This is a genomic window from Serratia sp. H1w, from assembly GCF_000633355.1.
Classification (GTDB): domain Bacteria; phylum Pseudomonadota; class Gammaproteobacteria; order Enterobacterales; family Enterobacteriaceae; genus Chania.
The window spans coordinates 1-56847 of sequence record NZ_AYMQ01000048.1; the positions used below are offsets into that span (position 1 = coordinate 1).

The 56847-nt window shown below is 53.9% G+C and carries 41 protein-coding genes and 1 pseudogene; 36 read left to right on the plus strand and 6 right to left on the minus strand.

Annotation, left to right across the window (positions count from 1 at the left end; genetic code table 11):
* The first annotated feature begins 81 nt into the window (after positions 1-81).
* The 4 genes from U869_RS0110250 to U869_RS0110265 all read left to right on the plus strand — a co-directional run bounded on the left by U869_RS0110250 (position 82) and on the right by U869_RS0110265 (position 3407).
* On the plus strand, positions 82-1158 hold the full coding sequence (locus U869_RS0110250; protein ID WP_157834729.1) for a hybrid sensor histidine kinase/response regulator: 1077 nt from the start codon (positions 82-84) through the stop codon (positions 1156-1158).
* 16 nt (positions 1159-1174) lie between these two features.
* On the plus strand, positions 1175-1825 hold the full coding sequence (locus tag U869_RS0110255) for a response regulator transcription factor (protein ID WP_025123004.1): 651 nt from the start codon (positions 1175-1177) through the stop codon (positions 1823-1825).
* Between the two features lie 356 nt (positions 1826-2181).
* Positions 2182-2919: a winged helix-turn-helix domain-containing protein gene (locus tag U869_RS30000; protein ID WP_025123005.1), complete on the plus strand. Its 738-nt coding sequence runs from the start codon at positions 2182-2184 to the stop codon at positions 2917-2919.
* The gene (locus U869_RS0110265; RefSeq protein ID WP_025123006.1) at positions 2919-3407 is read left to right on the plus strand and encodes a hypothetical protein; all 489 of its coding nucleotides are present in this window, start codon (positions 2919-2921) and stop codon (positions 3405-3407) included. The genes U869_RS30000 and U869_RS0110265 overlap by 1 nt, the downstream gene beginning before the upstream one ends.
* Before the next feature lie 60 nt (positions 3408-3467).
* Here U869_RS0110265 and U869_RS0110270 read toward each other — a convergent pair whose 3' ends face one another.
* Positions 3468-3986 carry an Hcp family type VI secretion system effector gene (locus U869_RS0110270; protein ID WP_025123007.1) on the minus strand — a complete coding sequence of 173 codons (519 nt, stop codon included), beginning with the start codon at positions 3984-3986 and terminating at the stop codon, positions 3468-3470.
* A 734-nt stretch (positions 3987-4720) separates the two neighbouring features.
* On the opposite strand from U869_RS0110270, the gene tssB reads away from it, so the two are divergent.
* The 19 genes from tssB (at position 4721) to U869_RS0110365 (ending at position 32334) form a co-directional block, all read left to right on the plus strand.
* On the plus strand, positions 4721-5218 hold the full coding sequence (gene tssB, locus U869_RS0110275; RefSeq protein WP_025123008.1) for a type VI secretion system contractile sheath small subunit: 498 nt from the start codon (positions 4721-4723) through the stop codon (positions 5216-5218).
* 27 nt (positions 5219-5245) lie between these two features.
* A complete protein-coding gene (gene tssC, locus U869_RS0110280) occupies positions 5246-6727 on the plus strand; it encodes a type VI secretion system contractile sheath large subunit (protein ID WP_025123009.1) in 1482 nt (493 codons plus the stop codon).
* 6 nt (positions 6728-6733) lie between these two features.
* Complete coding sequence (tssE, locus tag U869_RS0110285; RefSeq protein WP_025123010.1) at positions 6734-7174, plus strand: type VI secretion system baseplate subunit TssE; 441 nt, start codon at positions 6734-6736, stop codon at positions 7172-7174.
* Entirely contained in the window at positions 7174-8994 is a 1821-nt protein-coding gene (gene tssF / locus U869_RS0110290; RefSeq protein WP_025123011.1) for a type VI secretion system baseplate subunit TssF, read from the plus strand. Before tssE ends, tssF begins: the two co-directional genes overlap by 1 nt.
* Positions 8958-10010, plus strand: a complete 1053-nt coding sequence (gene tssG / locus U869_RS0110295; protein ID WP_025123012.1) for a type VI secretion system baseplate subunit TssG — start codon at positions 8958-8960, stop codon at positions 10008-10010. The genes tssF and tssG overlap by 37 nt, the downstream gene beginning before the upstream one ends.
* A gap of 25 nt (positions 10011-10035) precedes the next feature.
* Positions 10036-11343: a type VI secretion system-associated FHA domain protein TagH gene (gene tagH, locus U869_RS0110300; protein WP_025123013.1), complete on the plus strand. Its 1308-nt coding sequence runs from the start codon at positions 10036-10038 to the stop codon at positions 11341-11343.
* Positions 11340-11846 carry a type VI secretion system lipoprotein TssJ gene (gene tssJ, locus U869_RS0110305; RefSeq protein ID WP_025123014.1) on the plus strand — a complete coding sequence of 169 codons (507 nt, stop codon included), beginning with the start codon at positions 11340-11342 and terminating at the stop codon, positions 11844-11846. Before tagH ends, tssJ begins: the two co-directional genes overlap by 4 nt.
* A 2-nt stretch (positions 11847-11848) precedes the next feature.
* Positions 11849-13195: a type VI secretion system baseplate subunit TssK gene (gene tssK, locus U869_RS0110310; protein ID WP_025123015.1), complete on the plus strand. Its 1347-nt coding sequence runs from the start codon at positions 11849-11851 to the stop codon at positions 13193-13195.
* Entirely contained in the window at positions 13195-13962 is a 768-nt protein-coding gene (icmH, locus tag U869_RS0110315; protein WP_025123016.1) for a type IVB secretion system protein IcmH/DotU, read from the plus strand. Before tssK ends, icmH begins: the two co-directional genes overlap by 1 nt.
* A 9-nt stretch (positions 13963-13971) precedes the next feature.
* The gene (gene tssH / locus U869_RS0110320) at positions 13972-16575 is read left to right on the plus strand and encodes a type VI secretion system ATPase TssH (protein ID WP_025123017.1); all 2604 of its coding nucleotides are present in this window, start codon (positions 13972-13974) and stop codon (positions 16573-16575) included.
* A complete protein-coding gene (locus U869_RS0110325; RefSeq protein WP_029988245.1) occupies positions 16572-17354 on the plus strand; it encodes a helix-turn-helix domain-containing protein in 783 nt (260 codons plus the stop codon). Before tssH ends, U869_RS0110325 begins: the two co-directional genes overlap by 4 nt.
* A gap of 2 nt (positions 17355-17356) precedes the next feature.
* Positions 17357-18025 carry a type VI secretion system-associated protein VasI gene (gene vasI, locus U869_RS0110330; RefSeq protein ID WP_025123018.1) on the plus strand — a complete coding sequence of 223 codons (669 nt, stop codon included), beginning with the start codon at positions 17357-17359 and terminating at the stop codon, positions 18023-18025.
* 5 nt (positions 18026-18030) lie between these two features.
* Positions 18031-19419 (plus strand): type VI secretion system protein TssA, encoded by a 1389-nt coding sequence (gene tssA / locus U869_RS0110335; RefSeq protein ID WP_025123019.1) that lies wholly within the window; start codon positions 18031-18033, stop codon positions 19417-19419.
* A 31-nt stretch (positions 19420-19450) separates the two neighbouring features.
* Complete coding sequence (gene tssM, locus U869_RS0110340) at positions 19451-22984, plus strand: type VI secretion system membrane subunit TssM (RefSeq protein ID WP_025123020.1); 3534 nt, start codon at positions 19451-19453, stop codon at positions 22982-22984.
* A gap of 116 nt (positions 22985-23100) precedes the next feature.
* A complete protein-coding gene (locus U869_RS0110345) occupies positions 23101-24504 on the plus strand; it encodes a VasL domain-containing protein (RefSeq protein ID WP_025123021.1) in 1404 nt (467 codons plus the stop codon).
* 412 nt (positions 24505-24916) lie between these two features.
* Positions 24917-26836 (plus strand): type VI secretion system tip protein VgrG, encoded by a 1920-nt coding sequence (locus tag U869_RS0110350; protein WP_198530709.1) that lies wholly within the window; start codon positions 24917-24919, stop codon positions 26834-26836.
* A 63-nt stretch (positions 26837-26899) separates the two neighbouring features.
* Positions 26900-27370 (plus strand): DcrB-related protein, encoded by a 471-nt coding sequence (locus U869_RS0110355; protein ID WP_025123023.1) that lies wholly within the window; start codon positions 26900-26902, stop codon positions 27368-27370.
* Between the two features lie 12 nt (positions 27371-27382).
* Positions 27383-31996 carry an RHS repeat-associated core domain-containing protein gene (locus U869_RS0110360; protein WP_025123024.1) on the plus strand — a complete coding sequence of 1538 codons (4614 nt, stop codon included), beginning with the start codon at positions 27383-27385 and terminating at the stop codon, positions 31994-31996.
* A gap of 20 nt (positions 31997-32016) precedes the next feature.
* On the plus strand, positions 32017-32334 hold the full coding sequence (locus U869_RS0110365; protein ID WP_025123025.1) for a hypothetical protein: 318 nt from the start codon (positions 32017-32019) through the stop codon (positions 32332-32334).
* Positions 32335-32703: 369 nt separating this feature from the next.
* Here U869_RS0110365 and U869_RS32530 read toward each other — a convergent pair whose 3' ends face one another.
* Together U869_RS32530 and U869_RS29350 are read right to left on the minus strand one after the other, a co-directional pair.
* Complete coding sequence (locus U869_RS32530; RefSeq protein WP_232785349.1) at positions 32704-32799, minus strand: SymE family type I addiction module toxin; 96 nt, start codon at positions 32797-32799, stop codon at positions 32704-32706.
* Positions 32796-33056: a hypothetical protein gene (locus U869_RS29350; RefSeq protein ID WP_232785347.1), complete on the minus strand. Its 261-nt coding sequence runs from the start codon at positions 33054-33056 to the stop codon at positions 32796-32798. Before U869_RS29350 ends, U869_RS32530 begins: the two co-directional genes overlap by 4 nt.
* Positions 33057-33088: 32 nt before the next feature.
* On the opposite strand from U869_RS29350, the gene U869_RS30585 reads away from it, so the two are divergent.
* Together U869_RS30585 and U869_RS29355 are read left to right on the plus strand one after the other, a co-directional pair.
* Entirely contained in the window at positions 33089-33349 is a 261-nt protein-coding gene (locus U869_RS30585; RefSeq protein WP_369795089.1) for a type II toxin-antitoxin system ParD family antitoxin, read from the plus strand.
* Positions 33349-33660, plus strand: a pseudogene (locus U869_RS29355) (type II toxin-antitoxin system RelE/ParE family toxin). Before U869_RS30585 ends, U869_RS29355 begins: the two are co-directional and overlap by 1 nt.
* Before the next feature lie 71 nt (positions 33661-33731).
* Here U869_RS29355 and U869_RS0110380 read toward each other — a convergent pair.
* A complete protein-coding gene (locus tag U869_RS0110380) occupies positions 33732-35480 on the minus strand; it encodes a sigma-54-dependent Fis family transcriptional regulator (RefSeq protein ID WP_029988249.1) in 1749 nt (582 codons plus the stop codon).
* Between the two features lie 470 nt (positions 35481-35950).
* Between U869_RS0110380 and ygeW the strand changes: the two genes are divergently transcribed.
* The 5 genes from ygeW to arcC all read left to right on the plus strand — a co-directional run bounded on the left by ygeW (position 35951) and on the right by arcC (position 42236).
* Positions 35951-37138: a knotted carbamoyltransferase YgeW gene (ygeW, locus tag U869_RS0110385; protein ID WP_024529727.1), complete on the plus strand. Its 1188-nt coding sequence runs from the start codon at positions 35951-35953 to the stop codon at positions 37136-37138.
* Between the two features lie 74 nt (positions 37139-37212).
* Positions 37213-38406: a diaminopropionate ammonia-lyase gene (gene dpaL, locus U869_RS0110390; RefSeq protein WP_025123027.1), complete on the plus strand. Its 1194-nt coding sequence runs from the start codon at positions 37213-37215 to the stop codon at positions 38404-38406.
* Between the two features lie 35 nt (positions 38407-38441).
* Positions 38442-39659 carry a YgeY family selenium metabolism-linked hydrolase gene (locus U869_RS0110395; RefSeq protein ID WP_025123028.1) on the plus strand — a complete coding sequence of 406 codons (1218 nt, stop codon included), beginning with the start codon at positions 38442-38444 and terminating at the stop codon, positions 39657-39659.
* Positions 39660-39794: 135 nt separating this feature from the next.
* Positions 39795-41195 carry a dihydropyrimidinase gene (gene hydA, locus U869_RS0110400; RefSeq protein WP_025123029.1) on the plus strand — a complete coding sequence of 467 codons (1401 nt, stop codon included), beginning with the start codon at positions 39795-39797 and terminating at the stop codon, positions 41193-41195.
* 108 nt (positions 41196-41303) lie between these two features.
* Positions 41304-42236, plus strand: coding sequence for a carbamate kinase (gene arcC / locus U869_RS0110405; RefSeq protein WP_025123030.1), 933 nt, complete (start codon positions 41304-41306; stop codon positions 42234-42236).
* Positions 42237-42515: 279 nt separating this feature from the next.
* On the opposite strand, the gene yqeB is transcribed toward arcC, so the two are convergent.
* Both yqeB and yqeC read right to left on the minus strand, forming a co-directional pair.
* The gene (yqeB, locus tag U869_RS0110410) at positions 42516-44105 is read right to left on the minus strand and encodes a selenium-dependent molybdenum cofactor biosynthesis protein YqeB (protein WP_025123031.1); all 1590 of its coding nucleotides are present in this window, start codon (positions 44103-44105) and stop codon (positions 42516-42518) included.
* Between the two features lie 28 nt (positions 44106-44133).
* Positions 44134-44904 (minus strand): selenium cofactor biosynthesis protein YqeC, encoded by a 771-nt coding sequence (yqeC, locus tag U869_RS0110415; protein WP_232785348.1) that lies wholly within the window; start codon positions 44902-44904, stop codon positions 44134-44136.
* Between the two features lie 567 nt (positions 44905-45471).
* Between yqeC and ygfK the strand changes: the two genes are divergently transcribed.
* The 6 genes from ygfK to guaD all read left to right on the plus strand — a co-directional run bounded on the left by ygfK (position 45472) and on the right by guaD (position 56712).
* Positions 45472-48579: a putative selenate reductase subunit YgfK gene (ygfK, locus tag U869_RS0110420; protein ID WP_025123033.1), complete on the plus strand. Its 3108-nt coding sequence runs from the start codon at positions 45472-45474 to the stop codon at positions 48577-48579.
* A gap of 2 nt (positions 48580-48581) precedes the next feature.
* Positions 48582-49910 carry a putative aminohydrolase SsnA gene (gene ssnA / locus U869_RS0110425; protein ID WP_025123034.1) on the plus strand — a complete coding sequence of 443 codons (1329 nt, stop codon included), beginning with the start codon at positions 48582-48584 and terminating at the stop codon, positions 49908-49910.
* A 54-nt stretch (positions 49911-49964) separates the two neighbouring features.
* A complete protein-coding gene (gene ygfM, locus U869_RS0110430) occupies positions 49965-50738 on the plus strand; it encodes a molybdopterin-dependent oxidoreductase FAD-binding subunit (RefSeq protein ID WP_025123035.1) in 774 nt (257 codons plus the stop codon).
* Positions 50738-53617, plus strand: a complete 2880-nt coding sequence (locus tag U869_RS0110435; protein WP_025123036.1) for a molybdopterin-dependent oxidoreductase Mo/Fe-S-binding subunit — start codon at positions 50738-50740, stop codon at positions 53615-53617. The genes ygfM and U869_RS0110435 overlap by 1 nt, the downstream gene beginning before the upstream one ends.
* Positions 53618-53868: 251 nt before the next feature.
* On the plus strand, positions 53869-55284 hold the full coding sequence (locus U869_RS0110440) for a nucleobase:cation symporter-2 family protein (protein ID WP_025123037.1): 1416 nt from the start codon (positions 53869-53871) through the stop codon (positions 55282-55284).
* Positions 55285-55395: 111 nt separating this feature from the next.
* Positions 55396-56712 carry a guanine deaminase gene (gene guaD, locus U869_RS0110445; RefSeq protein ID WP_025123038.1) on the plus strand — a complete coding sequence of 439 codons (1317 nt, stop codon included), beginning with the start codon at positions 55396-55398 and terminating at the stop codon, positions 56710-56712.
* Positions 56713-56847 lie beyond the last annotated feature (135 nt).

Genomic DNA, 56847 nt, shown 5'->3' on the forward strand with positions numbered 1-56847 from the left:
GAATTCAATCGGTATTGACAGCAAATGATGGGGACGGAAATAAAACTGCAAAGTGAACCCCAACTGGGGAGCAAATTTTCTGTGACGTTGGATCTTGCCGTTGACGCCATGGCTGATAAACAGCAGCCGCAGTTGGCTGGTGCCACCGTCCTGGTACGCTCGCCGCATTCGGAACTGAGCGAAAATATCTGTGGTTGGCTGCGCTTATGGGGGGCGCGAGCGGCTCCAGCCCTCGATCGCCGATTACCGGGATATGATGAGGCTATTTTACTGAACGTACAGCGAAGCTTGCCAGGTGAACCGATTGAGTGGCAGGGGCCAATGTTAACCGTTTATTTATCCGGTGAAGTGACCGATGGCGATGAGGTGGATGCATACAGCCTAAGCAGCATAGGTTACGGCATAGGTCAACGGCTGCATGGTCAACCATCACGTGAACGGCACGAAGTGGCGCTGCCGCAATTTCACGTTCGCGTGCTGGTGGCAGAAGATCATCCGCTAAACCAGCTCACGTTGCAGGGACAACTCGAGCTGTTGGGTTGTGAGGTCCAACTGGCTGGCGATGGTGAGGAAGCGCTGGCTCAGTGGGATATTGAGCCCTACGACCTGGTGCTGACCGACGTCAACATGCCTTATCTGAATGGCTATGATCTGGCTCGCAAGCTGCGCGCGGAGGGGGCGACAGTGCCAATTATCGGGGTGACGGCCAATGCGATGCTGGATGAGGAACGTCGCTGTGTTGAAGCTGGCATGAGTGCCTGGCTGGTCAAGCCGATTGAGTTAAGTACCTTGGTTGAAATCTTGCACAAATATGCCCGCCATGACCATACTCAACATGAGAGTCACAATGACAGAGATTGCCAACACGTAGAACCCAACGTGCTCGACAAACACCGCGCTATTTTTCTTAGCACCATGGAGGATGATATGCGCCAGCTAGAGCAGGGGATGGCACACGGCGATGCCGACAGGGTGGTTACGGCGTTACACCGCATGCGTGCTGCTCTGGCATTGGCGCAACATCGGGCGCTGGCGGAGCAAATGGCAGCACTTGAGTGGCAGGTACAAACGCAGGGTCTGGATGAACCAGGGAAGGCGAGAATGCCGGCGATCGTCGCTGAAATACGGCAGGTTTTGCACAACATCGCGTCAACCTGATAAAAGAAGATGGCCTATGAAAACATTACGCGTAGTGCTGGTGGACGACCACCAGGTGGTGTTGGCTGGTCTGAAAGACTTTTTAAATCAAACTCTGCATATCGAGGTGGTGGCCACCTTTGCATCCAGCGAGGAACTGGTTCGCTATCTCAAAACTACTCCGCCAGATGTGGTGATCACCGATTACAACATGCCTAGCGATGGAGTGCACAAAGACGGCTTACGCTACGTCGAATTCTTGGTCAGAAATTTCCCGCAGGTCAAGATCCTGGTATTGACGATGATCTCTAATCCGATGATCGTGTCTGCGCTTTATGACTCCGGGGTGGCGGGTGTGATCTTCAAACAGGACCCGCTGTCTGAGGTTCAATCGGCGCTACGGGCAGTCAGGGCTAACACCCGATATTATCCCGCCTCATTCCAGAGCGATGGCCGCAGCGATGAGCGTGAGGTGTTTATACAGCAACGCATCAATAGCCTGTCCCCACGCGAGTTTGAAGTTTTACGCTATTTTGTGGAAGGCGATTCCATTGTGCAAATCGCTGCACGGCTTAATCGCAGTGCCAAGACGGTGAGCCTGCAGAAGAACTCCGCCATGCGCAAGCTGAACGTCGAGAGCAATCAGGAACTGATCCGTTTTTGCATGGGAAACCATATTTTTGAGTGATAGTTTGGCAACAAGGTCTGGCACGGCTACCTGGAATTTTAGTTTGGTAAAATATAATAATATAGATTTAAATTCTGATTATTATATTTTGTAAGAAATAGTTGACTAAGGAATGGGGTCTCCACGCCATGACTGATTCGCCAATTAGATTTAATGATTAATAAATAGTTATTTTATTTTGTTTTGCTGTTTCTTATTTAAGCGTAAATAATCTTACGGCGGCATAATACTTGATAAAAAAAGCTGACTGGTGAATGATATTGCCGTGGCACTGCCCAGTAAAATGAATGACTTCCTCTTATAGCCCTATTAAACGCAGCTATTTAGTCATATTATGAAAAGTAGCAGGTGATTAAGTGATATATATTATCAACGATAGTTTACTCTTTGATTCTGAAGGGTATTTGCTATCCAATAAGCTCAATAATAAGACTTTGCTCCTGAGCGCTATTTCATCGCGGCTTTTTTGTGAACTGTTGAACAACCCTACTGGCGTGACTCGGGAACATTTGCTGAATACCGTCTGGTCAGAACATGGGCTCACGGCGTCGAATAATAACCTCAACAATCATATCAGTATATTGCGCAAGCATCTGGAAGAGCTGGCCGGACTGAACGATCTGATTAAAACCGAGCCCAAAAAAGGTTTCTCCTTGAACCGTAACCATAAGGTTGTGCTGGTCAAAGAGGAAGGGCATGCAGCGCAGGTGGTGCAGGAACCACCGGTGACGAAACAGCGATCCGTCAGGCTAGTCTGTATCAGCCTCGCACTCTGTATGCTGGCTTTGTTGGCGCTGTTTACCTCGCTGTATGGCAATAAGATTGCCAATACTCAACCGGAAATTGTTTATAGGTATAAAGGCTGTGTACTGAAAACGCTGCGGGAGATCCCTGAGAAAAAACGCCAGGCGTACATTGATCTGGTCATGCAGGTGATAAACCAGCATGACGTCGATTGTGAATACGATCGTTATGACGTGTTTTTCTATCTCAGCGGTGAGGAACAGAGCACCAACCGATTCAGAATGCTGTCTTTGTGTCGCAATGAGCATGGTGGAAATTATGATCATTGCTACAGCATAAAAGTGGTTTGATGGCTATGAACAACAAAAAGATGGTGTGGCTGTTGATCGGCATACTGTTGTCAGGCGTGTCAGCATTGGCCTATCTGCTGACGATGGAAAGCCGGGGGCGATACTTCAAGTGCGATACGGAGGTCTATTTTGAGGATCTCGCCAGCCAAAGCAAGATCGAAGCTGACCTCTCTCTGATGTTGGTCAGCGATAATATCGGCATGCTGTCTGTCAGGGGCGTACTCAGCAAGGAAGGGGTGAATTATAACGTCAATCGCAAGATTTACTTTAACTACACCAGTGCGCCCTATGGTCGCTACTATCACCTTAAAAAAATCAATGATGAAAATTACGCCACCGTCAACACTGTGCCAGACGCGCTGTTCAATGAGCTGATTTTTGAGAATAAGCAGGACTTCTATCTGGCGATTACCCCGGTCGGCAACGGCGGCTATGAACTGCGCGAAATGATCTTCCCGGTGGCGGTATGCGCCAGCAAACGGGTGTAACAGGGCGGATGTAAGAACAGCCAATCTTTCGATTGGCTGTTGACGAAACCAAGGCTGGCCTTAGGCTTCGATTGGAGCACGCCAGTCGTCAGAACCCGAAGTCCCGGCGGTGTTGTGTTCCCAGGTAATTTTACGGTATGCCAGTGAAACGCGAACCAACTGAGTGAACTCAGCTTTGGTTGGATCCTGGCAATGTGGCATTTTGCAGTCGATATCGATGATGGTGGCATCTTCCAGTTTGGTGGTAAAGAAGTGCTCTTGTTTACCTTCGATAGAGGTGCGGTACCATTTCAGTTCAACCGTTGGCAGCATTTCGCCGGAGGCCAATGCGTTATACAGCAATGGAACGGCTTTGTTATAAGCCACGGTGAAACGGAAAGGCTTATGCGCACGCTGCCCTGACGGCTGGCCAGACTGTGGATCGGTTGGCACGGTGACGATATGTTCAAATTCCTGAACCAGCATCTGGTCTTCGTGGCCTTGAACATAGATATTACCAACAGATTCCGCGGTAAAGGCGCTGGCGGTAATATTACCCTGGGTTTTCCCTGTGATAGAGATATAAGCTGGAGTTGGCATCTTAAAGATCCTTGCTAGTTAGCTTAGTAATAACTCAATGCTAGTCGCACACATAACCGTTAATTAACGATCCCGTATGTTACTTGCCCCACTTCTCACTTCGGCCATCACTATAATCAGGTCTTTGCCAAGTGCCAAGCTGCCCACAAAATTACAAAATTTATTCGCATGTCTAATGGTATAAATGATTATAATATTTGTATTATTGGTGTTTTATGCTGGATTAACTATTGATGATAACTATGTGTTGGTTGTGAACTATAATTTAAAAAATTATGTTATTTTATAACATCATGTTTTTGTTGTTAAAATTTTTTTATTGAAAAATATTTTTTATGATCATAAGCAAATATTGCCCACGCAGGGTGATTTATTCCTACAGATCTTAGTGAAGAAAAATTTATAGACTTTTACCGGTAAGATCGGGGACGATACATTCAGTGAAGCTATGCTAATGCAGGGTTTGTCCGGTTTTGCCGTGGCCGGAGGCTAACTGGTTGGAAGCTTTCTGTGCTATTTAGGATTATTCTGAACTTTCGATGCGGGGTAGGATAATTATTAGATTTCGGTGCAGACAGCCTGGAAAGGGATATTTTTCGGTTTGCGGTGATAGATTTATTATATGAATAGATGGTGCCGACTCTATTAGCATGGATGATACCTGAATGTCATTTTTGGCTGCACATTCAACAAACATTAGCTGGTATTGCTTATTGTGACTAAAAGGACGAGTGATGAGTAAGAATAATCAAAGCAGTGTTGCCCCCAAGGAAAGGATCAACATCAAGTATGTTCCCAATACGGGCGATCAAACCTCAGAGATTGAACTGCCACTGAACCTGATGGTAGTGGGCGATCTTAAGGGAACTCGTGAAGACACTCCGATCGAGGAGCGTCAAGTGATTTCCATCAGTAAAACCAACTTCAACTCGGTAATGAACGAAGCCAATATCAGCTTGTCATTCGCCGTGCCTAATCGCTTGGAAGGTGAAGGCCAGGAAGAAATGCCGGTGTCAATGGCGATCCACTCTCTGGACGATTTCTCACCGGATAATGTGGCAAAAAATGTCCCTGAATTGAAGAAAATCCTGGAACTGCGCGAAGCACTGGTTGCGTTGAAGGGGCCATTGGGCAATATCCCTGCCTTCCGTTCTCGTCTGCAGGATCTCCTTGGCAATGAAGAAATGCGCGAGCAGTTGCTAAAGGAACTGGACATTCTTAATCAGAAATAATTGAGACGGAAAGAGGGAATTTTACGTATGTCTTTACATGAAGAAAACGCAGTTTTTGTCGCCGAACCTGCCAGCGCGACTTTCCTGCTAGATGAGATTATGTCTCAGACTCGCATGACGCCAGGGAATGACGGCTACGACGTTGCCAAGCAGGGCGTAGCGGCATTTATTGCCACCATCCTGGATACCGGCAGCAATGAAGAGCCGATCAACAAACTGTTGGTCGACAGAATGATCATCGAGCTGGATAAAAAACTCAGCGCCCAGATGGATGAAATTCTGCATGCCAAAGAATTTCGTGAAATCGAATCCTCATGGCGTTCGCTGAAGCTGTTGGTGGACCGTACTGATTTCCGTGAAAACATCAAAATCAATATCCTGCATGCGACCAAAGAAGAGCTGCTGGAAGATTTTGAGTTCTCACCAGAAATCGTCCAGTCCGGCTTCTACAAGCATGTCTACTCATCCGGCTACGGCCAGTTTGGCGGCGAGCCGACTGCGTCCATCATCGGTAACTACGCGTTTAGCAACACTGCGCCGGATATGAAACTGCTGCAATACGTCAGTGCCGTCGGGGCCATGGCGCATTCACCATTCCTTTCCAGCGTTGCGCCTGATTTCTTTGGTATCAACAGTTTTACCGAGCTGCCTGCCATCAAAGACATGAAGTCCGTGTTCGAAGGACCGGCACACACCAAATGGCGTGCGCTGCGCGAGTCTGAAGACTCCCGCTACCTGGGGCTGACAACGCCACGCTTCCTGCTGCGTCTGCCTTATTCTACCACTGAAAATCCGATCAAGAACTTCAACTACTACGAAGACGTGAGCAAGGATCACGAGCATTTCCTGTGGGGCAATACCGCATTCCTGTTGGCAGCCTGCCTGACAGACAGCTTTGCCAAGTACCGCTGGTGTCCAAATATCATTGGGCCACAAAGCGGTGGTGCGGTGCATAACCTGCCGGTTCACCTGTATGAGGCGATGGGCCAGGTTCAGGCAAAAATCCCTACTGAAGTGCTGATCACCGATCGTCGTGAATTCGAACTGGCGGAAGAGGGCTTCATTACCCTGACCATGCGTAAAGGGAGTGATAACGCCGCCTTCTTCTCGGCTAACTCGGTACAAAAACCGAAGGTATTCCCAAATACCCTGGAAGGCCGAATGGCGGAGACCAACTACAAGTTGGGTACCCAACTGCCGTACATGTTCATCATCAACCGTCTGGCTCACTACATCAAAGTGTTGCAGCGTGAGCAGATTGGTTCGTGGAAGGAGCGTCAGGATCTGGAGCGTGAGCTGAACATCTGGCTCAAGCAATACATTGCCGATCAGGAAAACCCACCGACCGATGTTCGAAGCCGCCGCCCACTGCGTTCTGCGCAGATCCAGGTGTTGGATGTCGAAGGCGATCCGGGCTGGTACCAGGTAGCGATGCAGGTGCGTCCACACTTCAAATACATGGGAGCCAGTTTCGAACTCTCGCTGGTTGGTCGTTTGGATAAGGAATAACAGACGATGGCTGCGCTTCTTAATTGGGAGCGAGGCAGTTCTGCCAGTTTGTTTGAGCGTATTCAGGGGAAGGGCATGGGCCCTTCCTCTCATAGCCGTGTTCAAGAGCTATTAATCTCAATCAAGCAGCATCTGAACGAAGTCCTCAATTCGCGCCCCGGAGCCTGCCAGAGTGCTGCCGGTCTGGGGGTTATTGATCTCAATGATGCCACAGCAACCACGACGGATTTTCGCAAAAGTATTGAACAGGCCATCAAGGAGTGTATTGAGCGCTACGAGCCAAGAATTTCTGCGGTTAACGTTCATTCCCTGGTGGATCAAGGGGACCCACTGCTACTGAGTTTTCATATCAGTGCTCATGTTGATTTCGACAATATCGGCGATGTGGTTGAGTTCAATATCCAACTGGACAGCAACCGCCGCTACTGCCTTAACCAGGAAGCATAATGTCGTTCGAAAAGTACTTCAGGGATGAGCTGGATTACCTCCGGCAATTAGGGCGGGATGCCGCAATCGAACGGCCGCATCTTGCCGCATTTTTATCCGAACAAGGTTCCGATCCAGACGTTGAACGTCTGTTGGAAGGCTTTGCCTTTCTGACTGGCAATCTGCGCGAAAAGATTGACGACCAATTCCCAGAACTGACGCATGGCTTGCTGAATATGCTGTGGCCAAACTACTTACGGCCAGTCCCCAGCATGACGGTGATCGAATATACGCCCAACGGCGGTGCGATCACTGAAGCGACGCTGATCCCGCGCGGTTCCCAGCTTGACAGCACACCCATTGTGCAACGAGCGGAACGAGGATCGTTGCACAAAGATGATAGGCCCCAGGGGCCACAGTGCAGTTTCGCGCTGTGCCGGGATGTCTGGTTGTTCCCGATGGGCATCCAGGATATCTCCGTCAACAACAGCAATGAGCAAGGCATTTTGAGTATTCACTTCGGCGCACAGGCGGAGTTGAATATGCAGGAATTGCGGCTTGATAAACTGCGTTTCTATCTGGGTGAGGACGAGTATACCAGCAGCCAGCTTTATTTCTGGATCAGTCATTACTTCGAACGGGCCGATCTGGTGGTTAACGGTATCACCATTCCGATGCCGGACTTCGATTTCAAACAGGTCGGCTTTGAACGTGAAGATGCGCTGTTGCCCTACCCGAAAAATGCCTATGTCGGCTATCGCATCCTGCAGGAGTATTTCTGCTTCCCGGAAGGCTTCCTGTTCTTTGACGTTACCGGTGTGGAAGATTTTCCAACCCATCTGAAAGCCAGCGAATTTACCCTGAAGCTGCATTTCTCTCAGCCGTTACCGCCAGATGCCAAAATACGGCCAACCACCTTGCGACTGAACTGCTCCCCTGCGGTGAATCTGTTCCAGTGCGACAGCGAGGCGATAGCCCTGGATGGTACGCAAACCGAATACCCGCTGTGCGCGAGTTACCAGTATCCCGAGCGCTACGAGATCTTCTCGGTGGATCGGGTGGATAGCTGGTTAAGCAAGGATGGCGATATCAAGGGTAGCGGGCGCGGGGAGGGTAGAACCTACCCGGCGTTTGAAAGTTTCCATCATCAGGTGGAACCTGCGCATGAGCGCAACGTGCTCTATTACCGTTTGCGCGTCAAGAACTCCCTGTTCCGCAAAGGCTTTGAGCACTACCTCTCCTTTGTGCGCAGTGATGAGAGCAAGGTGGCACTGGCGAACGAGAATGTGTCCGTCAGCATGACCTGTACCAACCGTGAGCTGCCGCTGGCACTGCGTGTGGGTGATATCAACAATCGGTCAGGTGCAGGTCCATCATTTGCCACTTTCCGCAACATCACCCGGCCTTCGGTGCCACTGCATCCGGTGTTGGATGGTGGCCTGCAATGGTCGCTGTTGTCGAATATGTCGCTGAACTATATGTCGTTATTAGACAAGGATTCGTTGAAACAGATCCTGCGGACCTATGATTTCCCCAGTGTCTACAACCGCCAATCCGCCAGGTCATCGCAAAAGAAACTGGATGCCATTACGCGCATCGAGACCCAGCCTATCGACAGATTGTTCCGTGGCTTGCCGGTCAGAGGTCTGCAAAGCACCTTGTGGCTGGAGCAAAGCGCTTTTGGTTCCGAAGGTGAGCTCTACCTGTTTGGTACGGTGTTGGCACGCTTCTTCTCCCTATACGCCAGCGTCAACTCGTTCCACCTTTTGAAAGTCATCAATCTTGATAATCAGGAATGCTACCAATGGCCGGTACAGACAGGTCAACATGCGTTGATGTAAGCGATGCTGATGACGCGCCGCGTGAGCCGGCGCTGGATGTTTCACGTTATAACTTTTACCAATTGGTCGAGCTGCTCAACCAAATGGCGGTAGCGTGGCAAAAATCCCCCGGCTCAATTCGGCCCGCCGATGAAGCGATCCGATTTAAATCTACCGCCAGTCTGGCTTTCCCGATCCGGGACGTGATCGCGCTTGAGAAGTCTGTTCGCGGTCAGTTTGAGCTGGAAGTCTCGTTCCTCGGGCTGCATGGCAGCCAGTCGCCGTTGCCTGGTTATTACCTGGACTCGTTGGCTTGGGAAGATGCCCAGAATGAAAACCGCCTGACGGATTTTCTCAACGTGTTCAACCACCGGTTGCTAACGCTGTTACATCAGATCTGGCGCAAGTACCGCTACTACATCTGCTTTGACGAGGGGGGTAACGATGAAGTCTCACAGCGCATGTTTGCGTTGGTGGGGTTAAGTAACGATGTGATCCGCAAGAAACTGCGTATCCACCACGGCAAAATGCTGGCGTATGCCGGCCTGCTGGCCAACCCTGGGCGCGCCCCGGAAGTGATTAGCAACCTGGTTGCACACTGCTTCAACCTGACGGATGTGAGTCTGGAAAGCTGGCAGATGCGTAAGGTTAGCATTGCCCCAGACCAGCAAAATCGCCTGGGTAGGCGGGTGAAGGTCAGCGGCCAGAAATATCAGGGGAAATCGGTGCTTGGCGTCAACTTCTCTCTGGGATCGCAGGTAGCCGATCGTAGCGGTAAGTATTTGCTGTGTATCAACCAGCTAACGCGCGAGCAGTTTTTGTCATTTTTGCCTAACGGTGCGAACTACGAGTCGTTAGTGATGTTTGTTGCCTTCATCATGCGCGACCAGTTCTCGTGGGATTTACGCCTGGGGCTGGCTGAAGAGCAGGTTAGCGGCATGATCCTGGGGACCAAACAGAACAACCTGCTGGGTTGGACCAGCTTCCTCGGGCTGCCCGAGCAACAACCCCACGTAACCATCAGCGTAATGGAATGACCATCAGGATTCAGGAATAGAGATCATGGATAAACAGCAACCGACGCTATCATTGCGGGTAGTTAACAGCGACAAATTGGAAAGTGGCAAACCGGCCAGCAGCCTGTTTAACGCACAGGGTGGGATCGTAGGGAGTGACGCCAGCCACCATTGGTCTATTCAGGATCAGGGCGGCAATATCAGCCCTTCGCAGTTTGCCATTGAATGGCGCGATGGTTCCTTCTGCTTGCGGGTGCTCAACGGCACGGTGAGTATCAACCAGTCGCTGCAAACCCCCAACTCCGGTTTTGTGCGTCTCCAGCAAGGCGATGAAATCGCCGTGGGCAATTTGGCTATCAAGGGCCATATCGGCCGCTCGAGCGCCGATATGATCGATCCGCTGATGGTCTCACCGGAATCGCTGGTCTCCAGCTACAGCAACCCGCTGGAAGCGATGATGGAAGGGGGGAGTACACAGGCTTCCCGCTATGAGCAAGATCACCATCTGGCCGCCACGGTTGCCGACGGTTTCAGCCACGATCCGCTGCGGGTGCTGGAAACCGAAAGCCTGACAATGAACGGACCTTTGGTCACCTCGCACCTCGGCGCTGATCACTCGCTGCAACAGGATCGCTATCGCGACCCGCTTTTTGCTTCCCCACTTTCTGATATCGCCAAGGACAGTGCAATGGATCAGGAGTTTATCGATCTGCCGCAAATCAGCAGTTTTCTTTCCGGCCAACAGCCATCGTCAGACAGCAAGATGGATCAACAGCACGTGGCAATCACGCCGCTGATGCGGGGTTTTGGTGCGCAACTGCCAATCCGCAACACCCAGGAAGCCAATGACTTCCTTGAGGAGGCCGGTAAAACGCTAAAGGCCGCCATTGAAGGACTCTTGGCCTTGCAACGTAGCCAGCATGGCCTGCGGGATAAACATTTAAGGCCGATCGAAGATAACCCGCTGCGTCTGAACATGGATTATGACACCACGCTCAGCCTGCTGTTTGCCGATCAAAAAAGCCCGGTACACCTTTCCGCTCCGGCGGCGGTGGCCGAAAGCCTGCATAACCTGCGTCTGCACCACCAGGCCAACCAACAGGCGATTGCCCAGGCGTTGAACACCATGCTGGAAGCCTTCTCCCCCGAGCGCTTGCTGACGCGCTTTAGCCACTACATGCGTAGCAACGAGCGTCAGGATCAAGATTCCGCCTGGGCTTGGGAGATGTACAAAAACTACTACCAGGAATTGGCCTCCAGCCGCCAGCAGGGCTTTGAAAAGCTGTTTGGTGAAGTGTATGAGCAGGCTTACGACCAGGCGCTGCGCCAAGGGATGAAGGACAGCGAACGATGATCCGTGGCAAAGGTTACTTTCTGACAACTGCGTTTTGCCTGGTGTTGATGCTGTCAGGATGCACGTTATGGAAAAACCAGAAACCGGAGCGCGCCACCGAGCAGCCTTCTACGCTGCGGTTAACGCTGCTGGCGGATGGGAATATCAACCCGAATGAGAAGGGTGAGGCCACGCCGACCCAAATTGCGGTGGTGTACCTGAGCGATGATTCCAAGTTGCTGGCTGCCGACTATGACCAGCTCAGCAGCGACTTGCTGGAGAAAACGCTCGGCAAGAACTACATCGACCATCAGGAATACGCCCTGCTGCCGAATCAATATAAACCGTTACCGTCCATTGAACTGGAAGAGAAGACCCACTATCTGGGGGTGATTGTCTACTATGCCGATGTTGATCGTGCTGAGTGGAAAAAAATCATCAAAATCAATGATATTGGTCATAATTATGGCGTGCTGATCCACGTTAAAACGGATGAGATCGACTTAAGGAAAGAGGAAGAATAACCATGCCGACCAAGAATCGAGTGATTTGGCGCGAAGGCCTGTTCATTAAGCCACAACACTTTCAACAACAACAAAGGCATAACGACTATCAGCTGCAGCGCCGTATTACCGGGCTGACCAATTACACCTATGGCTTCCACTCGCTGTTGATCAATCAGGAGCTGTTGAAGCTGGGGCGTATTGGCCTCACCAACGCCAGCGGTTGCACCGCTGATGGCACGGTGTTTGATATCCCTTACCAGGATCGCTCGCCCAAGCCGTTGGACGTACTGAACTGTAATGACGCAGCTAGCCGCGATATCTATCTGGCGTTGCCGATGCTTAACGACACTATCAATGAAGTGGCCAGCGAGCACAGCCAGATGCCTGGGGCAATCCGTTACGCCGAACATACCGATGACGTGCGTGATTTACATACTGACGGCGGCGATGTCAGCCAGTTGCTGTTGGCCCAGTTGGCGCCGCGTTTGATGCAGGGCTCCGAGGATCTCAGCGCCTATTCCGTGCTGCCGGTCTGCCGCATCAAAGAGAAACTTTCTGATGGTTCGCTGATCCTGGATGACGAGTTTATTCCTACCTGTACCACCCTGCATGCCTCTGGTCAGTTGAAAGGCTTTATGGATGAAGTGGAAGGCACCTTGGTAGAACGTGCGCGTTTACTGGCCAAACGTATTGGTTCGCCGGGCCAGCAGGGGATTGCCGACGTGGCCGAATTTATGATGTTGCAGGTGTTTAACCGGGCGCAGCCCCTGTTTACCCATCTGTCCCATCAGGCAGTGCTGCACCCGCAGGATTTCTATAGCCATCTGGTGCAAACCTGCGGTGAGTTGCGCACGTTCACCGATGAGTCACGCCTGGCAGGCAGCTTTATTGTCTATAACCACGACAACCTGACGGACTGCTTCCAGCCGCTGTTCATGGCGATGCGTCAAGCGCTCAGCACGGTGCTGACCCCGCGCGCCATCTCGGTACAGTTGCATTCGCAGTCCAACGGCATTCGTGTGGCGACGATCAACGACAGCGATCTGTTGCGTAGCGCCGACTTTGTGCTGGCTGTACGGGCGCAGATCCCACAGGAACAACTGCGGCGGCTCTTCTTGCAGCAAACCAAGATCTCCTCGCTGGACAAAATCCGCGAACTGGTCAGCCTGCAACTGCCTGGCGTACCGTTGACGCCGCTTTCCGCCGCACCGCGTCAGTTGCCTTACCATTCCGGCTATACCTACTTCATGTTGGATCGGCAAAGTCCGGCCTGGAAAGATCTGTTGCAAAGCAACGCGATTGCCTTCCACGTTTCGGGCGAGTTCCCAGAGCTGGATATGCAGTTCTGGGCGATTAGGAGCAGCTAATGAAAATACATGCCGTCACGGATAACCCAGCGCTGCCTGAAACGGAAACCGTCACCGCATATCGGCAATATCAGCTCCCGCTGCGCGGTGAGAGCCTGAACTCGATGGTGGATGCCGCCACGCCGTTGCTCGGTATGGTGTTGCGCTTGAAGGACATGGAAAACCAACCGCTGCCGGACCAGCTTTATCAGCAGGTGGTCACGGATATCCGCGCCATCGAGCAGTTCCTGCAAACCAAAGGCTATGAGCCAGGGGCGATCGTTTCATTCCGCTATATGCTTTGCACCTTCATTGATGAAACGGCATTGGGGCAAGGTTGGAACACGCAAAATGGCTGGTTACAGCAGTCGTTGCTGGTGCATTTCCATAATGAAACCTGGGGCGGCGAGAAGGTTTACGTGCTGCTGGAACGCCTGATGGGTGAACCCAAGCGTTATCAGGATCTGCTGGAGTTCATCTATCTGTGTTTCTGCCTGGGCTATCGCGGCCGCTACAAGGTGACGCTGCAAAACAGTGAGGATTTCGAACGGCTGTTCCGCCGTTTGCATCACCAATTGATCCAGCTGCGCGGCGAGGCGCCGCCGACGGTGTTGCACCAGAAACAGAGTCGTCTCGGCAGCCGTTACTACCTGAGTAAGCGTTTGACCATCAAGCATGTGTTATGGGGTGGTTTAGGCCTGTTGACGGTAATTTACCTGTTTTATGCCATCCACCTGCATAACCAGACTCAGGATATTTTGCAGCAGCTAAACAATTTATTGAGCTAGGAAGCACAGATGATTCAAATTGACTTGCCCACGCTGGTAAACCGCCTTAATCCCATCGCCCGCCATGCCCTGGAAGCGGCCGCGGCGCACTGTGTCAGTCAGCAGGAAGCTGAGATTACGGTTTCCCAGGTATTGATGCAGCTGATTGCCACCCCGCTAAGCGACGTCAGGTTGATTCTCAACCATGCTGGTGTGGAAACTGACGAACTGCGGGCGTTACTCGATCAACGTATTTCCGGCTATCAGTCGGTCACGCAGGCTTACCCAAGTTTCTCACCGCTGCTGGTGGAGTGGTTGCAGGACAGTTGGCTATTGGCTTCCACCGAAATGGAACATGGCCAACTGCGCGGTGGGGTGATGTTGTTGACCCTGCTGTTAAGCCCTTTGCGCTACCTGACGCCCGCTGCCAGCCGACTGTTATCTCCGGTTAACCGCGAACTGCTGCGTCAGAACTTCGCTGACTGGACGGCAGATTCGGCGGAAGCGCCGCAGGTGACTAAAGCGGGCGATAAAACCGGCTCAGCCGCCGCCAATGGTGAAAGCCTGCTGGCGCGCTATGCCAGCAACATGACCGAACAGGCCCGCAAAGGCACGTTGGACCCGGTGCTGTGCCGCGATGAGGAAATCGACCTGATGATCGATATCCTGTGCCGCCGCCGCAAGAATAACCCGATCGTGGTGGGTGAGGCCGGTGTGGGTAAAAGCGCCTTAATTGAGGGATTGGCGCTGCGCATTGTGGACGGCCAGGTGCCGGAAAAACTGTGCAACAGCGAATTGATGACGCTCGATCTCGGCGCATTGCAGGCGGGTGCCGCGGTCAAAGGTGAGTTCGAAAAACGTTTCAAAGGGATCATGGCGGAAGTTGCCCAGTCGGCCACGCCGATCATCCTGTTTATTGATGAAGCCCATACGCTGATCGGCGCGGGCAACCAACAGGGTGGCCTGGATATCTCCAACCTGCTGAAACCCGCGTTGGCGCGCGGTGAGCTAAAAACCATTGCAGCCACCACCTGGAGCGAATACAAAAAATACTTCGAGAAAGATGCTGCACTGTCGCGCCGTTTCCAACTGGTGAAAGTCTCTGAACCGAGTGCCGAAGAGGCGACGGTGATCATGCGTGGCCTGCGCACCATCTATGAACAGGCGCATGGCGTGCTGATCGACGATGAGGCGCTACAGGCTTCTGCGGTACTCAGCGATCGTTATCTATCAGGCCGTCAACTGCCGGACAAGGCGATCGACGTGCTGGATACCGCGTCCGCGCGGGTGGCGATCAACCTGACTTCGGCACCGCGCCAGGTTTCGGCACTGAAAACCCAGTTGCACCAGCAGGCGATGGAAATCCAGATGCTGGAGCGTGAGCAGCGCCTCAACCTGAGCCAGCCGGATGAGCGTTTATCCGTGTTGCAGCAACAGCGCAGCGATATCGAACAGCAATTGGCAGCTCTCAACGCCAGTTGGCAAACCCAGCAGCAGTTGGTACAGCAGATTATCGCCCTGCGGGCAGAGTTGCTGACGCAGGAAGAAAGTGCCAACGAGGAACAAGCCACTAATCTGGCGGCGCTGGGTGCCGAGCTGGAGCAGTTGCAACAGCATCAGACACTGGTTTCGCCGCACGTGGATAAACATCAGATCGCGGCGGTGATCGCCGAGTGGACTGGCGTGCCGTTGAACCGCCTGTCGCAGAGCGAACTGGCGGTGGTGACTGAGCTGCCAACCTATCTTGGTGAGCAGATCAAAGGCCAGGAAACTGCGATCCATTGCCTGCATCAACATTTGCTGACCGCCAGAGCCGACCTGCGCCGCCCTGGTCGCCCAATGGGAGCTTTCCTGCTGGTTGGGCCAAGCGGTGTCGGTAAAACCGAAACGGTATTACAGATCTCCGAGCTGCTGTACGGTGGCCGCCACTATCTCACCACCATCAACATGTCTGAGTTCCAGGAAAAGCATACTGTATCGCGCCTGATCGGTTCACCTCCGGGCTACGTGGGCTATGGCGAAGGTGGTGTATTGACCGAAGCGATCCGTCAGAAACCCTATTCGGTGGTGCTGCTCGATGAAGTCGAAAAAGCTCATCCCGACGTGCTCAACCTGTTCTATCAGGCGTTCGACAAGGGGGAATTGGCCGATGGCGAAGGCCGCATCATCGACTGCAAGAATGTAGTGTTCTTCCTGACCTCCAACCTCGGCTACCAGACTATTGTCGATCACGCCGAACAGCCGGAACTGCTGGGCGAGTTGCTCTATCCCGAGCTGGCAGCCTTCTTCAAACCTGCCCTGTTAGCGCGTATGGAAGTGGTGCCGTACCTGCCACTGGGCAAGGACACACTGCAAACTATCATCCACGGCAAACTCAAACGCCTGGATAACCTACTGCGTCAGCGCTTTAACGCCGAAGTGGTGATTGAGCCTGAGGTGATTGAAGAGATCCTGCTGCGTGCCACCCGTGCAGAGAATGGTGCGCGCATGCTGGAGTCGATTATCGACGGTGCGCTGCTGCCACCGGTTTCCTTACTGCTATTACAAAAAATGGCGGCAGGTTCGGTGATTAGCCATATTCGCATCGCCACGGAGGGGAATGCGTTCACCGCACAAGTCGAGGAGGCGCTATGAGGCAACGGCTGAAATGCTTACTGGCTCTGCTGGAAAACGATTCGGTCGAACAATTGGTCCATGGCTTTCTGATGTTGGATCACCACCGTCATGGTTTTGACGGTTTGATGGTGGCGATGTTCAACGCCAGCGAAGGGCAGTTGGAATGCCTCCGCCTGTCCGATGCCAACCGGCGCGCTACGGTGAAATTGGAAGCCGATATCGAAGACATCAACCACCCGCTGGTGCGGGTGCTGCGTAATGGCGCACCCGAAGTTTGGTATGCGCTCGATCGCGGGGTGCGCATCGAAGATGACGGCTTTCGCGGTTTTATAGAGACGCTGCCAAACGGTTGCAGCATGTATGGCGTGCCGCTGTTTGATTTTCACGAACGGGCCTGCGGGGTGATTGCCGTTTTTGCCGAGGATATTGAACGCTTCGTCGACAGCCGCGGCATGTTTGCCATTTATTGCCAGGTTTTTCAGCATCGCCTCAACAAGCTGCAAGAGATGGATCACCTGCGCACGCAACTGGCTCAACTGCGTGCGATGTTCAAGGTGCGTGAAAAACAGTTGGATGAGCTGATGGTCTCGTTGAGCACCGCCGATGTCTCCACCTCGGCGGAACTCTCACGCGATTACAGCAAGATAGACGACCTGTCGAGCGCAGTGGAGGCATTCGAAGCCGCGGTACTGACGCAGCGCCAGCGTCTGTACGGCAATGACAAAAACCGCATCGCGGACAGCCTGGGGATCACAACGCGCACCCTCGGTTACAAGTTGGCGAAATACAGGTGTTAGCTATGAATACGTGGTTATTGATCGGTTCGTTACTGGTTTCCGGCAGTCATTCTGCCACCGAGTGGTTAACTAGCCTGGCGCTGTCACAACCCGAAGGGGATGCACATACCTTGGCGCTGGTGATGAGCTGCCGCAGTGAAAACTCGCCATTGGTGCGCTTGGACTGTTATGACAACGCGCTGTCAGCGGGCAGTAGCGGTGCCAACAGCGGCCAGCAACAGGCCGGGCCAGCCTGGCAGAGAGCGATGGCGCAGGAAAAGGGCCGCCGCGATAACTCGACGGCGTTTCTCATCAGCGAGGGGCAGGGCGACAACCCGCAGGTGGTGTTGACTACTCCAGCGCTGGGTATGCAGCCACCGCGGCCGGTGCTGATGCTGAGCTGCATCGACAATATTACGCGCTTGCAGATCGCCTTGGTCAATCCGCAAAAAGACGGTGCGGTAACGTTAACGGCGGATAACGACCGGTTTAACGTGCAGTGGTTCCTGCGTGAAAACGGCTATCTGCTGGAGTCCAGCCGGGGCCTGGCGGGCATTGATGAGATCAAACGGTTGATGTCGGCACAGACGCTGACCATCGACGGGACAAACGGCGGTTTTCCCCGCCTGACATTTAATATTTCGCAGTTAACGCCGGCGCTAAAACCGCTGCGTAACGCCTGTCATTGGTGAGGACTATGGATAGCACGTCACAACATCCCTGGCATGCATTATTGCTGGCCCCGCTGACACCCGAGCAGACCGCAAAGGCGTTGGCTGACGACGATCCGCAATGGGAGCACATCGACAGCCAGATGGTCAAGGTGGGTTCGCTGACCCACAGCTCACTGAATATCGACGATCTGCAGCAGCAGGCGATGTCTCTGCTGTCGCAAAAAAGCAAAGACTTCCGGTTGGTGGCGCACCTGTTGCGCACCTTGCAGCACGGCGGCCAACCGGGCGAGCTGATGCTGGCGGTCTCCTTGCTGACCGCTTATGTGAAGCACTTCTGGACTAACGCCTGGCCGCTGAACCCACAGCATAAACGTCGTTTTGCCCAGCAGATCCTCAAGCGATTTGACAGCGCCAGCGACAGCTTCAGCCAACGGGCGACGGATGACCAGCGCCAGGAAGTACAAGGCTTGTTGGCGCATTTGGCCCAGGTCTGGCACAGCGATGAACCGGCACTGGCCACCGAGGTGGATAGCCTGCGCGTCAGCTATGCGCGTATGCCAACCCGCACCGTTGAACCGGTGATCCAGGAGGAAGAGCGCCCGCAGTCCAATTCGGGCTCGGCTCCTTCAGCCAGAACGATCAGCCCCAACCTGAGCATTGATAGCTCCAGTGATAAAGCCTGGCGGCAAACGCTGCTGAAAATGGCGGATTTGCTGTGTGAACTGCACCCCGACGTGGCCATTGGTTTCCGCCTGCGTCGCCATGCCCTGTGGGGCAGTTTGAGCGCACCGCCGATAGCGCAGGCCGATGGACGCACGCCGTTGGCCGCCGTTTCTGTCGATCGGATGGCCGATTACCTGGGGCGCGTGGCCACTGCGGATCTGGCCTTGTGGCAACAGGTGGAACAAAGCCTGGCGCTGGCACCGTACTGGTTGGATGGCCATGCGCTTTCGGCGCAGATCGCTATTCGGCTTGGGTACACGGAGGTTGCACAGGCTATCCGTGATGAGCTGATTGCCTTTATCGCGCGGATGCCAGCATTAACCACGCTCTGCTTTACCGACATGACGCCATTCCTCTCCCCAGAATCTGCCAGTTGGTTACAGCAGGATACGGGCGCGAAAGGGGGAGGTAACACTATTGAACAGGATGAAATTTGGCAATGCTATCAACAGCAAGGACTGGAAGCCGCGTTACAGATGATCGATCGGCAATCGCAGCAAGCCGCACCCAGGGATCGTTTTTACCTGCAATTGCTCAGTGCCCAACTACTCGAAAAAGCGGGAATGACGGCGCTGGCGCAGCAGCATTATCACGGCCTGCTGCAAGTGGGCCAGCAGATACAGCTGAGCGAATGGGAACCCACGTTGATCGCCTTGCTGGCCGACAAGCAACGGCAGCTCAAATCGTGATGGGCACGCAAGGAAACAGGAGCGTTAAAGCATGAGATTGCCCTCTTTTATTCAGTTTGCACGACCAGCCATGCCGCGCATCAAAGCCTCGGTGCCGGTGGTGTTGGCACTGCTGGCCTGTATAGGCCTGATTTGGGTATGGGTTTACGGGCCGGAATGGAAGCTGAAGGACTACCAGCCGTTTGAGCCTTTGCTGAGCCGTTGGCTGGTGACCGCGCTGGTGGTGCTGCTGGCCGTTTGCTGGCTCACCCTCAAGATGGTGCGGCGCCTGCAACAGTTGGAAAAGCTGCAATTGCAGGCCAAAACACAGGTCGACGATCCGATCCTGGCCGATGTTGCACAGCAGAACCAGTATCTGAACGTCTGGAAACAACAACTGCAACGTCGTTTGAATACCCCGGCTTATCTCTATCGCCTGCCTTGGTACATGGTGATCGGCACCCGCAACAGCGGTAAGAGCACCCTGATCAAGGAAGGCTATAAGATCACCGAAATCGCCAACCCCGAGCTGACCAGCGTGGAAGACGCGGGTGAACTGCATGTGCGCTGTTGGCTGGGTGAGCAGGCGGTACTGATCGATCCGGCGGGTGAACTGATTGAACAGCCGACGCTGTCGATCGTGGGCAAAGCCGCGCTGAATAGCCGCCTTTGGCAAAGTTTACTGGCCTGGCTGGTTGAACAACGTAAGCGTCAGCCGCTGAACGGCCTGATCCTCACCGTCGATCTGCACCAATTGTTGACGGCGAACAAGGCTCAGCGTGAAAACATGATTGCCAGCCTTCATCAGCGTTTACAGGATGTGCATCTGGCGCTGCATAGCCAGATACCGCTGTACGTGGTGTTTACCAAAATAGACCTGTTGTATGGGTTCGAAGCGATGTACCAGACGCTGGACAAGGTGCAGCGCGAAGCGGTGCTGGGCGTGACGTTCAGCCTGAATACTGCCGATCCAGCGGTGTGGCGCAAAGAACTGCAAGAGTTCTGGCAGCATTGGATCGCGCAACTTAACGCGGCCATGCCGGATATGATGCTCAACGGCGTCGATGCCGGACAGCGCAGCCAGCTGTTCAGCTTTACTCGCCAGATGCAGGGTCTGCAAGAGTATGTGGTGCAACTGCTGGAAGGCGTGCTCTACAGCGGTGATCATGCTCAGCCATTGTTACGCGGTGTCTACCTGACCTCTGCCCAACAGCGTGGACAGATGGATGATGTATTTACCCAGTCCGCCGCCGTACAGTATCACCTCGCGCCGCAGGCCTTCCCAACCTGGCCGGTGGCCGATACCGCGCCGTACTTCACCAAAGACCTGTTTAACCAGGTGTTGTTGGCGGAGCCGAATCTGGCGGGTGAAAATGGCCTGTGGCTGCGCCACTCCAGAAAACGCCTGATGGTGTTCTCCTGCGTAGGGGCCGTGGTAGCGGTGACGCTATGGGGCTGTTGGCATTACTACTATCAGAGCAACTACCGTGCTGGGCAAGAAGTGCTTGCCCAGGCCAAAACCTTCCTGTCGATCCCCGCGCCGAAGGGGGACGATCGCTATGGCAATCTGCAACTGCCACTGCTCAACCCGATCCGTGACGCCACGCTGGCCTACGGTAACTACCATGAGCGCAATAGTCTGCTGGCGGATATGGGGCTGTATCAGGGCAGCAACATTGGCCCTTACGTGGAAAGCACCTATCTGCAACTGCTGCAACAGCGCTATGTCCCTGCGTTAATGAGCGGCCTGCTGGAACAGCTGAATGCCGCTCCACCGGGCAGCGAGGAAAAACTCGAAATCCTGCGTGTGATGCGCATGCTGGAAGACGGCAGCGGCCGCAATATTGCGCTGGTGGAACAGTATATGGGCGATCGCTGGAGCCAGCAGTTTAACGGCCAGCGCGAGCTGCAACAGCAACTGATGGGTCATCTTGACTATGCGTTGAAGCATACCGACTGGCATGCGGCGCGGGAAAGTGGCGATCAGGTGGCTATCAAGAGCTTTATTCCTTACCTCCAGCCGATCAAGGCGGCCCAGAATGAATTGAGCAAGCTGTCGATCTATCAGCGGGTCTATCAGAACTTGCGGATCAAGGCACAGGATGCGCTACCACCGGCTCTGAACTTGCGTGACCAGATCGGTGCCAGCTTTGACGACGTGTTTGTCTCCAGCAACGACCGTCTGCTGGTGATCCCGCAGTTCCTGACGCGTAACGGCTTGCAAAGCTACTTCGTCAAGCAGGATGACCAGTTGGTTGATCTGACGGTGATGGACAGCTGGGTGCTGAATCTCACCAAAAATGTCGAGTATAGCGAGGCGGATCGTAAAGAGATCCAGCGGCAGGTGACCGAGCAGTATATCGGTGGCTATACCGCTACCTGGCGTGCGGCGATGAACAACCTGTCGGTCGGTGAGTTTGAAGATCTGCCGCAGGCGATTAGCGCCATCGAACAGGTGATCAGCGGCGAGCAACCTTTCCGCCGTGCCTTGCAAACGCTGAGTGATAACACGCGTCTGCCTGAGCTGCCTGCCGCGTTGCAGGGTAAAGAACGTCAGGAACTGCTACAAAAAACCGATTATCAATTGCTGGGCCGCATCAACCGCGAGTTCGCGCCGGAAACCGGTGTGTTGGTGGAAAACGGTGACAAAGGCAGCGTGATGCAAAGCGTCTACCAGAAACTGACCGAACTGCACCGGTACTTGCTGGCGATCCAAAACTCACCGGCACCGGGAAAAGCCGCAATGAAGGCGGTACAACTGCGTCTGGATCAAAACAGCAGCGACCCGATCTTCGAAGTTCAACAACTGGCAAAAAATCTGCCGGAACCGCTGAACCGTTGGGTCGGGGACTTGGCCGATCAAGCTTGGCGCGTGGTGATGATGGAAGCGATCCAATCGCTGGAGGTCGAGTGGAACGATACGGTAGTGAAACAGTATCAGACCTACCTGGCTGGCCGTTATCCGTTCGATCCTAAATCGCAGCAGGACGTCCCGCTGAGCGAGTTTGAACGCTTCTTCGGGCCGAAGGGCACTCTCGACAGCTTCTATCAGCAGAACCTGAAGCCGTTTGTGGATAACAACCTGAGCAGTGGCAATGACGGTCAACTGCTGATCCGCCCGGATGTGCTGCAACAACTGGCGCAGGCGCAGAAGATCCGCGACACCTTCTTCTCGGCACAAAATGGCCTGGGTACCCAGTTTGCCATTGAACCGGTGTTACTGAGCGGCAACAAGCGCCGCAGCGTACTGAACCTGGATGGGCAACTGCTGGACTACGCGCATGGCCGCGGCAACATGGTCCATCTGGTTTGGCCAAACTCCATGCGTGCTGGGGTAGAAAGCAAGGTCACACTGGTGCCGGATGAAAACGGCAAGTCACCGCGTTCTCTCAGCTTCAGTGGCCCTTGGGCACAACTGCGGCTGATCAATGCCGGTGAGTTGACCAACGTCGGGACCAACTCGTTCGATGTCCGTTTCAAAGTGGACGGCGGCGAGATGACTTACCGCATCCATGTGGACGAGTCCGATAACCCGTTCGCTGGCGGTCTGTTCAGCAAATTCTCCCTGCCAGACACGCTGTATTAATGAGACTGCTGACGAAGCTCAACGTAGGGGCGCTGCACGCTGCGCCCATTTCTTAATCGTTGCTATCTCGTCTCTCTGCCAGATCTGGCAGAGAGACGCCTTAAGGATGAGTCCGCATGAGCGAAGCCTCAGAAAATATCATCATTCAAACCGGTGGCGATCCGCGCCAGTGGCCGGAGTTCAGTGCTATTCGTGAAGAGATCAACAAGATCAACCACCCGGCGCGGCCAGAGGTTAACTGGCGCCTGATTGAGTCCCTGGCGCTGACGCTGTTCCGCACCAACGGGGTCGATCTGCAAACCACGGCGTATTACGCCCTGGCGCGTACGCAAAAGCATGGGCTGGCCGGGTTTACCGAAAGCTGCGAGCTGTTGGCGGGCATGGTGGTTAGCCAGTGGGATCGCCTGTGGCCAGAGCAGCAACAGGCCCGCTCGGAAATCCTGGAGTGGTTTAACGCCCGTGTCGGCAACCAACTGCGCCAGCATGAGTTCGTCATTGATGACCTGCGCCTGATATACCGCGCCGAGCGGGCATTGCAACTGCTGTGCGACAAACTGCAACAGGTCGAGCTAAAGCGCGTGCCACGCATTGAAAACCTGCTGTACCTGATGCAGAACACCGCCAAACGGCTCGAAGCGGCTCATGAAGCGGCGAAACAGCCGCCAGCGCAACCGTTGAAGATGCCGCCGATGGTGTATCTCTCGGTACCGGAAACGGAGCCGATCCGCACGGTGTTCTCTGAGTCCAAACCGGCCGCGCGGGAAGAGCCGCCACGTTACGAAGAACCCGCAGTGAGACCGCAGCCACCAGAAGAAGCGCCGCTACCTAATGTAGAAGTGCGTTTTAATGCCGCGCCACCGGTTGCCCCCGTGGCGACCAAACGTGCCTCGGCGGGATGGATCTGGGGATTTGGGTGCGGCGTACTGTGCAGCCTGCTGGTTGCCGGAGCGGCTTATCTGGTGCAGGTCAAACCTCTGCAAGAACGACTGGCCGGGTTAGCCGCGACGCCGGAAGCTGCGGTGCAGCTGTGGCTGGCCCAACCCACGCAGGACGGCTATGGACAGCAATTGAGTACCCTGGAAAACCTCTCGCCGTTAGCCGGTTTGCGTACTGCCGACGCGTCGGTGGCGCTGGCTAACCAACTGTGGCCGACGGATCCGGAGCAGATCGCCCAAAGCCAGCGTTGGCAGCAACTGTTGCAGGCGCGGCTTGGCAGTGAACGGGCCGATAGCAGCTATTTTCAGGTACAGCAACGCTTGCAGGCGCTGTCGGACAAATTGCTCGAACAGGAACAGACGCGCGGCAGCCTGACGCTTTCTTATCTGAAAACGCAGGTTTACCAGATGCAAAGTGAATTGAACCGTGAAACGCCTTTGGAAGAGTTGCTGCGGCAACTGGCGGTTTCGGTAGATCAGCAGCAACCCGCTTCGCCGCTGTTGATTAAACAGATAGACGAACGTTGGAATGCATTGCTCAGTCGTTATCACCAATTAACGCAGCAGGTAGCGCCTGCCCGTTAACCTCCAGGAAGGAATAGATATGTTTGCTGATGATAAGAAAAACGGCCTTAAGGGCGGTGTGCAGCCGAAGAACATGGTGGCCTCGGAGACGCCGTCGGTAAGTGGCGATCAGGTGGCGGATATGGTGGGCAGTGCAGCCGGCGCTCTTGGCGGCAAGGCGGGCAAGGTGGCAGCGAAAGTCACCAATGCTGCCAAACAAGCGGAGTCGATGGCCGGTGTCGCGAAGAAGGCGGTGAACGTTTTCACCGACAGTAGTGCTGCGGGTATGGTTCACTCCACAGGCGTGAAGCCGATGAACATTGTCAGCGGCGGTGGTGCAGCAGGTATCGCTTCCGCCGCAGGGGTGAGGCCGATGAATATTGTCAGCGGCGGTAGTGCGGCGGGCATGGCCCCTTCCACAGGCGTAAATCCGATGAACTTTGCCGGTGGGGGGAGCGCCGGATCCCTGGCCTCATCCGCTGCCGGTGCCCTGATGGGCGGCGCACAACCGAGTGGTTTACAGTTCACGCTCACGGCGGTGGGCTTGCCACCGCAGACTTTCGTGGTGTCGGACTTCAGCATGACCGAGATGCTCTCTTCTCCCTTCGTGCTGAACGTGGGCCTGGCCAGTGCCGATCCGGCGATCGATTTTTCCGCGGTGCTGGATGAGGATGCCACGCTGTTCGTCTGGCGTGAGGGCGTGCTGCAACGCAGCATCACCGGCATGGTGGCCAGCTTTGAACAGGGCGATACCGGTTTACACCAGACCCGTTACAGCATGGTGATCCGCCCGGCGCTGTGGCGTACCACCCTGCGGCGCAACTCGCGCATCTTCCAGCAAAAGACCATTGAAGACATCATCACCACCTTGCTGAAAGAAAACGGCATTACCGATGTGGCCTTTGGTTTGCGCTACCCGCACCCGGCGCGGGAGTTTTGCGTACAGTATCAGGAGTCGGATTTTGACTTTATCCAGCGCCTGGCCGCCGAAGAGGGGATTTTCTACTACTTCGAGTTCACCGAAGGCAAAAACACCGTGGTGTATGCCGATGATGTCGGCACGATGCCGCAGGGCGTGACGCTGCCGTATAACCCGGGCGTGGCCGCTCAGGCACTGGAACTGTGTGTCACCACCTTCACCCGCAGTGCGCAGGTGCGAACCGCCATGGTGCAACTGAAGGATTACACCTTCAAGGATCCGCAGTGGCGGGGGACGTTCGACAAACAGGCCAATGAACTGCAAAACCAGCGTCCGGACTACGAACACTTCGATTTCCCAGGGCGGTTCAAAGATGAAACGCATGGCAAGGATTTCACCCGCTATCGTCTGGAAGCGCTGCGTAACGATGCCAATCTGGGGCAAGGGCAGAGTAACGATTTTGCCCTGCACCCGGGCAAGCTGTTTACCCTGACCAGTCACCCACGTGCGGATTTGAACCACCAGTGGCAAGTGCTGAGTGTTGCCCACAGCGGTAGCCAACCGCAGGCGCTGGAGCAAGAGTCCGGTGGGCAAGGCACGACGCTGAGCAACCAGTTTACCTTTATCCCGCATACCCAGACCTGGCGGCCATCGCCGATGAGTAAACCGGCCATGGACGGTCCGCAGATCGCGATGGTGGTGGGGCCAGCCGGGGAAGAAATCTACTGTGACGAGTTCGGTCGTATCCGCCTGCAATTCCTGTGGGACCGCTACGGGGAGAGCAACGACAACAGCTCGTGCTGGATCCGCGTGACACAGCCGTGGGCAGGGCAGGGCTGGGGGATGTTGGCTATTCCGCGTATCGGCCAGGAAGTGGTGGTGGATTTCCTGCATGGGGATCCAGACCAACCAATCGTCACCGGGCGTACCTATCACGCCAACAACATCCCGCCGGGATCGCTGCCGGCCAGTAAGACCCAGATGGCGTTCCGCTCCAAGACCCATAAGGGCGAGGGGTTTAACGAACTGCGGTTCGAGGATGCGAAGGGGGGCGAGGGGCTGCATCTGCATGCTCAGCGGGATATGGAGACGATTGTTAAAAACGATCAATCCCTTACCGTAGAGTCAGGCAACCGGACGCTAAATATTCTTGCTGGTAACGAAACCAAGACCGTGAAGCAGGGAGGTCTGTCGGAAACCATTTGTACCATGCGCAGCACCAGCGCTAATCAGGTTCAGGTAAAAGCTAAAGCAGGCAAGAGTGGTCTTGGAACACAGCTTTATGAATCCTCAGACGTCATCACACTGAAGGTGGGAGCTGGCGAAATTAAAATGACTACTGGAAGCATTGTGCTCAAATTCGGTGGTTCAAGCATTCAGCTCGATGCTAATGGAATATTTGTTAGTGGACCCGTTATTCATTTAAATAAGTGAATTTATTACGAATGGCATTCTGATTAACGGGATGCCTTGAGCCAAATTATTTAGGGATAAATAATGTTAAATCCTAATGAACTCTCTCTTTTCCAATTTAACGAAGGTGCTATTGAGCTACCTACTGCCTGGAGAGATCTCAGTGTACTGGTGCTCAGTGCGGCTGATAACGATCAAAGCGGTATCAGCTTTACTATCTCCAGAGACGTTATCCCATGGGGCATGTCATTCAGTCAGTTTGCTGAGCGTGAAATCATCAGTTTGTCAAAGCAGTTGAAAAATTACCAGCAAATCAATCAAGAGAATGGGGCGCTAAATTCACGCGATACAACTACCTCTGAATTTAGTTGGTCATCGCCACAGGGACCTATTCATCAATTGATGATGTTGCTAGATGTCAATCCCAAAGTGCTGGTTTTCACTGCCACAGTTCCGGGCGGTATGACAGATGAACAGCGACAACAAATAAGCGTGTTGATGAGTACATTCCAACTGCGGGAACCGGTGGCGGCAGGCAAAACTGCAACAGAGTAACAGGAGCGGGCTATGAGTGTTGCACAAGGAGTATGGTCGGGTGCAGGTGCTGCTGGCGGGCGCTCTGCCGTTCGTCAGGAGGTGATGGAGCAACAACGCGGGGCAACACCACCGAATACCAGTGAAGACAGCGCGGAGTCCTTTAACGAACAAGCGCTGAGTTTTATGGAGAGTGAAGAGGTAAACACTGCGGTAACGGCTGGTATGGGGGCTTATGCTGTCGCGAGTGGTGCTGGGGCACCTTTCGCCGTGGGGCTAGCGGCCGGTTACCTTGGCGCACAAGCGGGTAGTTATGTCGGTGAAAAAGCCGGTACTGCCATTGCTGAATCCTTTGGGTGGAAAAAAGTAGCAACGGAGGGGGATGCTCCGGCGCGCATGGGTGATTTTATTGCGCACCAAAAGAAAGACCTCGGCACCTGGGGGGCATTGGGCGGAATATTGCTTGGCGCGGTAGTTGCCGTTGGCGTCGGTGCTTTGGTGGTTGCTACTGGTGGTGCGGCACTGGTTGTTGTGGCAGCAGCAGCGGCAGCAGGCGGATTTGTTGGTGCGGGTGTAGCCACCGCTTGCGCAGTGATGGGGCAATACGGTGATAACAAAGGCACGATTATCGACGGTTCTCCCAACGTTTACTTTGAAGGGAAAAAGGTGGCTCGAGTTGGGGATTCTATCGTATGTAGCGATCATCCCGGTCCCCCACCGGTTATTGCGGAAGGGGCGAAAACGGTTTATGCCAACGGCAAACAAATTGCCCGTTTAGGGCACCGTACCACCTGCGATGCCAACATCAATAGCGCAGCTGCGACTATTATGGAAACCACAGAAACTGCCCAGGTTTTTAAAGTCAAAGACAGCCGCAACTCGGCCCTGCGCTGGGTCACTATCGTCGCCAGTTTTCTGCCGATACCCAAAGGGAAGAAAAAGGGCAGCAAGCCAACAACTTCGGCAGAAACCAAAGGCTGCAGCAATAACAAATGTACCAAACCCGGTGAGCCTGTGGATGCGGCAACGGGGGATTTCCTGCAAGTATGGCCAATGATTGACATTCCGGGAATATTGCCATTGTCATTAACCCGGTTGTACCGTTCCAGCGGGCATTTGGCAGGTAGTTTTGGTGATAAATGGGCAGATGATTGGTCACAGCAACTGATTGTGGAGGGGGATGTTATTCGTTTCCGCAACCATGAAGGTGTATTGCTGACTTACGATGCACCGCAAGACGACGACGATGTGAAGGCTATCAATCTTCACGAGGGTCATTATCTGCTCTATGGTCAACGTAGTGGCGTATTGCATATCTTTAACCGGCAAACCCAACAGATCATGAGTTTTGCCGAGCGGCAAGGGAATGTATGCCGCTTATCTTCCATCAGCGATCGTTTCGGCAATCTAATTCGTTTTCGCTATTCTGATGAACGACAACTTTCACACATTGAGCACAGCGACGGCTATTCACTTGAACTGAGTTATCATCAACAGCAATTGTCTATGATCGACTTGGTTACGCCAGTACAGCGCCAATGGTTGGTTAAGTGCCATTATGCTGCCAGCGGCCTGTTGGCTGAATGCGATACTTTCCAATTTACCCATCTTTATCATGAGTATAATGCTGCCGGTCACATGACCCGCTGGCATGATACCGACAAGACTGATGCTCATATTCACTACGACGCTCTTGGTAGAGTACTGTCCACACGCACTGCTAGCGGGCATTACCAAGATCGTTTTATCTACGATGATGTCGCGCAATGCACAACCTATCTGGATGCGGAGGGAGGATGCACCCGTTTTTGGTATAACAGTGATGGCCAGGTGACCCGTGAAAGTGACCCACTGGGGCGTGAACGTTTGACTGAATGGACGTTCGGCAACAAACTTTCTGAAACGGATCCTCTGGGACGCCGAGTGGAGTACGAACGTAATCAATTTGGCGAATTAGAGCAGATCACGACCTCTACTGGTGAAATTTATCGCCATGGGTACAACGGATTTGGGCAGGTCATAAGCAGCACCTTACCGGATGGTAAAGGTTGGCAGTTTTTCTATGGCGATGAAGGGCAACTGTGCAATGTTGTCGATCCACAAGGCTTACGGCAAGAATACCGCTATGGCGCAAAAGGAGAGATGGTACGCCAGATCCTGCCAAACGGTGCCGAATGGCGTTACAGCTATAACACTCAGCATCAGGTTAGAGAGGTTCTTGCACCTGATGGCGGCGTTACGTTGCTCAACCAAGATGTCTTTGGCCGTCTGAAAGATATACAGGATCCTTTAGGGCAAACCACACGTTATGTGTTTTGCCCATCGCACGCCAGCCCAACAGGCAGTGTCAGCCAGGTCTATCTGCCTGATGGAGTCAGGCAGGTGATTGCCTATGACAGTGAAAAACGCATAGCGGCAATGACTGATGGTGCAGGCAAAACGACCCGCTACGAATACGGTGGTTTTGATTTACTGACGGGGCTTATTCGCCCTGATGGTCAAAAGTTAACATTTAATTATGACAAGCTAACCCGACTTAACGCTGTCACTAATGCATTGGGTGAAACTTATCGTTTTACCCGCGATTTGGCTGGACAGGTTATTGCGGAGACGGATTTCACTGGGCGTACCATTCAATATCAATATGACTTAGTGGGGCGGCGCATTTGGGCGCGTTATCCCGATCGCCGGGTGATCCGTTGGCAATACTCACCGCGCGATCAGGTTCTGGCTCAGCAGACATGGCGCAGTGATAAATTGAGTTCCACGCTGGTCGCAACGGTCAATTACAGCTACGACGAACAGGGGCGCTTACTCAAAGCTGAAAATACAGAGGCTGTTGTTGAGTTTGATTATGATGATACAGGACAACTGATAGCAGAACGCTTGAATGGGCGAGAAGTTAAGCACCAGTGGGATCCGCAAAACGGTACGCCAACGGCACGGTTGGTTGGAGAGCTTGGGCTTGATTTTGAGTATGGTCTTCAGGGCGAACTGACGCAGTTAGCGCTTGCGGGTTATCAGCCTTTACATTTCCGCCACGATAAGCTGGGCCGGGAAACCGTACGCGAAAGTGCTGCCGGGTTCATCCAGGCCTGCAATTATACCGCGGTGGGATTGTTGGCCAATCAGGCGGCAGGGCGTAACTCATCTTTGTTCCAACAGCAATTAATGACACCAGACGCAATGACACCGGCGTTGCATGGTAGTGCAGTCAACCGCAGTTGGCAGTATGACCAAGCCTACAACGTGGTGGGGATTGATGATGGGCGCTGGGGTAAAACACAGTACCAATATGACCTTAATGACCAGATAATTCGCGCGAATTTTGGTGGTATTCTACCGCTAATTGAACAGTTTACCTACGATGCTAATCAGAACCTGACATTGCATGCCCGCATGCCACGTGGGGCTGAGGCTGCTTTACAGCAAGAGCAGCAGCACCAGCGGGCTGGCCGTGTTATATCTTGCGGTAACAACCAATATCATTACGACATAGGGGGACGACTGGTTGAAAAACGTGTTCTGAAAGAAGGGTTCCGGCCACAGGTGTGGCGTTACCGCTGGAATGAACAGGATCAGTTATCTGAGCTGATGACGCCGAAAGGTGAGCGATGGCGCTATGGTTATGATGCTTTTGGCCGGCGGATCCGAAAACTGCGGGTAGTAGATAACAAACCATTTAACCCATTGTTTGATTCGCCCGCACCAGTCATTCAACCGGCTAGTGCTATGGTGCAGGGTTATGAGTACCTGTGGAGTGGCGATCAACTGATTGAAGAAGCCCCGATCTATGCAGATGGTACCGTTGCCTATGAGGAGAGTATCCACTGGTTGTATACACCGGGAGCGTTAACTCCGGTAGCCCGTTACGAACAAGGCAAGCTTCATTATGTTGTTGCCGATCACCTGGGTACCCCACGTGAATTGCTCAACGAACAGGGGAAAATGGTTTGGGCAGACCGCCTGAGTACCTGGGGTAAAACAGAGTTGTGGCAACAAGCGGCCAACGACGAAGATAAGGTCACCTGCAATTTACGGTTCGCCGGACAGTATGCAGATGCTGAATCTGGGTTGCATTATAACCGTTTCCGCTATTATGATGTGGATACGGGACAGTATCTGTGTCCAGACCCGATAGGGCTGGCGGGGGGAAATAACCCTTACGCTTATGTTCATAATCCCCTTACATGGGTAGATCCGCTTGGGTTGGCTGGGTGTCCTTTGAGGGATAGTAATGGTCGTTTTAGAAGTGCCCAAAATATCTCTGAGGAAATGAGTTCATTGCCAAGTTTTGCTGGAAAAACCCCTGGTCAAGTTCGTCAAGGATTACGTCGTCGAGGATATACCTCTACTTCTGCCCATAGTGGCGGCGAGATCTGGACAAAAGCACTACCAGATGGAAATACTGCTTCTGTTCGCATTGATCCACGAAAAGTGAGAAATCCTAATTTGGGCTATGCGGATGAAGTTCCACATTTCCATAAGGAAAGTGTGCCTACAGCCAAAGTAACGAATGGAAACTATAAGCCGAAGCATTCTACTCAATATAATGACATGGGTTCTCCTTCCCATAAAGGGACGAATTCTAATCATGCGGCTGATGTGCATATAGATATGAAACCAACAAGAGCGCCTTATAACTGATGATATTAATGAGGTAGGAGATGGAAAGTGATATCTATACTCGGTTTAATAAAAGTGTGGAAGATTTTTGTAGGGATAAATCAATAGGAGCCTTGAAGAGGATTGTAGATATATATATTGAAGCATATGTTGATGACGATTTTATAGGCGATCATGATATTCATGATGAATGCGTTATTTTTTTATCCCAAAATCCTAGAGAGGAAATGATTGAGTATTTATCATGTAAAAAAAATAACGAAAATAATCATGATTTGGTTTGTGAGTTGAATGATCTTATCAACATGATTAAGCTTAAATTAAATGTAGGCCTGCACAACTCGTGTCATAATGACTAAAAATATAGGGATATCCCTAGGGGTATCCCTACCATAGACTCATGTATCATAAATTGAAGAAGATATGAAATAGATTGTCGGGTTATATAGAAATAACATGCTAAATAAAATATCATCTGACACATGGAAAATGCTAGAGTCATCAAAAGACAAAGTTTTTTTGAATATTTATCTTTGAATGAAAAGATGTGCAAGACTCTTCCTGGCTGTTATCTTAATTGTTGGAAATGATAGTTATATCGAAATCGTAGCTTCAGGTTACACATGTTAGCAATGGTTTCTGTATTGAAAAAATAAAGAGCGACCTGAAAGTCGCTCAAATAGCTGGAAATATCTCTCTGAGTCTTACCAGCCATCTTTTATCTGTTGTTACGCAAATATATTACCCTGCTGTACCTGAATCACCACCTTACCGGGCATCATGCTGAGCGCCAGCGGTTGCCCGGTAAGGCCGCTTTGTGTCAGCCAGTCCCCGCCAGATACAGCTCGCCGTTATCCCTTATCCAATCTGCGCCAGTATGAGGATGAGTGTCCACTTCCAATAATAACCGCTCAATCTCTGCCTCATTGGCGGAAAGGGTAATTACCAGTCCATCCCGATACTGTTCTATCTTAAATGCAGCGCCAGGCGTAAACTCCGCCTTGATAATATCCTTGCCGTTGATAATCAGTTCAGGAATAAATTCACCCGTGGTTGTCTTTATAATATGAGTCCAGTTCATACACACTCCCTCACCTGAATAATCAACCTTCTCTGCTCAATATTTACCGTGACCGGCTGGCCGCGCAGATAAAAGCCAGGGTGGCCAGTGGCGAATATGCCTCGGAAAGTGAGGTTATCCGCGAGGGGCTTAGGGCGCTGCTAGCGCGTGATCAAGCCGTAGAAAAATGGCTTCAACAACAAGTTGTTCCTGCATGGAATGCGCTGAAAAATGGCGAATCGAAAAGCGTCAGTGGTAAAGATGTCAGGGCACGTCTGAAAGCAGAACACCAAAAGGTGACTGGAGAAAGCTGATGGGATACAGGGTGGTATTCTCACCGCAAGCAGAAGAGCAACTTGCCAGGCTATACCATTACATTGCGAACGCCGCTACACCACAAACAGCCTTACTGTGTACAGAAAATATCGTGGAATACTGCGAGGCCTAGAAGTTGTTCCCACATCGGGGAAATCCGCGCGACGATATCCTACCAGGGTTACGGGTGACCAATTACCGTAAACGGACGGCGATTGCCTTTATGGTGGAAGCTGAAACGGTAAATGTGTTAGGTATCTACTACGGTGGGCAAGACTATGAAAACACCTTGCTGTCGGAAGAAGAATAGCGGGCTGTGAGATATCATGCCTTTTGTATAGCCATGGGGTCTTGATCCGCTCACTGCCCATATCTCCCCCCTCAATGAGAAGACAACTCATACTTCTTTATCTTGCGATACAGCGTCGCGATACCTATCCCCAGCTTCTCCGCTACCACCTTCTTGTTGGCGTGTTGACTCAGCGCTTCTTCAATCATCAACTTCTCCATACTTTCCAAACCCGCCATATCATGACTTTCACAGTTTTCCGTTACTCGCTGTATTGCAGCGGGTGTGCGTACCTCCAGCGGTTGCCCACGGGTCAGATTGGGCGGCAGCAAATAGGTATCGATAATCTCGCCGCTTGGCACCACGTTAACCAGGTATTCCATCAAGTTACTCAGTTCGCGTACGTTACCGGGCCAGCGGTGCCGCCGTAACAGTTCAAGCACCTCTGCCGAGATACCGGGATAGATAATGCCGATCCTCTTGGTGTGCAAACTGAGGAAGTAGTGCACCAGCAGTTCGATATCGCCTTCGCGCTCGCGCAGCGGTGGCAGGGTGATAGGGATAACATTCAGGCGATAATAGAGATCTTCACGGAACTTGCCTTCGGCGATGTATTGTTCCAGGTTCTGATTGGTGGCGGAGATGATGCGGATATCGACCGGGATCGGCTTGCTGGAGCCGATCGGCAATACCTCACGGGACTCCACCGTGCGCAGCAGTTTGGCCTGCAACATTAACGGCATATCGCCGATCTCATCCAGGAATAGCGTCCCCTGATTGGCGGCCTGGATGAGCCCCACCTTGCCATTGGCCGAAGCGCCGGTAAATGCGCCTTTCAAGTAGCCAAACAGTTCACTTTCCAACAGTTGATCGGGAATGGCGGCACAGTTAATAGCGATAAAGGGTTTATCGCTGCGATTGCTTAGCCGGTGGATAGCCCGTGCCACCACTTCTTTGCCGGTGCCGCTTTCGCCCACCACCAATACGCTGGAGGGGCTGGGGGCAATACGGGTAATCAGGCTCTTCAGCAGGCGCATCGGTTTGCTTTCCCCTGCCAGATGTTCAATACGTGGGTCTTGCTGGATCAGCGTATCGTTAAATGACGAATGTGACTGATGGAAAGCCATCAGGAACAATTGGTGATCCTGGATCTGGTGCAACTGGCCAATCATAATCTCCTGATTATCGTCAAAGGAGAGAATATGTTGCAGATGCCCGCTGGTATAATTTTGCCGGAAGGTGAGGGCGCGGATAGTAAAGGTTTTACCGATGATATTTTCCTGCGGCAGATTAAGCTGTTTTAAGGCCATCATATTGGCAAACTTGACCTGGCTCTTTTCATTGAGGATTAATACCCCCTGATCCATATTTTCAATCAGGCTGAACAGCACTTTATTTAAGCCACTGCTGCCACCTTGCGTCTCCAATAAGTTGGAAACAAAGACGTTGGAGATATTACGCACGTAATCCGAGAACTCATGCAGGTTATCCCGTAACCTTTGCTGTTGTTCCAGGGTGAAGGCCACCAGGCTGATCACGCCGATGCAGGCGTCCTGGAACAGGATCGGGATGCCGAGGAAGGCCTTCTCCTGGCACTCATCTTTGCTGGTGCACCCTTCGCACACCGGATCGAAACGCGAGTGGGTGACTATTTTTTCATTTTTAGTATCAAGTACATATTTCAATAGCCAGGAGTTACTACCGAGCTTGACCCCAAAGTGTTTACCATAGGGGCCAGTGCCTGCCACGCGCACCAGGTTGGCATCGACAATCTCCACCTCCAGCAGCAGCACGCTGGAGAGCATTTTGGTAAAGCGCAAAATGGTGGGTTGTATCTGCATAAGAGCCGACTGGGCAGTGGCCGATGCTATCATCACGCGTCCCCCGTTATCGTTATTGAAAAAGAAACGATAATACACTACCGCCAGATATAATTTGATAGCCATCAAGCTAATCGCGGAGAGAATAGAGATTATGCTGTTAACATCACAGTTTATTATCAAAATGATACTGCGCGCTAATTGCTATCATTTTGGGTTGAGATAATGGCTGATAATTATAAACGTTGCCTTAACGCCTACGGCCATTATCGTTAATCAGCAATATATTTAGCATAAACCGCACTGAAAACGCTAAATTATGTGATCATCATCATATTGTTTCGCTGTTTTATGTTGCGCCGCTTAACTTTCCTGTTGTTGGCACGCTTATTGATTGTCCTGTGGTCAGGCGCTGAAAAGCGTATTTGTCATGCTGAGGTCAGCTACCTGTTTTATCGGGTCACCACCACACTCTCTATTTAGGGGCAAAGATGAGAACAGTTAACCAGTTAATTAAGGAAATAAGCGCGTTAAAGTCCAATTTACATCAAAAGGACTTTTTACTGACGTGGGAACAGAGCCGTGACGAGCTGGAACTGGTGCTCAAGCTGGCGGAATCGCTGAAAACCATGCGCTCAGAAAATATTGCCACCAAGATTTTCAACAGTGGCCTAGGCATCTCCATCTTCCGCGACAACTCCACACGCACCCGCTTTTCTTATGCCTCGGCGCTCAACCTACTGGGCTTGGCGCAGCAAGATCTGGATGAAGGCAAATCGCAGATTGCCCACGGGGAAACGGTGCGTGAAACGGCCAATATGATCTCCTTCTGCGCGGATGCCATCGGTATCCGTGACGACATGTATCTGGGAGCGGGCAACGCCTATATGCGCGAGGTAGGTGCCGCGCTGGATGAAGGGTTCGAGAAGGGCGTATTGCCACAGCGCCCGGCCTTGGTCAACTTGCAATGCGATATCGATCACCCAACGCAGGCCATGGCGGATCTGGCCTGGTTACAGGAGCACTTTGGCAGCCTGGAAAACCTGAAAGGCAAGAAGATCGCAATGACCTGGGCCTATTCACCCAGCTATGGCAAACCGCTGTCGGTGCCGCAGGGCATCATTGGCCTGATGACCCGCTTTGGCATGAAAGTGACGCTGGCCCACCCGGAAGGTTACGACCTTATCCCAGATGTGATCGAAGTGGCGAAAAACAACGCCGCCGCTTCCGGTGGCAGCTTTCAGCAGGTGACCTCGATGGCAGAGGCCTTCCAGGGCGCGGACATTGTCTATCCGAAATCCTGGGCGCCGTACAAGGTGATGGAACAGCGTACCGACCTGCTGCGCGCCGACGATCACGCGGGCCTCAAGGCGCTGGAGCAACAGTGCCTGGCGCAAAACGCCTATTACAAAAACTGGCACTGCACCGAAGAGATGATGAAGCTGACCAAAGGCGGCGAGGCGCTGTATATGCACTGCCTGCCAGCGGATATCACCGACGTCTCGTGCAGCGAAGGGGAGGTCTGCGCCAGCGTGTTCGAAAAATACCGCATCGCCACCTATAAGGAAGCCAGTTGGAAGCCTTACATCATCGCGGCAATGATCATGGCACGCAAATTCTCCAACCCGGGTCTGGTGTTGGATCAATTACTGAAAGAAGCAGAAAAACGCATTAAATAAATTTACCTGGTCAGGGATACCGGGCGGTGTCCCTGCAAGGTGAACGGTTAATGCGACCAGAAGAGGTAGCGGTTATGTCGGTTTTTTCATTGAAAGTGGCGATTGAGGATAACCGTTATTTTAACGGCGAAACCTCCCCTCTGTTCTCCAAGGCGCAAGCGCAGCAAGCGCGCGAGTTTCATAAAAAGATCGCGGGTTATCAGCCAACGCCGTTATGCGCGTTGGACGATCTCGCTCAGCTGTTTGGCGTGCGCAAAATCCTGGTAAAGGACGAGTCCCAACGCTTTGGCTTGAACGCCTTCAAAATGCTCGGCGGCGCTTACGCTATTGCCCAGTTGCTGTGTGAAAAGTATCAGATTGATATTAATGCGTTTACCTTCGAAAAATTCAAAGCCGCGGCGACCGAAAAAATGACCTTCGCCACCACCACCGACGGCAACCATGGCCGGGGTGTCGCCTGGGCGGCACAACAGCTGGGGCAGCATGCCGTGGTGTACATGCCCAAAGGTTCGGCGCAGGAGCGGGTGGATCACATTCTCAACCTCGGTGCCGAGTGCATCGTTACCGACATGAACTACGACGATACCGTACGCCTGACCATGAGAACGGCCCAGGAGCGTGGCTGGCAAGTGGTGCAGGACACCGCCTGGGAAGGTTATACCAAGATCCCGACCTGGATCATGCAGGGCTACGCCACGCTGGCAGACGAAGCGGCCGAACAGATGCGGCAGATGCATATCGAGCGGCCAACTCACGTGCTGTTGCAAGCCGGCGTCGGGGCAATGGCGGCAGGTGTGCTGGGCTATCTGGTGGACGTGTTTGGCGCAGACAAGCTGCATTCGGTGATTGTTGAACCCGAGCTGGCCGACTGCGTTTATCGCTCAGGGGTAAAAGGGGAAATCGTCAACGTGGGCGGCGATATGGCCACCATCATGGCCGGTCTGGCCTGTGGTGAGCCTAACCCCTTGGGCTGGCCGTTGTTACGTAACTGTGCCAGCCAATTTATTTCCTGCCAGGACAGCGTGGCGGCGTTAGGGATGCGTGTGCTGGGCAATCCGCTGGGCAACGATCCGCGCATTATCTCAGGCGAGTCCGGTGCGGTTGGGTTGGGCGTACTGGCTGCGGTACATCACAGCCCGCAACGTGCGCAGCTGATGCAGAAACTTGGTCTGGATAGTCAGTCGGTGGTGTTGTTGATCAGCTCCGAAGGGGACACCGACGTCAAACATTATCGCGAAGTGGTATGGGAAGGGAAACATCCCATCTGAAGATACCCGTCGTTAAAAATTGGAGAAAAAACAGAATGGCAAAGCAAATTCCTTTTGAGTTGGTGTTAGAGAAAGCCTACCAATACAAAGATGAGATGACGCGCTTCCTACGGGACATGATCGCCATCCCGAGCGAAAGCTGTGATGAAAAACTGGTGGTGCTGTGTATCAAGCAAGAGATGGAGAAGGTGGGGTTCGACAAGGTTGAGATTGACCCGATGGGCAACATCCTGGGCTATATCGGCCATGGCCCACACCTGATCGCGATGGATGCGCATATCGATACCGTCGGCATTGGCAACATCAAGAACTGGACCTTCGACCCTTATCAGGGCATGGAAAACGACGAAATTATCGGTGGCCGCGGCGCGTCCGATCAGGAAGGCGGCATGGCTTCCATGGTTTACGCGGGTAAAATCATCAAGGATCTGGGGCTGGAAGATCAGTATACGCTGCTGGTGACCGGCACCGTGCAGGAAGAAGACTGCGACGGCCTTTGCTGGCAGTACATCATCGAGCAGTCCAACATTCGCCCAGAATTTGTCATCAGCACCGAACCGACCGACTGCCAGATCTACCGTGGTCAGCGTGGCCGTATGGAAATCCGCATCGATGTGCAAGGCATCAGTTGCCACGGGTCTGCGCCGGAGCGCGGTGATAACGCCATTTTCAAAATGGGGCCGATCCTCAACGAACTGCAAGAACTGTCCGGCAAGCTTGGTCACGATGACTTCCTGGGCAAAGGTACGCTCACCGTTTCAGAGATTTTCTTCACCTCACCCAGCCGTTGCGCGGTAGCAGACAGCTGCGCGGTGTCGATCGACCGCCGCCTGACCTGGGGCGAAACCTGGGAAGGGGCGTTGGACGAGATCCGTGCGTTGCCAGCGGTGCAGGCAGCCAAAGCGGTCGTATCAATGTATGACTATGATCGTCCGTCCTACACCGGCCTGGTATACCCGACCGAATGCTACTTCCCAACCTGGAAAGTCGAAGAAGATCACATCACGGTGAAAACCGTGAGCAAGGCCTATCAAGGGTTGTTCAAGAAGCAACCGGTGGTGGACAAGTGGACTTTCTCAACCAACGGGGTCTCCATCATGGGGCGTCACGGTATACCGGTGATCGGTTTTGGTCCGGGCAAAGAGCCTGAAGCTCACGCGCCGAACGAGAAGACCTGGAAAGATCATCTGGTGACCTGTGCGGCGATGTATGCCGCCGTGCCTTTGGCCTATCTGGACGAGTTGGCGCAATAAGTTTTGGTTGCCCCTCACCCCACCCCTCTCCCACAGGGAGAGGGGTGGGGTGAGTAGATTGTTCGTTCGCAAGATTTGATGTGTGGCACGTTCGGTCCCCTCTCCCTGTGGGAGAGGGTTAGGGTGAGGGGAACAATGAAGCAGCTGATTAAGAACGGCATTCTGGTTGATAGCGAGGGGCAGTATTCTCAGGACTTGCTGATTGAGAATGGGGTGATCTGCCAGCGCGACACGGTGCTCGAGGCCGATAGTCACTGTGAGGTTATCGATGCGTCCGGCTGTTATGTCATGCCCGGTGGCATCGATGTTCATACCCATTTCAACATTGATGTCGGCATCGCCCGCAGTTGCGATGATTTTTTCACGGGTACCCGTGCGGCGGCCTGCGGTGGCACTACCACTATTATCGATCATATGGGATTTGGCCCGGCGGGTTGCAATCTCCATCACCAGCTAAACGTCTATCACCAGTATGCGGCCGGCAATGCGGTTATCGACTACGGCTTTCACGGCGTGATCCAGCATATTGACGACGGTATTCTTGAAGAGATGGCCAGCATGGTGCATGACGAAGGGATCAGCAGTTTCAAGCTGTATCTGACCTATCTCTACAAGATCAATGATAGCGACGTGCTGCGCGCCTTGGGGCAGTTGCGGCAGGTTGGGGCACTGACCACCGTCCACCCGGAAAACGATGCGGCGATCGCCTTGCGCCGCACAGCGCTGGTGGCGGCCGGTAAAACGGCACCGATCCATCATGCGTTAAGCCGTCCGCTGGAGTGTGAGGCGGAGGCGATTGGCCGGATGATCAATCTGGCCCAGTTGGCAGACAACGCCCCGTTGTACATCGTCCATTTGTCCAATGGGCTGGGGCTGGACTATTTGCGTCTGGCACGTCAACGGCGCCAACCGGTGTGGGTGGAGACCTGCCCGCAGTATCTGCTGCTGAACGAACAATGTTATCTGCGCGAAGATGGGGCGAAATACATCCTCAGCCCACCGCTGCGCGAGCAGCGGGAATTGGATCGGCTGTGGGTAGGCATTGCAGAGGGTTCGATCGATACCGTCGCTACCGATCACTGCACTTTTCCGTATCACCAGCGGCAAGCGATGGCGGCAGGGGACTTTACCCGCTGCCCGAACGGCCTGCCTGGGGTCGAGAATCGCATGATGCTGCTGTTCTCCCATGGGGTGATGAGTGGGCGGATTTCCCCTTCACGCTTTGTGGCGCTCACCAGCAGCAACCCGGCTCGGCTGTTTGGCCTGTGGCCGCGCAAGGGCAATCTAAGCCCCGGTGCGTACGCTGACGTGGTGATTTTTGATCCGCGCCAATCCTCGGTTATCCGCCACGCCGGGCTGCATGACAATGCGGACTATTCCCCTTATGAAGGATTTCATTGCCAAGGGATGCCGGTATTGACGATGTGCCGGGGCGAAATCGTTGCCCGCCAGGGTGAGTTCACCGGGCGCCAGGGATACGGGCAGTTCTTACGCCGTCGGCCTTTTAATGCCCAGATTGCGGCAAAAATGGGGTAACAGAGTGCCCCTCACACAGCGAGAGGGAGCAAGTTCGGTGTCATGGGTAGGTATTGCGTAGGGGCGCCGCATGCTGCGCCCGTGAGTGGCTAATCAATAAGGATCAGCATGAACAAGAAAATAGTTCTGGCATTGGGTGGTAACGCTTTAGGTGAGGGGCTGGCGGAACAGATGCAGGCAGTGAAAACCACCGCGCGGGCGATTGTCGATTTAATCGAGCATGGTCACCAGGTGGTGGTCACTCATGGCAATGGCCCACAGGTTGGCATGATCAACCTGGCATTTGAGGCTGCGGCGAAAAGTGAAGCCCATACCCCGATGCTGCCGATGTCGGTGTGTGTCGCGTTGAGCCAGGGGTACATAGGTTACGATCTGCAAAACGCCCTGCGCGAAGAGCTGCTAGATCGTCAGATCGACAAACCGGTCGCTACGCTGATCACCCAGGTGATCGTCAACGGCAGCGATCCGGCTTTCCTCAATCCCACCAAGCCGATTGGTTCGTTCTTCACCAAGGCCGAAGCCAGCCAACTAACCAAGAATGGCTACAACATGGTAGAGGATGCGGGCCGTGGCTATCGCCGGGTGGTGGCCTCACCCAAGCCGATAGATATTGTGGAGAAAGAAACGGTACGCGCCATGATGGAGGCCGGACAGGTGGTGATCACCGTTGGCGGTGGCGGTATTCCGGTGATCCGTGAAGGTAACCATCTGCGCGGGGCCAGCGCGGTGATCGACAAAGACTGGGCCAGCGCCAAACTGGCGGAGATGATCGATGCCGATATGCTGATCATCCTCACCGCGGTGGAAAAAGTGGCGATCAACTTTGGCAAACCGAATCAACAATGGCTGGAGCAACTGAGCATTGCCGATGCCCAGCGCTTTATCGAAGAGGGACATTTTGCCAAAGGCTCCATGCTGCCGAAGGTCGAGGCGGCGGTAGCGTTTGCCGAATCCAAGCCGGGGCGTCAGGCGTTGATCACGGTGTTAAGCAAAGCCCAGCAAGGTATTGAAGGCAAGACCGGCACGGTCATTAGCCATTAACCAACGTCGACATTCCCCCCTCACCCTAACCCTCTCCCACAGGGAGAGGGAACCGAATGTGCCACGTTTGACCCCTGTATTTGATGGCTGCTCTGGATTAACCCCCTCTCCCTAAATCCATGTTCATGGGACCTTTGACAGTGCTTGGGAGAAGGGACCGAATGTGCCACGTTTGACCCCTGTATCTGATGGCTGCTCTGGACTAGCTCCCTCTCCCCAAATCCATGTTCATGGGATCCTCTGACTGTGTTTGGGAGAGGGCTGGGGTAAGGGGATATCTTATCTGCGCCCTAACTTCATGATGGCCTCTAGCACCGCTCCGCCGATGGCCCGCGCCTTATCAGACACCGTGGTGTAGTCTGCCAACGTACCACGCGGATCGATATCGCCGATTTTGCTGCCGGTTTTAACCTCCAGCCCATCATGCAATAAACCACGCACCATGCCGGAGAGCGGAGCAATCACCGGCACTTCACCGCAGTGCGCCACCACATCGCCTTCCTGTACCAAATCCCCCAAAGCTACGCGACATTGCATCACGCCATCCGCTGGCGCACGGATCACCCGGCGCGTGGTATGGCCCGCGATATTGCCGGGAATACCGGTATTGGGATGGGTATAGCCTTGATAAATCACCCGGCCTAACGCGTGGCCGCGATTGGTTTCAATCACCGCATCGCAATCAAGACCAGCGTTGAAGCCAGGGCCGAGGGCCACGGTGATCGGGGCCATATTGCGGTGGGTCCCCAGATTTTGCTTGGCCAGAATGGCATCCACCAGAAAACGCGGTTTCAGCTGCTCCAGGCTGCGGGTGTCCTCATCGACCAACAGCGGGATCTCACCGCGGTTGATGATGTCGAAGGCTTCATTGACGTCGTTTGCCAGGCAGGCGGTGACACCCTCGACGCAGGTCTTACCGTCAAACATGGCCTGAGCAAATGCCACCGTCCGGCGGATGGCGGTCGGCTGGGCAATATCCAGCATGATGACCTGAAAACCGGCATGATGCAGCCGCAGGGCCACGCCGGTGGCGATATCGCCTGCGCCACGGATCACCACCAGCTTGTCGCGCGTTAGCCGGATATCATTTTTCATCAGCCCGCCAGCGGATTGGTTGCGCACCTGCAACAGTTCTGCCAGTACGCTAATAGCGATTTCTTCTGGGGTCTCTGCCCCGATGTTATAGCCGACCGGAGCATGCAGCCTGGCGAGCTTCTCATCATTCACGCCGCGCTGGCGGAGCTGTTGGGTAAAGGTCTGCACCTTGCGGCGGCTGGCCAGCAACCCCAGATAGCGCAGCGGCTGCTCGATCAGCACGTTTAAGGCTTCGCAGTCCTGATTGTTGGTGGCGATGATCACAAAGTTGGCCGGGTCAATATTCATCTTGTCGATAGCCGCCGGGAAGGTTTCGCCATGAACCAGGGTGGTACCCGCTGGAAATAGCGCCGGGTCAAGGCTGGCCGGGTAGATATCGGCAACGTGAATATCGAAACCCAGCGGTTTGGCGGCGCTGGCGATGGCGCGGTTAACGTGCCCGGCCCCAATCAAGATCAGCCGTGGGCGCAGGCCATGCACGTCGATATACACCGACATCGCACCGCCGCAGTCCGAACCTACGGCATCCTGCCCGGTACGCGCCATGCGGCCATGAAACACCCTGGCTTTGCGCTCCGTGATGGCGGCAATGGCCTGTTCAATCACCAGGCGCTCGATCATGCCGCCACCGATGGTGCCAATACAGCCACCGTCAGCCATCACCAGCATCTGCCCGGAATGGCGTGGCGTGGAACCCCGGCTTTCGATAATCTGGGCCAGCGCAAAGGGCCGGTTCTCTTCTTCTAGTCGTGCAGCTTCGGCGAAGATATTCATTGTTACCTCGTCAATAACCTCAGAAATATTATCGTGTTAAGCGCCGTATGCAGTGATGAATGGCCGGGGTTTCTTGCACTGCGCCAAACCAGATGGCGCTAAGCGCCAGTTCTGGCCGCAGCAGGGTATGCCAGTGGGCATTATCACAATGAGAAACCTGATTGATCAGCCAGACCCGCCGTGCCTGAGGTGGCGTACCTTTAAACATTCCTTCAGGGTGGGCGATGAGGGTATCGAATACCCGCTGATCCAGTATTTCGCCAGCACCGATCCCCGTCAGCGCCGAGAAAATCGCCCAACGGTGAATTTGCTGTGGGTCTGCGGGACGATCGATCACCCGGCCTCCGGTTAGCGCGATAACACAATCGCTGCTGGAGGGGATGCAAGGTTCATGCCTTGCCGGGGCTTTCAGCGGTAATCCTCGGGAGCCGTCTGCCTCGACCAGGATCACGTCGAAGGTTGCACGCTGTTTGAGTTCGTCGATTTGCTCGGCAGGTAACCCGATGACCTTGTTATCCTGCGGCTGATAATGGCTGAAGCAGGCGGTAATGGCCGGGGCGTTGCTGGCGGTGGGCGTTTGGCCGATCAACAGGCGGTGGTAGTTTGCGGGAGCGGGCAGGTACATCTTGGTGGTGGTGGTGAACAGCACGCGCTTGCCCTGGTGATAAAAGGTCTGTGCCAGCCAGTGCAGGGTGCTGGTTTTACCTCCGGCCCCAATCAGGGCGATCAGTAGCTGCTGGCCGCTATCGAGGCGGCGATATTCCTCACTGAATAATTCCCTGAAAGTTGGTGTCATCATCCCCTCATCCTAACCCTCTCCCACAGGGAGAGGGGACCGTTCGAGTTAGTTTATTGCCCCGAGTAATATCTTGCTTTTGTTGTTCTTACTCCTCGTTTTCCGGCGTTGTACGGACTAATTACGCACTCTGGACAGTTCCCTCTCCCTGTGGAAGAGGGATGGGGTGAGGGGCGCAGGTTAATATGGCGGTTTATTGGAATAGATTGCCGATTTAATAGTAACCCATCTTGATGTAATCGGTATTTAATGAGTGTTCATACTTTATCGATTGCGGTCTCGCTTTTCGCCAAAAGGTCATTGACTCGTATCAAAGTGATAGTGAACGATGTTTTTTTGATAATCGATTCTATTAGCTTGGTGGTGATAATTAAACGGCTGTTGGCACTGATTTTTATTCTCACTTGCGATTGTGAGCCTGTTCACAAATAAAATTAACAATTAGAACTGCCTCACGAATTTAACCGCTGCCCAACCCGGTTGGGAGATTTGGCCTGATTGTTGCTGCGTTATGGCATAACCGATGTGGAAACTCATCATTCAGGCATTTCGTCGCAAGGAGATCAAGCTATGGGAGATATAATGCGTCCCGTTCCGTTCAAGGCGCTGTTAACCCGGATTTTCGATGAATATCAGGCGAGTCGGTCTATTTTTGGTATTCCAGAGCAACAGTTTTATCGCAAACATGACGATCGGCAGATTAAGGTCTTCAACGAAAGCTGTGAAACGCCGCTTGGCCCGGCCGCAGGGCCGCATACCCAGTTGGCACAGAATATCATCGTCTCCTGGTTGACCGGTGGGCGGTTTATCGAATTGAAAACCGTGCAAATCCTCGATCGACTCGAGCTGGAGAAACCCTGTATCGATGCCGAAGACGAATGCTTTAACACCGAATGGTCGACCGAATTCACGCTGCTCAAAGCCTATGATGAATATTTAAAAGCCTGGTTTGCCTTGCACCTGCTGGAGACGATGTTTGATCCACGGGCGAAGGGGGAAAGTAAATCCTTCATCTTCAATATGAGCGTGGGCTATAACCTCGACGGAATAAAACAGCCTCCGATGCAGGCCTTTATTCACAATATGATGGACTCGACTCACAATCCGAAATATGCCGAGTATCAAGCTATTCTGGATGCATGGGTGCGGGATGAGAGTTTTATTAATCAATTCGCCTTATCTGCTCAGCGTGGGGCATTGGCTCAGCTATCAGAGCATATTCCAGTACAGTTGGTCAGCGGTATTACCCTTTCAACCATGCACGGTTGCCCGCCAGATGAAATCGAAGCCATCTGCCGTTATATGCTGGCAGAAAAACGGCTCAATACCTTTGTGAAATTAAACCCGACGCTGCTGGGCTATGCGCGCGTACGTGCCATTCTGGATACCTGCGGTTTCGATTATGTGGGGTTGAAAGAAGAGTCTTTCGAACACGATCTGAAACTGGAACAGGCGATCGCCATGTTGCACCGCCTGACCGCCCTGAGCAAACAGCAACAGTTGGGCTTTGGGGTCAAGCTGACCAACACCTTGGGGACGATCAACCATAAAGGCGCATTGCCGGGCGAAGAGATGTATATGTCCGGGCGCGCGTTGTTCCCACTGTCGATTAACGTGGCGGCGGTACTTTCCCGTGAGTTCAACGGTGAGTTGCCGATTTCCTATTCCGGCGGGGCGAGCAAGTTTAACGTCCGCGAGATTTTTGACACCGGGATCCGGCCAATCACCATGGCTACCGATCTGCTCAAGCCCGGCGGCTATCTACGCCTGACGGAGTGCATGCAGGAGCTGGACGCTTCCGATAGCTGGCAGATGACGCGCATTGATGTCGATAAGTTACAGGCGCTGGCCGACAAGGCCGTCAGCATGGAGTACACCCAGAAACACTGGAAATCCACCGATCGCATCGATGCCGGTGGCCCGCTGCCAATGATTGACTGCTACGTGGCACCTTGCGTTACCGCTTGCGCGATTAAACAGGATATCCCGGAATATATTCGGCTGCTGGGTGAGCAGCGCTACGCAGATGCGCTGGAGCTGATTTATCAGCGTAATGCGCTGCCAGCCATCACCGGCCATATCTGCGATCACCAATGTCAGTACAACTGCACCCGCCTGGATTACGACAGCGCGCTGAACATCCGCGAACTGAAAAAGGTAGCGCTGGAGAAGGGCTGGGATGAGTATCAGCGCCGTTGGCATAAACCGGCAGGCTCCGGCAGTAAACGTCCAGTCGCCATTTTGGGGGCTGGCCCGGCAGGCCTGTCCGCAGGGTACTTCCTGGCGCGAGCGGGGTATCAGGTCACGCTGTTTGAGCGTGAGGCCAATGCGGGCGGGGTGGTGAAAAACATCATTCCACAGTTCCGTATTCCGGCAGAGCTTATTCAGCACGATATCGACTTCGTGGCTGCGCATGGCGTGAAGATGGTGTATGGCTGCGATCCCGAGCTGACCGTCGACAAGCTGCAACAGCAAGGCTTCGATTATGTATTTATCGGTATCGGCACCGATAAAAACAGCGGCGTGAAGCTGGCGGGCAATAACCGCAACGTGCATAAATCCTTGCCGTTCCTGCGTGATTTCAACCTCGGCAAACCGATGAATCTGGGCAAACACGTGGCCGTGGTGGGCGCGGGTAACACGGCAATGGACTGTGCTAGGGCTGCGCTGAAGGTGCCAGGCGTACAGGACGTTACCGTGCTGTATCGCCGTACGCTCAATGAAATGCCAGCCTACCGCGAAGAGTATCTGGAAGCGGTGGAGGATAACGTGCAGTTTATGTTCCTCACCAACCCGGAACACTTTGATGCCAACGGTACCCTGACGGCCAGAGTGATGACGCTGGGAGAACCGGATGAACAGGGCCGCCGCCGCCCGGTTGCCACCGATCAGACCTTGACGCTACAGATCGACACCCTGATCACTGCCATTAGCGAACAGGCCGACCAAGAGGTGCTGCATAAGCTGGGCGTGCCGCTGGATGAGGCGGGCTATCCGCAGGTCAATACCGCCACCGGCGAAACCACCCGGCCAAACGTCTTCCTGATCGGCGACGTACAGCGCGGCCCGTCATCGATTGTTGCCGCCATCGGTAGCGCCCGCCACGCGGCTGAAACGGTGTTGGCACGGGAAAACGTCAAAACCCATCACGCTGACAAATACTGGTCGAACGTCGATCCGGCGGAAATCTATCGCCGTAAAGGCAGTATTTCCGTGGCGCTGGTGAATAAAACCGAACGTGAAACCTTCGTGGCTCAAGAGGCTCAACGCTGTCTGGAATGTAACTACGTGTGCAGTAAATGCGTCGACGTTTGCCCGAACCGCGCCAACGTGTCGATTGCCATACCGGGCTTCGCGGATCGTTTCCAGACCCTGCATCTGGACGCCTATTGCAACGAATGCGGCAACTGCGCCCAGTTCTGTCCGTGGCAGGGCAAGCCTTACCAGGACAAAGTGACGATCTACAGCCTGCCGCAGGATTTTGCCAACAGTACCAATCCGGGATTCCTGGTGGACGGTGCACAGGTCAGCGTGCGGCAGGATGGCAAGCTGTATCAATTACGGATCGCCAGCGACGGCCAGTTTGAGCAAGCACCGGCAGAACTGGAGGAAATGTGCCGCATTATCAGCCATGTGCGCACTCATCATCATTATCTACTTGGTCAGGTGGAGGTGTAATCATGCTGATATTAACCAATGCAACCGGCGTGCAGCTTGAGCCTGCCAGCATACAGCACGGTATTGATATCGCCATTGAAGGGACGTTGATCAAAGAGGTCGGCCAAGGGTTGGCGGCAAAATATCCCCAGGCAGAAGTGCGCAATATGCATGGCAAATGGGTGATGCCAGGGCTTGTGTGTGCCCACAACCATTTCTACTCCGGGTTATCGCGCGGGATTATGGCCAACATTGCACCCAGTCCGGACTTTATCTCCACGCTGAAAAATCTGTGGTGGCGTTTGGACCGAGCGCTGGATGAGGAGTCGTTGTATTACAGCGGCCTGATTTGCTCGCTGGAAGCCATCAAGAGCGGCTGTACGGCGGTGATCGATCACCATGCTTCGCCCAGCTTTATCGCCGGTTCACTGAAAACTCTGCGTGCAGGCTTTATCGAGGCTGGGTTACGCGGCATGACCTGTTTTGAGACCACCGATCGCAACGGTGGCGAGCGAGAGTTGCGGGCCGGAGTAGAGGAAAATATCGCCTTTGCCCAGTTGATCGATGTCGCTAAAAAGGCCGGCAAGGAGCCTTATCTGGTGGAGGCACATATCGGCGCCCACGCTCCGTTCACGGTTTCTGATGCCGGGCTGGAGATGTTGCAAGCAGCGGTCAACAGCACCGGCCGTGGCCTGCATATCCACGTCGCCGAGGACAGCTACGATGTGTCCCACAGCCACGATAAGTATGGCAAGGATCCAATCGTACGCCTGGCACAATACGATCTGATTGGGCCAAAAACGCTGGTGGCGCACGGCCTGTATCTGTCTGCTGCGGATATCGAGCTGATCAATCAGCACGATGCCTTCCTGGTGCATAACGCCCGCTCCAACATGAACAACCACGTTGGCTATAACCATCAGTTGGCGCAGTACCGCAACCTGGCGCTGGGCACTGACGGCATCGGCTCAGATATGTTTGAAGAGCTGAAATTTGCCTTCTTCAAACACCGTGATGCGGGTGGCCCGCTGTGGCCAGACAGCTTTGCCCGTTTCCTGGCCAACGGTAATCAACTGCTGGCGCGCAACTTTGGGGCCAACTTCGGTTGCCTGGCTGCTGGTTACAAAGCGGATCTAACCATTTGCGACTACCCATCGCCCACGCCGCTGGCGGCGCAAAATATTGGCGGACATCTGGCCTTCGGCATGGGGGCAGGTAGCGTAAACAGCGTGATGGTGGAAGGCCGCATGGTTTACCAGGATCGCGAGTTCCCATTCGATGTGGAACCGTTCTATGCCGAGGCGCGCAAGGTAGCGGCCAAGTTGTGGCAGCGTATGGATGCCTTGAACTAAACCGGTCGCCGCCCTGCGCAGACCGTGGGCGGCTGACATTGATGAGGGTGAAACATGATTGAGCAATTTTATCGGCCAGAAACGGTGCCGCAGGCGTTAGCGCTAAAACGCCAGTTTCACGATGATGCCGTCTACTTTGCGGGCGGCAGCAAATTAAATGCCACGCCCACCCAAACACGGCAAAAGATTGCCATCGCGCTCTCGCAGCTGGGCCTGGATCAGGTGAGTTGGCAGCAGGGGGCATTGCATATCGGTGCCACTATCACCTTGCAACGTTTAATGGATACCCAGCTTATCCCGCAAGCGCTGCGTGAGGCGCTGGGTTTTGTCTATTCCCGCCATATCCGCAATCAGGCCACGCTGGGTGGTGAGGTTGCCTCGACAGCGAAGGATTCTGTACTGCTGCCGGTGTTGCTGGCACTAAACGCCCAGGTAGTAGTGGGCAGCGGCAAGATGATGGAGTTGGAAAACTATCCGTTGTGTGGTGGCAATGAGTTATTGCTGGCGGTGGTGTTACCGGACCCTTACCGTACTTGCGCCACGCGTAAAATCGCCCGTTCAGCGGCGGGGTTGCCCGTGGTCACTGCGGCGGTATCCCGCGATGCACAGGCAAAAATTCGTATCGCCTTGAGCGGTGTTGTGGAACCCTCCCGGCTACGTGATGCGGAAAATAGCGGCTTGAGCGGCCCGGCGTTGGAGCAGGCGATGGCGCAGATGATTTCTCCACCGGAGGACATCTGTGGCAGCAGTGCCTATAAGCGCTATATCACCGGCATGGTAGTGGCCGACCTGCTGGCGGATTGTCTGGCATCGGGGGAAAAATCATGATGAATATTCACTTTACGCTCAACGCTATCCCGCAGGAGATGCAGTGCCAGCCCGGTGAAAACGTACAGCGGCTGCTGTTTAAGCTGGGCATGCACTCGGTCCGCAATAGTGATGATGGTTTTGGCTTTACCGGTTCGGATGCGATCCTGTTTAACGGCGTGGTGATCAATGCCTCGTTGCTGATCGCCGCCCAGTTAGCTAACGCCACGGTGACAACGGCCGAAGCCTTGGGGAGCTGGAACCAGCTCAGTCTGGTGCAACAGGCGATGGTGGACGTGGGGATTGTCCAGTCCGGCTACAACGATGCGGCGGCGGCGCTGATCCTGACGGATTTGCTGGCCCGTATCGAAGTGCCTACACGCGCGCAGATCGATGATGCCTTATCGGGTTTGTTCAGCCGTGACGCCGGTTATCAGCAGTTCTATCAGGTGGTGGCGTTGGCGGCAGCTCGCCGTAACGATCCCGAATTCCAGTCGCTTGCCGCGCCTGAGTTTCGCAGCGATCTGAACGTGGTCGGTAAGCTGTGTCCCAAGGTGGACGCCGCGAAAATGGTGCAGGCCAAACCTTGCTATGTAGAAGACCGCGTGGCCCGCAATGCCTGCATCATCAAGATGCTGCGCAGCCCGCACCCTCATGCTCTGATCACACATCTGGACGTCAGCAAAGCCGAGGCGTTGCCCGGAGTGGTGCATATCATCACCCATCGCAACTGCCCGGATATTTATTACACCCCCGGTGGGCAGAGTGCACCGGAACCTTCGCCGTTGGATCGTCGGATGTTTGGCCAGAAACTGCGCCACGTAGGTGACCGGGTGGCGGCAGTCGTGGCCGAGAGTGAAGAGATTGCGTTGGCCGCGCTGGCGTTGATTGACGTCGAATACCAGGTGCTCAAGCCGGTGATGTCGATTGATGAAGCGATGGCGGAAGGGGCTCCGCTGGTGCATGACGAGCCGATTGTCTACGTTCACGGCGCACCGGACGATTTGGCCGAGCAGAACCAGGGCAGCGCGCAGCGCGGTACTGAGCATGTGACGATTAACTTCCCGATTGGTGCCAAACCGCATAGTAATATTGCCGCGGCGGTGCATGCGCGTATTGGCAACGTGGAGCAGGGCTTTGCCGAGGCGGACGTGGTGCTGGAACGCACTTATGAATCCAAACAGGTGCAACAATGCCCGGCGGAAATGCACGTTTGCTACACCTACATGGACGGCGATCGGCTGGTGATCCACGCGTCAACCCAGGTGCCTTGGCACCTGCGCCGCCAGGTTGCCAGGATTGTCGGGCTCAAGCAGCATAAGGTACACGTGATCAAAGAGCGGGTCGGCGGCGGCTTTGGCTCCAAGCAGGATATCCTGTTGGAGGAAGTCTGCGCCTGGGCCACCTGCGTGACCGGCCGTGCGGTCTATTTCCACTATACCCGCGAAGAAGAATTCATCAGCAATACCTCGCGCCACGTGGCCAAGGTGCGGGTGAAGATTGGGGCGAAAAAAGATGGCCGCCTGACGGCGATCGACATGAACTTCCTGGCCAATACCGGCCCTTATGGCAACCATGCGTTGACGGTGCCCAGCAACGGCCCGGCGCTGTCGCTGCCGCTGTATCCCTGCGATAACGTCAATTTCCAGGTAACCACCTATTACAGCAATATCTGTCCTAACGGTGCTTATCAGGGGTACGGCGCGCCGAAGGGCAACTTCGCCCTGACCATGATCCTGGCGGAGATGGCAGAACAGCTGCAAATGGATCCGCTGGATATTATCGAGCGCAATCGGGTGGTTGAAGGGCAGGAGTTGAAGATCCTCGGGGCGATTGGCGAGGGCAAAATGCCCACCTCGGTGCCAAGTGCCGCCAGCTGCGCACTGGAGCCGATTTTGCGCAAAGGGCGTGAGCTGATCCATTGGGGATCGCCAAAAGTGCATCAGGGAGACTGGCAGATTGGCCGTGGCGTGGCCATTATCATGCAGAAATCCGGTATTCCGGATATCGATCAGGCCAACTGTATGATCAAACTGGAGTCGGACGGCACCTTTATCGTCCACTCCGGCGGAGCGGATATCGGCACCGGGCTGGATACCGTGGTGGGCAAGCTGGCGGCGGAAGTGTTGTGCTGCCCGTTCTCCGAGGTGCATGTGATCTCTGGCGATACCGACCATGCTCTGTTTGATAAAGGAGCCTACGCCTCTTCCGGCACCTGCTTCTCCGGCAATGCGGCGAAGAATGCGGCGGAAAATCTCAGGAAGAAAATCCTGTTCCACGGCGCGCAGATGCTGGGTGAAGCGGAAAGCGACGTCACGCTGGTGACGCCAGGCGTGGTGCGGGGTAAACAGGGTGAAGTCACCTTTGCCCAGATAGCTCACAAGGCCGAAACGGGCACCGGTTTTGGTACCCTGGTGGCCACCGCCAGCTATATTTCTGCCGACTTTGCCTTCCCGTTCGGTGCCAACTTTGCCGAAGTGGCGGTAAACGTGCGCAGCGGTGAGATCCGGCTGGAGAAGTTCTACGCTTTGCTCGATTGCGGCACGCCGGTGAACCCGGAGCTGGCACTGGGGCAGATTTACGGGGCCTCTATGCGCGCCATCGGCCACAGCATGACGGAAGAGATTATCTACGATAGCCAAGGCTCACCGATCACCCGTGATTTACAAAGCTATGGCGCACCGAAGATTGGCGATATCCCGCGGGACTTCCGGGCGTTCCTGGTGCCCAGCGACGATCGGGTGGGACCATACGGTGCCAAGTCGATCTCCGAGATTGGCGTCAACGGGGCTGCCCCTGCGATAGCAATGGCAATCCACGATGCCTGCGGCGTTTGGCTGCGCGAATGGCACTTCACCCCAGAGAAGATCCTCAGGGGGTTAAATAAGCTGTCAGCCTAGTTCTCGTGTAATAAGTCGTGCCGGGGTAATGACTGATCAAGGTCATTATCCCGCTATACCAACCGAGTTAAACCGACGGTGGGTATAAGCGATTCAATATATTAGCCCAGAGCTAATCTGTTATTGCCGCCATTATGAGTTCATCACTCAGGCTAGCCCGTGGAATTAACATGGCGAAAGTGCAGGGCGTGGAGCAGTTAACGCGTGATTATTGAATCAGATGATCAAATTTACTGGCAGGGAGTAAAGCGATGTCTGATATACCTAATCCCAATAGCGATCTTATTTATCAGTTAGAAGATAAACCGCCGTTTGACCAGTGCATTGTCGGCGCGGTCACCCATCTGTTAGCTATTTTTGTCCCTATGGTGGCACCTGCATTAATTGTGGGGACCGCATTGTCACTGCCGCCAGAAATCACCGCCTATCTGGTTTCCATGGCCATGATCGCCTCCGGCGTCGGAACCTGGTTGCAGGTACATCGCTATGGTCGCGTTGGCTCGGGGTTGCTGTCGATCCAGTCGGTCAACTTTTCCTTCGTGACGGTGATGATTGCTTTGGGCAGCACCATGAAAGCCGACGGCCTGCACGTTGAAGCGATGATTTCTACCTTGCTGGGCGTTTCTTTTGTTGGCGCATTTTTGGTCGTTGGCTCCTCGTTTATTTTGCCCTATCTGAAACGGGTGATCACCCCTACCGTGAGCGGTATCGTGGTGCTGATGATTGGCCTGAGCCTGATCAAGGTGGGCATTATCGACTTCGGTGGCGGTTTTGCCGCCAAAAGCAGCGGCACTTTTGGCAATTACGAAAGCATCGGTATCGGCCTGTTGGTGCTGCTGGTGGTGATCGGCTTTAACTGCTGCCAAAACGCGCTGTTACGGATGGGCGGTATTGCCATTGGGATTATCGTCGGTTATGTGGTGGCGCTGTGCCTGGGAATGGTCGATTTCTCGGTGATGCACAACCTGCCGCTGATGACCGTTCCGGTTCCCTTCAAATACGGTTTCTCCTTCGATCTGCACGCCTTCCTGGTGGCTGGCACTATTTATCTGCTCAGCGTACTGGAAGCGGTCGGGGATATCACCGCCACCGCCATGGTTTCCAACCAGCCGATCAAAGGGGAAGAATATACCTCACGCCTGAGCGGTGGCGTACTGGCCGACGGACTGGTGTCGGTGATCGCCACCATGCTGGGTTCGTTGCCGTTGACCACCTTTGCCCAGAATAACGGCGTGATCCAGATGACCGGCGTCGCTGCACGCCATATCGGCAAATATATCGCCGTGATCCTGGTGGTGCTGGGGCTTTTCCCGGTCATTGGTCGCTTCTTTACCACCATTCCCGCCCCGGTGCTGGGGGGCGCGATGACGCTGATGTTCTCGATGATCGCCATCGCCGGGATACGCATCATTATCTCCAACGGTTTAAACCGTCGCGAAACCATTATCGTCGCCACCTCACTAGGGCTGGGACTTGGCGTTTCCTATGATCCGGAAGTGTTTCGTGTTTTGCCCGAGTCGATTTATGTGCTGGTGGAAAACCCGATCTGCGCGGGTGGGCTGACGGCCATTTTCCTCAATTTATTGATACCGCTGAATAACAAAGAAAAAAACGCCGTTAGGGAGATGGAATTAGACGTGGCTCCGGCGCAAAAAGATACCGATTAAACGGGCGCAGCATACGGCGTGTTTTAGGGATTGCAACGGACTTACTCCGTAGAGGCGCTGCATGCTGCGCCCGTCTGGCAACATTCGCTTAGGGTTATAAGGAATTTGAGAATGGAACGTGAACAATCAATCAAGGCCGTGCGGGGCAGTTTCCTCGATATTACCCGCACCGTGCAGTGCCCAGAGGAAATAGAGGGCCAGCTGCGTTTTATTAAAGACGGTTTGCTGATCATTCGTGATGGGCGAGTGGAGTGGTTTGGCTCTTGGGAAGAAGGACACCACCAGATCCCGGAGAGCATCCGGGTGCGCGATTACAGCGGCAAAATGATCGTGCCGGGGTTTATCGATACGCATATCCACTATCCGCAGTGTGAGATGGTGGGCGCCTATGGCGAACAGCTGCTGGACTGGTTAAATAAGCACACTTTCCCGGCAGAGAAGCGCTATAACGATCTGGAATACGCTCGCGAGATGTCGGCATTTTTCATCAAGCAACTGCTACGCAATGGCACCACTACCGCGCTGGTATTCGGCACCGTGCATCCTGAATCGGTAGAAGCGCTGTTTGAGTCGGCACGCCATATCAATATGCGCATGATTGCCGGCAAGGTGATGATGGATCGCAACGCACCCGATTATCTGTTGGATACCGCTGAAAGCAGCTATAGCCAAACCAAAGCGTTGATTGAACGCTGGCATAACAATGGCCGCCTGTTGTACGCCATTACTCCGCGTTTTGCGCCAACCTCCTCACCGGAACAGTTGGAAGTGGTGCAGCGCCTGCGCCGGGAATATCCGGATACCTACTTGCATACCCACCTGTCGGAAAATAAAGACGAAGTCGCCTGGGTGAAAGACCTGTTCCCAGAGCATAAAAATTACCTCGATGTTTATCATCATTACGGCATGACCGGCAGAAAAAGCGTGTTTGCCCACTGCGTGCATCTGGAAGACGCAGAATGGGACTGCCTGCACCAAACCCAATCGTCCATCGCCTTTTGCCCGACTTCCAACCTGTATCTCGGTAGCGGCCTGTTTAATCTGCCTAATGCCTGGCGGAAACAGGTCCGGGTGGGGATGGGCACCGACATCGGCGCGGGCACCACCTTCAACATGCTACGAACGCTGAACGAGGCTTACAAAATCATGCAGTTGCAAGGTTACCGGCTGTCGGCGTATGAGGCGTTTTATCTGGCGACGCTGGGCGGGGCCGATGCTCTGGGGCTGGCGGACACCCTTGGTAACTTCAATCTGGGGAAAGAGGCCGATTTTGTGGTACTGGAGCCGACGGCCACGCCGCTGCAGCAACTGCGTTACGACAACTCAAAAACTCTGATGGATAAGCTGTTTGTCATGATGACGCTAGGGGACGACCGGTCGATCTATCGCACCTATGTCGATGGCCGGTTGGTGTATGAACGTACGTAAATAACCACACTGCCATTTACCAGGGTAGCTAACAGGGTATGTGAGTATAAACTTTCAGAGGGCATTGATATGTCTAATCATTTATCGCATGCGACGTCAGAAAAAGCCGCCAGTTGTAGTGGTCAACTAATACTG

Coding starts and splice junctions, on each gene's coding strand:
- tssJ (WP_025123014.1), top strand. CDS start 11,340: ATGATCCGTGGCAAAGGTTACTTTCTGACAACTGCGTTTTGCCTGGTG.
- tssK (WP_025123015.1), top strand. CDS start 11,849: ATGCCGACCAAGAATCGAGTGATTTGGCGCGAAGGCCTGTTCATTAAG.
- ssnA (WP_025123034.1), top strand. CDS start 48,582: ATGCTGATATTAACCAATGCAACCGGCGTGCAGCTTGAGCCTGCCAGC.
- yqeB (WP_025123031.1), bottom strand. CDS start 44,105: ATGAATATCTTCGCCGAAGCTGCACGACTAGAAGAAGAGAACCGGCCC.
- U869_RS0110255 (WP_025123004.1), top strand. CDS start 1,175: ATGAAAACATTACGCGTAGTGCTGGTGGACGACCACCAGGTGGTGTTG.
- hydA (WP_025123029.1), top strand. CDS start 39,795: ATGAAGCAGCTGATTAAGAACGGCATTCTGGTTGATAGCGAGGGGCAG.
- U869_RS0110265 (WP_025123006.1), top strand. CDS start 2,919: ATGGCTATGAACAACAAAAAGATGGTGTGGCTGTTGATCGGCATACTG.
- U869_RS0110360 (WP_025123024.1), top strand. CDS start 27,383: ATGAGTGTTGCACAAGGAGTATGGTCGGGTGCAGGTGCTGCTGGCGGG.
- tssM (WP_025123020.1), top strand. CDS start 19,451: ATGAGATTGCCCTCTTTTATTCAGTTTGCACGACCAGCCATGCCGCGC.
- U869_RS0110365 (WP_025123025.1), top strand. CDS start 32,017: ATGGAAAGTGATATCTATACTCGGTTTAATAAAAGTGTGGAAGATTTT.
- U869_RS0110355 (WP_025123023.1), top strand. CDS start 26,900: ATGTTAAATCCTAATGAACTCTCTCTTTTCCAATTTAACGAAGGTGCT.
- U869_RS29350 (WP_232785347.1), bottom strand. CDS start 33,056: ATGAACTGGACTCATATTATAAAGACAACCACGGGTGAATTTATTCCT.
- icmH (WP_025123016.1), top strand. CDS start 13,195: ATGAAAATACATGCCGTCACGGATAACCCAGCGCTGCCTGAAACGGAA.
- ygfK (WP_025123033.1), top strand. CDS start 45,472: ATGGGAGATATAATGCGTCCCGTTCCGTTCAAGGCGCTGTTAACCCGG.
- tssA (WP_025123019.1), top strand. CDS start 18,031: ATGGATAGCACGTCACAACATCCCTGGCATGCATTATTGCTGGCCCCG.
- U869_RS0110345 (WP_025123021.1), top strand. CDS start 23,101: ATGAGCGAAGCCTCAGAAAATATCATCATTCAAACCGGTGGCGATCCG.
- U869_RS0110440 (WP_025123037.1), top strand. CDS start 53,869: ATGTCTGATATACCTAATCCCAATAGCGATCTTATTTATCAGTTAGAA.
- tssH (WP_025123017.1), top strand. CDS start 13,972: ATGATTCAAATTGACTTGCCCACGCTGGTAAACCGCCTTAATCCCATC.
- ygeW (WP_024529727.1), top strand. CDS start 35,951: ATGAGAACAGTTAACCAGTTAATTAAGGAAATAAGCGCGTTAAAGTCC.
- U869_RS0110350 (WP_198530709.1), top strand. CDS start 24,917: ATGAACTTTGCCGGTGGGGGGAGCGCCGGATCCCTGGCCTCATCCGCT.
- dpaL (WP_025123027.1), top strand. CDS start 37,213: ATGTCGGTTTTTTCATTGAAAGTGGCGATTGAGGATAACCGTTATTTT.
- U869_RS0110325 (WP_029988245.1), top strand. CDS start 16,572: ATGAGGCAACGGCTGAAATGCTTACTGGCTCTGCTGGAAAACGATTCG.
- tssG (WP_025123012.1), top strand. CDS start 8,958: ATGGCCGGTACAGACAGGTCAACATGCGTTGATGTAAGCGATGCTGAT.
- yqeC (WP_232785348.1), bottom strand. CDS start 44,904: ATGATGACACCAACTTTCAGGGAATTATTCAGTGAGGAATATCGCCGC.
- U869_RS0110395 (WP_025123028.1), top strand. CDS start 38,442: ATGGCAAAGCAAATTCCTTTTGAGTTGGTGTTAGAGAAAGCCTACCAA.
- tssE (WP_025123010.1), top strand. CDS start 6,734: ATGGCTGCGCTTCTTAATTGGGAGCGAGGCAGTTCTGCCAGTTTGTTT.
- guaD (WP_025123038.1), top strand. CDS start 55,396: ATGGAACGTGAACAATCAATCAAGGCCGTGCGGGGCAGTTTCCTCGAT.
- tssC (WP_025123009.1), top strand. CDS start 5,246: ATGTCTTTACATGAAGAAAACGCAGTTTTTGTCGCCGAACCTGCCAGC.
- U869_RS0110380 (WP_029988249.1), bottom strand. CDS start 35,480: ATGCAGATACAACCCACCATTTTGCGCTTTACCAAAATGCTCTCCAGC.
- tagH (WP_025123013.1), top strand. CDS start 10,036: ATGGATAAACAGCAACCGACGCTATCATTGCGGGTAGTTAACAGCGAC.
- U869_RS0110270 (WP_025123007.1), bottom strand. CDS start 3,986: ATGCCAACTCCAGCTTATATCTCTATCACAGGGAAAACCCAGGGTAAT.
- arcC (WP_025123030.1), top strand. CDS start 41,304: ATGAACAAGAAAATAGTTCTGGCATTGGGTGGTAACGCTTTAGGTGAG.
- U869_RS0110435 (WP_025123036.1), top strand. CDS start 50,738: ATGAATATTCACTTTACGCTCAACGCTATCCCGCAGGAGATGCAGTGC.
- vasI (WP_025123018.1), top strand. CDS start 17,357: ATGAATACGTGGTTATTGATCGGTTCGTTACTGGTTTCCGGCAGTCAT.
- tssB (WP_025123008.1), top strand. CDS start 4,721: ATGAGTAAGAATAATCAAAGCAGTGTTGCCCCCAAGGAAAGGATCAAC.
- ygfM (WP_025123035.1), top strand. CDS start 49,965: ATGATTGAGCAATTTTATCGGCCAGAAACGGTGCCGCAGGCGTTAGCG.
- tssF (WP_025123011.1), top strand. CDS start 7,174: ATGTCGTTCGAAAAGTACTTCAGGGATGAGCTGGATTACCTCCGGCAA.